This window comes from Bacillus cereus group sp. N31 (genome assembly GCF_016483245.1).
Taxonomy (GTDB): domain Bacteria; phylum Bacillota; class Bacilli; order Bacillales; family Bacillaceae_G; genus Bacillus_A; species Bacillus_A toyonensis.
The window spans coordinates 460,485-515,558 of sequence record NZ_JAEHCH010000001.1; the positions used below are offsets into that span (position 1 = coordinate 460,485).

Consider the following 55,074-nt stretch of genomic DNA (forward strand, 5'->3'; position numbering starts at 1 on the left):
ACAATGAAGGAGGCGCTGTTAGATCTGGAACGGAATAATAAGTAGTGGAATTTTCCCAAAAAATACAAAAACATTAAATTAGAAGAGTGGTTTGTTACATGTGCGAGAAAAAAATATATATTCTTATGGATTCAAATAGAGATATTTATACTAGTGATATACCTGGGACTCTAGGGGGGTACCGCCGAGGCAAGTTATATGGAAAACTAGATTGTCCCTCAGCGTTACGTGCAATTGCGCAGGGAGGATATATAAAATACCGAGTATTTTTTTCTGATGAAAAAACAGCAATTGCAGCTGGATATCGTCCATGCACAGTTTGTTTACCAGAAAAATATGCGCAGTGGAAAAACACTCAAAAAAGGAATGATAAGAATGTCTAAGATAAAACGTTACTCTTTTTCTCCTTTGATTGAGAATACAGAAAAATCAATTTTAAAACAATCGAAATCTCTAATTCCACAAAAAGAAATAGAAATGGGTACGTTGATGAATTTACTTACCTCCGTCCATCCACCAATTGAATCCATTACAATTGGTCATGGGAGAGATAATGTCTCGAAAGAGATAGCCTATGCTATAGCTGAATTATGGGAAACAAAAGGAGGAAGCGAAGGAAAGGGAGGCTATGTACTAAATATAGTAGACTGGCCTGAAGAGGCTGCTTCATGGTTACGTCCAGCAACACGTTTCACAAATGGGGAACCTGATGCATGGATTGTCACAGGGACTTTGTTAGGCTGGATTCAAATGTGTCGTCGATTATATAAAGATACAAATTGGAATGCACAAAGAACCTTTAGTTTCTCATCATTAGCCACCCCTCACATGTTAAAATTTGCAGGAGAGTCAATTGATGGACTATCTATTCTTGAAGGAATGCGTGGTAGTCTACCCTACGGCGGAATGTGGTATATAGAAAATGGAAAGATTCATAAAAATTTTGAAAGTAATATCACATATAAATAAAAACGAAAAATCTTTATACTAAGTTATTAAGATAAATAATTAATCCGTTATAATTTTAAATAATTATTAAACGTTACAATTTGTAAATAGTGGAAAAGGAAAATGTGTTGATGGTTATAAAAAAGTGCCTTCAATAGAAAAAATTTGCGAAGCACATAGTGGATGATAGGGTAAATTTACAAGACGGAATTGCAAAAACTCTATTTTCTGATGAAAAAAGAATATATCGTAACATGGAAATAGAATGGAGAATTTATAGGGTATGAAAAAAGCTTCAAAAAAGGAATTTTGCCAAATAAGACTATTTTTATAATGAAAGAAAAAGAATAAAAAATGATAAGAAAGAGGTGACTTTCTGTTCAAACTTGAACGGAAAGTCACCTCTATTCGTTACACATATGTTTTTCTGTGGCCTCCAATAAGGAACTAGGGTTTTTTTCTATTGTACAGACTCTTTTTCCTCAGTAACCGCATGTATTTTATTGTTCACCCATACGAACCCTATTCCGATGCAAATTGAAATGCCCCAGCCGACAGCAGTCATAATCGCTCTCATTTCACCGTAGCCATCTACACCGAAAACGGAGATGAAATAAATTTTTAAAAAGCTTTTTAATATAAATTGAAGCCCGAAAAATAGCGTTAAATATTGTAGTGCTGGATATATACGACTATCACGATACAGTTCACGACTTTTATCACGGTCATGCCCTTGTAGTGCTGCAATATCTGCTGCGAAATATAACATAAGTGGTTTTTTTATAAAAATTGTACATATGACGATAATACCGAGTACGATGTGATAATACGCATCGTTCCACAACATTCGTTCAGCTGATCCAGATAATAAATCTACCGTCGTATTAGAAATGAGTGTAATTAAAATAAAGAATCCTGTCACGTTAAACTGCTTTTCTTTTTTAAAGGTATACAGTGTATAAATAATCCCCGGAACAGAGGAAATTAACATCGCGTAATAAGGATCAATATAAGGTTTTGCAAATTTCCAAATGAGGAATGGGATTACGAGATAAAAGACAAGATCTAATATAGCTTTTTTATTTTGATTCATACAAATCCTCCTTAAGTCATACATATATTTTATAATATAATTTCTGAAAATTGTATAAGGTTTGATTGGAAAAGAAAAAATATATCAATTTTTGAGGGATTAGTAGATTGAAAAAATTGCCCCTAGCGTAGTAAGTTTTTTTAGTATATAATAAAGGAAACGCTTTCATTTTGGTTTGTTCACAAAATGGACGGAAAATCACATATGTACTATCGATATGTTGCTTTATAATGAAACTAATTAAATATACGTGCATACAATATTGTGAAATAAATAACATAAATAAAATATATAAATGTAAACGTTATCAAAGAGAGAGGTGGAAACAATGAGTAAATTTTTCTTCAATCATAATCCAGCAACAGTAGAGGATGGAAGGCTTGTTAAGTATGCTGAAATTATTTATGGAGAAGGTGGCCGTTCTGTATTAGAAAATTTAATGGTGAAGGCATCTATCAGATTGCGCGATCGTTATCCGAATAAATCTGACGAACAGATCTCGAACCTCGTAAATAAAGGCATCCATGATATGTTTCAAAAATATGTGAGTGAGTAAGAGTAGCCAATGGCTGCTCTTATTTTTTTGTATAAGGATTGTAACTCTAGCTGAAAATAAACATGTGTTTTGAAAAACGTAAAAAGGAGTGGGAAAGATGAGCAATGGAATTGGACGTTCGAAAGAAAACCTTCCAACTGATGCAAATCATGTGAGCGCAAAGGATCGTGCACAGCAGAAACGTATGGCACAGAAAAAACAGCAAGAGCGTAGTGACGATAGCGAGTAGGGTAGAAAATAACTAAAAAGAAAGCTCCTTCTAAAAACGGAAGGAGCTTTTTTAAGATAGAAAATGATTAGCGGTAACATAAAAGAGGCCACCGTTAATAATTTGCACTGTAATACGTGGTTCATATTGTTCTTGCAAGGCTTGTTTTTCAATTTCATAGCTTTCAGGAAGTTCATCACTATCTTCATAAAAACGATTTAAAAGATCTAAATCGTGATTCCAACGTACCCTCGCTTCTTTCGCCCACGCATGATCATCTTCTGCAATTATATTTTTTAAAGCGTCCTCTATACGTTGTAAGCCGCTTTGAGGCTTAATGATAGGAGAGAGCGTAAAACAAAAGTCAGGTATTTTCGGTGTAAGTTTAATGTTAGTTAATGTTTCATGAAAATTTGCCATCATTGTTCCAGAGATGAGATGAATACCAATGGAATGAAGGATGTCTTTTTTTCGATCACATTGATAAGACACTTTTATATTTACACCGAGCCAAGGATGGAGCGGTGTATGCGTTGCCCCGTTATGCTTTATTTCCTCATATAAACGTATGTAAGAGCCTAATTCTTTCGTTGTCTGGAAAATTTGATGTAGTCGTGGTGAACCGTAGTGAATAAGTTCGCCATCGTTTTCTTCATTTTCTGGATTTGTAATAAGAGTAAGGCGCATCGGATTCGGTACGCCTCCTGTTTTTTCAAGATAGTGCCAATAGAAAGGGCGGTTCATTAATAATTTATCCATCTCAATTGTTAACTGCACATCTAATAGGTGAGGGGAACGTCCTAAAATTTCGCAGTTATTCGCCTCAAAGAAATTGTTTAAATAATTATGGATTTCATGTTGCTGCATAGCCTTGCACCTCAGCTTCATTTCGCTTCGCAAAGTCGATAATAGATGTTAAGTTTTCCATCTTAATTCGAATTTCTCCTTCGCTTTTTGATTGCGCAAAAATTTCTTGAATATGCGCATCGATGTTTTTCATATTAATTCTTGTTAAAATTTCATCGAGTTCACCGATAACACGCTCAAATAAATTTATTTTTTCATATAACAGTTTCAAAATGTGTTCTTCAACAGTATGCTTTGTAGCTAAGTTATAAATATGAACATCATTTTTTTGACCAAGACGGTGAATACGTCCAATTCTTTGCTCAAGACGCATTGGGTTCCATGGCAAATCATAATTGATCATATGGCTACAAAACTGTAAGTTAATTCCTTCTCCGCCAGCTTCCGTTGCAATTAATACTTGCGCGTGTTTTTGGAAAAGTTCCTTCATCCAATCTTTTTTCCCACGTTTAAATCCACCGCGGAACGGAACGGAAGAAATGCCGTGCTGCTGTAAAAACCATTGTAAGTACATTTGTGACGCTCGATATTCCGTGAAGATGACGACTTTATCGTCAATTTCTTTTATAAGCTCAAGAGCTTTATTTGCTTTTGAGTTGAATGGAATATGATTAATATTGTCCATTAGAACATCAATATATGGATCTTTTATATATTGTTCATTTTCTTTCTGACGTTTTTCTACATGCTTTTTTAATGAATAGTACACAGCTTCACGGCTACTACATGCCTCGCGCTTTAATGTTAAGGATGAGAAAGCAGATGTGAAGGCATCTCGTCCTCCCCAGTGTTCAATTGCATTATATAAAGCTTGCTCTTCTTTATTAAACTCTACAAAAATTGTACGTACATGCCTCTTCGGCCAATCAATTCCGGTATTATGACGTCTATTTCGGACCATTACTTTGTTAATGAGAGCTTTTAAGTCTTCATCTGATTCGGCTGAACGATTTTTTGAAGCGTAGTATTCTTCAAAGTTGGATTGATTGCCCAAATGTCCTGGTTTTAATAAAGAAACAAGGTTGAAAATTTCATCAATCTTGTTTTGAACAGGAGTAGCTGTTAGTAATAAACAAAACTTCTTTTTTAATCGCTGTGCAAATTCATAGTTTTTTGTTTTATTATTTTTTAGTTTATGTGCTTCATCGATAATAATAAGATCATATTCTAAGTTCAAAACGATATCGCGATGTGGTGAACGTTTTGCAGTATCAATTGATGATACGATCACGTCAGCTTGCTCCCACGAGTAGCTTTTCTTTTGAGCTACAGCTGGAATGAAAAACTTTGTATTTAGTTCGTATGCCCATTGTGACACGAGAGAGGCTGGGACGAGTATGAGTACTTTTTTCACAAGCCCACGCACCATATATTCTTTTAAAATAAGTCCAGCTTCAATTGTTTTTCCAAGCCCTACTTCGTCGGCTAGTATCGCTTTACCGTTCATTTGTTCAATAACATTTTGAGCGACTTCTAATTGATGAGGAAGCGGTGTGAAATGGGATAAGTGCTTCGGTGCTTGTAGTCCATCGAAAGTAGGAACAAGTAACGATTTTTCTGTTTCATAAGCTAAATGGTATAAATCCCAGTTTGTCCAAGGACCATCTTCTTCAATTCTATTTAAAAAATTGTTTTGCCACGTCCGATCTACGGAAATATCAACATTCATTACGACTCTCCCACCTTTTATAAGTTAAAGTAATTATTTTTTACATGTATAATGATTCGCCTTGAAAGAAGGCTTTGTTATCGTTATTAAAGGCTATATGATAGACAATAATAAGCATTAAATCTCAAAAGTTGTATTTAGTAAGATTAAGAATGAAAAATTCTAAATTATTTTTTATGCTAGAATATTGATGAAATATAGCGAATGATGTTAGGATAATGGTGTGAAATGTGTGGAATCTTTCGTATTTTATCCAAGAAAGTACTTTTTTATTTACGCTTTCATAAAAAAATATAGTGAGATTCCGTATATCCTATCTTTTCAGAATGAAAATGTTTAGATATGGGAAGCAACTTTTATTGATTTGTCAGAGCATAAGGGGGAAAGAGCATGATTACATTACAACGTACACCGTTATTTGATGTATACGCGAAGTATGGTGGGAAAACAATCGACTTTGGTGGCTGGGAATTACCAGTTCAATTTTCAAGCATTAAAGAAGAACACGAAGCTGTACGTACAGCGGCAGGTTTGTTCGATGTGTCTCATATGGGAGAAGTTGAGGTAAAAGGTGTAGATAGTTTAGCATTTTTACAACGTGTTGTTACAAATGACGTATCTACCTTAAAGGTAGGAGGCGCACAATATACAGCTATGTGCTACGAAAATGGTGGTACAGTAGATGATTTATTAATCTACAAACGTGGTGAAGAAGACTATTTATTAGTAATCAATGCATCAAATATCGAGAAAGATTACGAATGGTTAGCAAGTCATGTAATTGGCGATGCGAAAGTAGTCAATGTTTCTAGTGAAGTTGCGCAGCTTGCAATTCAAGGACCAAAAGCAGAAGGCATTTTACAAAAAGTTGTGTCAGAAGATTTGAAAGAAATTAAGTTCTTTAAATTTAAAAACGATATTCTTGTAGATGGAATTCCTGCACTTGTATCTCGTACAGGTTACACAGGTGAAGACGGATTCGAAATTTACTGTAAGAGTGAAGATGCTGCAAAACTTTGGGAGAAACTTCTTGAAGTTGGAGCAGAAGAGGGCTTAAAAGCATGTGGTTTAGGTGCTCGTGATACACTTCGCTTTGAAGCAACACTTCCGTTATACGGACAAGAATTATCAAAAGATATTACACCGATTGAAGCAGGAATTGGCTTTGCGGTAAAACCAAACAAAGAAGCAGATTTCTTTGGAAAAGAAACGTTAAAAGAGCAAAAAGAAAACGGTGCATCTCGTAAATTAGTCGGCATCGAAGTGATCGAACGCGGTATTCCTCGTACGCATTACCCTGTATTTGTAGGAGAAGAAAAAATCGGGGAAGTAACGAGTGGTACACAATCTCCAACGTTAAAGAAAAGCATTGGTTTAGCACTAATTGATGTAAAATACGCAGCAGTTGATACAGAAGTAGAAATTGAAATTCGTAATAAACGCGTCAAAGCAGTAGTTGTTCCAACACCATTTTATAAACGTTCAAAGTAACGGGGAGAGGGGTAGATTTCATGTTGCATCGTTATCTTCCAATGACAGAAGAAGACAAAAAAGAAATGTTACAAACGATCGGCGTTCAAACGATCGACGAATTATTCTCTGATATTCCAGAGAGTGTTCGTTTTAAAGGGGATTTAAAAATTAAAGAAGCAAAATCAGAGCCAGAGCTTTTAAAAGAGCTATCTCAAATGGCTGGTAAAAATGCTAATTTAAAAGAATATGCTTCTTTCTTAGGAGCAGGCGTATACGATCATTATGCTCCAGTAATTGTTGATCATGTTATTTCTCGTTCAGAGTTTTATACTGCTTACACGCCATACCAACCAGAAATTTCACAAGGGGAATTACAAGCAATCTTTGAATTCCAAACAATGATTTGTGAATTAACAGGAATGGATGTAGCAAACTCTTCTATGTATGACGGAGGTACAGCTTTAGCTGAAGCGGCAATGTTAGCGGCTGGCCATACTCGTAAAAAGAAAATTCTTGTATCTAGTGCAGTGCACCCAGAATCAAGAGCAGTACTTGAAACTTATGCAAAAGGTCAACATCTAGAAGTTGTTGAAATTAATCATAAAGATGGTGTAACAGATTTAGACGTATTACAAAGCGAAGTAGACGATACAGTTGCTTGTGTAATCGTTCAATATCCAAACTTCTTCGGACAAGTTGAAAAGTTAGCTGATATTGAAAAAATCGTTCATCAACAAAAATCATTATTTATCGTTTCTTCAAATCCGTTATCATTAGGCGCATTAACACCACCAGGGAAATTCGGTGCTGACATTGTAATCGGTGATGCACAACCATTCGGTATTCCAACACAGTTTGGTGGACCACACTGTGGTTACTTTGCAACAACGAAAGCATTTATGCGTAAAATTCCAGGACGTCTTGTCGGACAAACGGTAGATTCAGATGGTAAACGTGGATTTGTATTAACGCTACAAGCACGTGAACAGCATATTCGTCGTGACAAAGCGACATCTAACATTTGTTCAAACCAAGCGTTAAATGCATTAGCAGCTTCTGTTGCAATGACGGCACTTGGAAAACAAGGTGTGAAAGAAATGGCACGTCAAAATATTTCTAAAGCACAATATGCAAAACGTCAATTCGAAGCGAAAGGCTTCACAGCTACATTTGCTGGACCATTCTTCAATGAATTCGTTGTAGATTGCAAACGTCCAGTGAAAGAAGTAAACGACGCATTACTACAAAAGAATATTATCGGTGGTTATGATCTAGGCCGTGATTATAAAGAATTAGAAAATCATATGCTGTTAGCAGTAACTGAGCTTCGTACAAAAGAGGAAATTGACACACTTGTAAACGAAATGGGGGCTATCCAATGAAGAACCAAGACCAAGCACTTATTTTTGAAGTGACTAAAGAAGGACGCGTAGGATATAGCTTACCCAAATTAGATGTAGAAGAAGTGAAACTAGAAGATGTATTTGAGAGCGATTATATTCGAGTAGAAGATGCAGAGCTACCAGAAGTATCTGAACTTGACATTATGCGCCACTATACAGCACTTTCAAACCGTAACCACGGCGTGGATTCTGGATTCTATCCACTTGGATCTTGTACGATGAAATATAATCCGAAAATTAATGAGAATGTAGCTCGTTTTGCAGGATTTGCAAATATTCATCCACTTCAAGATGAAAAGACAGTACAAGGTGCAATGGAATTAATGTACGACTTACAAGAGCATTTAATTGAAATTACAGGTATGGATACTGTTACATTACAACCAGCAGCAGGTGCACACGGAGAATGGACAGGTTTAATGTTAATTCGTGCCTACCATGAAGCAAATGGTGACTTTAACCGTACGAAAGTAATTGTTCCTGACTCTGCTCACGGAACGAATCCAGCATCTGCAACTGTAGCTGGTTTTGAAACAATTACAGTAAAATCGAATGAACATGGTCTTGTTGACTTAGAAGATTTAAAACGTGTTGTAAACGAAGAAACAGCAGCACTTATGTTAACAAATCCAAATACATTAGGTCTATTCGAAGAAAATATTTTAGAAATGGCTGAAATCGTCCATAATGCAGGCGGTAAATTATACTATGATGGTGCAAACTTAAATGCGGTATTAAGCCAAGCGCGCCCAGGAGATATGGGATTTGACGTTGTGCATTTAAACCTTCATAAAACATTTACAGGTCCGCATGGCGGCGGTGGTCCAGGTTCTGGTCCAGTAGGTGTGAAAGCTGATTTAATTCCGTACTTACCAAAACCAATTTTAGAGAAAACGGAAAATGGCTACCACTTCAATTACGATCGTCCAGAAGCAATTGGGCGTGTGAAACCATTCTATGGTAACTTCGGTATTAACGTTCGTGCATACACATACATTCGTTCTATGGGTCCAGATGGACTACGTGCAGTAACTGAGTATGCTGTATTAAATGCGAATTATATGATGAGAAGATTAGCGCCGTTCTATGATCTTCCGTTCGATAGACATTGTAAGCATGAATTTGTATTATCAGGTCGTCGTCAAAAGAAACTTGGTGTACGTACATTAGATATTGCAAAACGTCTGCTTGATTTCGGTTACCACCCACCAACAATTTACTTCCCATTAAATGTGGAAGAATGTATTATGATTGAACCGACAGAAACAGAATCAAAAGAAACGTTAGATGGTTTCATTGATAAGATGATTCAAATCGCTAAAGAAGTAGAAGAAAATCCAGAAGTTGTACAAGAAGCACCACACACTACAGTTATTAAACGTTTAGACGAAACAATGGCTGCTCGTAAACCTGTTTTACGTTATGAAAAGCTTGCTCCTGTACAAGTTTGATTAGAATAAAAAAGAACTCGCTACATGCGGGTTCTTTTTTTGTTTGGAGAATTTGTCCTGCTATTTGTGGACAGTAAAACTCCCAACTCAAAACTTAGCTGGTGCAAAGAAGCCAGGTGGGAGATAAACTGTCCGTAAATGCCCGATTGGTGAAGGCTAATAATCAGTGGGGATGAACAAAAATCCCCACTGATTAAAGTTTCACTTTATGCAGAAATAGTGAAGAAAATGTTAAAACTTTATATTTTTTGTTTCATAATTGTGTAAAGATGTAGTTTTATAGGTAGTTTTGTTGAAAAAGTCGGTTTGATAAAAGTATTTATTTTTGTTAGAATTTTATTGAAATTAAGAAGATGTGATGAGGCAAAAATTACTCATTTTTATGTATATGTGAAAAAACGAGCAAGGCGGGGGTGAAAGTGTGGGATATCGATGTTATAGAATGGTATACCATTTAGAAAATGGAGAAACAATTAAAGATGTAAAAGAATTTTGCTATCGAGACCAAGGAAAAGTGTTAGAAAGAGTAGCACATCGTGTAATGGATAATAGAGAAGTGACGGCGATTGATAAACAAGGAACAATCATTTCAATAGCATGTGAGGACATTGTAAAGGTAGAACTTGATTACATAAAAGAAAGTTAACCTTGAGTCATATCGAATTATTCGATAAAATATACTGTTGAATGGTGCAGAGAGTAGAGAGGAGTTTATCATGGGTAGTACAAGACACTTTTATATGTTTATTTTAGCGTTTGTTCTTGTTGTGGCGTTAACGATTTATTTAATTGTTGATAGCAGCTGGTACAATACAGTTCATCCGGCATTCCTTCTGTTTATGTATGTAGGAATTGCGGTTGTTAGTTTCGGAATGAGAGACGAAATGTTAGATCGCTTTGAAAAGTGATACATATACGAAAGACCAACAGGAAAATGTTGGTCTTTTTTTCTTGCCAAAAATAGGATGGTGTGTATATACTGTATATATAAGATATATACAGTATATACACACTGGAGGAAAACATGAATATTATTATTTCGAATTCTTCCCAAGACCCTATTTATGTACAAATAAGGAAACAATTAAGCCAGCTTATTTTAAATGGTGGTTTAAAGGGGGGAGACCAACTGCCGTCTATTCGTAGCTTAGCGAAGGAATTACAAATTAGTGTAATTACAACGAAGCGTGCGTACGAGGAACTTGAAAAAGAAGGATATATAGAAACTGTTGCTGGGAAGGGGACTTATGTTTCACGTAAAAACAATGAACTATTAAAAGAACAGCGCTTACGTTTATTGGAAAGTAAGGTTGAAGAAATTGTGAGAGAAAGTAAAGTGTTGCAGCTTTCACTTGAAGATTTACAGCAGATGATTGCGTGTTTATATGAGGGGGAATAAGGAATGTTAGAGCTAAAAAACGTTTGTAAAAGATATCAAGATTTTGCAGTGAAAAATATAAGTTTTACGCTGCCACGTGGATATATTATGGGATTTGTCGGACCGAATGGTGCTGGGAAAAGTACGACGATCAAAATGATTATGAATTTAATTAGAAAAGAGAGCGGCGATATACAAATTTTTGGCAAGGACAATAAGAAAGCAGAAAAGGAAATAAAACAAAATATCGGCTTTGTATATGATGAAAATCATTACTACGAAGATTTAACGTGTGAACAAATGAAGTTTATTATTGCACCGCTATATAAAAAGTGGGACGAATGTCAGTATCAATCGTATATGGAGAGATTACAAGTTCCAAAGTATAAAAAAATTAAAGAGTTATCTAAAGGGATGAAAATGAAATTTGCGATTGCCATCGCGCTTTCGCATCATGCAGAGTTTATTATTATGGATGAACCAACAGCAGGATTGGACCCAGTTGTTCGAAGTGAATTGCTTGATATATTGCAAGAAATTGTAATGGAAGATGAAGTATCTGTATTATTCTCAACGCACATTACAACAGACTTAGAGCGCATCGCAGATTATATTACTTTTATCAACGATGGGGAAATTATATTTACTGGTGAGAAAGATGAATTAATGGAGAGCTACGTAATCGTAAAGGGAAGTAATGATTTATTGGATCGAGAAGGAAAAGAGCTATTTGTTGGATTACGAAAAAATAAATTTGGTTTTGAAGGTTTAGCGAAGGATAAACAAGTAATTATCGATTGGTTTGGAAATGAGGTTGTACTAGAAAAGCCTACATTAGATGATATTATCGTTTACACTGCGAAAGGGAGAGGTGCCTATGCGTCAGCTCATCTATAAAGATTTGTTCTTTTTTCGGGTAACTTGGTTAGTGAATCTTATTATGCCCCTTATGTTCTTTTTACTTGAGCCCGGGAGTGAATTGTTATTTCCGATGAGTTGTCTATTTATAACCCTTTCCTCCGTTATGACGCTAATCTATATGGATGAAAGGAATAAAAGTGACATTGTAATAAATAGTTTACCGTTAAGTCGAAAGGATATCATAATTGCTAGATATATTTCCTGTGCAATATTTATTGTAGGTGGGATAGTCTCAACTATGGTAGTTGTTTTTCTTATAAGAGGTGTCGCTGTTATTGATGATATCGGTGCATACCATCCTAATTTGTATATTGAAATTCCGTGGTATGGAGTAGTAAATGGAGCTGTTTACGCTTTGGTTTTTGTTGCAGCGTTTTTTCCTAGTTATTACGGAACCAAATCAAAGGTAGCAAGAAGTATCTTGTCAGGAGCATCGATGGCAGTAGCTGGAATTGCATGGATATTTATAGGGGATGGGCTGAACGAAACAGCACCTTCATTCATTGAGTGGATTATGAATCCATCACATCTTAGCTTATTTATAGTTGGAGGAATTATATTAGCTAGTGTATATATCGCTTCTATGTTTCTAACAATTAAAATTTATGGAGCCCGTGATTTATAGAGAGGAGAATTCATATGCAACAGTTAATTTTGAAGGAGTTTTTCTTACAGAAGAAGATGATTCCTTTCTATTTTTTAATACCCGTTTTATTGATTTTTAGGAATTCTGTAGAACCGATGGGGATTGCAATAGGATTATTTATGACATGTAGTATGATTATATATATTTCTTTTTATTATGAAGAAAAAAGTAAAACAGAAAAAGTATTAGTGAGTTTGCCTATAACGAGAAAAGAGATAGTTATAGCTAAATATATTTCAACTACATTATTTATTATAGTCGTAATATTAGGAAATATTTTGTTGGACAGAGATATAGTTATTCCTGGATATGCGATGTTTTCAGCAATAGTAGCAACTTTGATTTATTGTGTGATAATGATACCTACTAATTACATCGGAGGAAATAAAGCTACTACTGTCTTGTATGTAATTATGATTTTTCCTTTAATGGGTATGATTGGCCTTATGTGTAATGTTTTTGGTGATAAAACAATTATGTTAAAAGTACTTCACTCTGAGGATGCTACAGTAGCGATGAGTGTTCTTGGTATCGGAGTGTTAGTAAGTATAGTTATATCAATGTTACTCTCAATGAAAATGTTTCAGGAGGCAGAGTTATAGAAGGGGCATTTTCATGTTAGGAGGTGTAATACATGATTAAGCAATTAATTTTAAAAGATTTCATCATTCAATGGAAATTTTTAATTTGGTACATACTATATCCTATTTTCTTTTATATGGCCTTAACAGATACGGAAAATCTGTTCATAATTATGTCGGTAATTATTACAATTGGGGCAACAGTAAAAACATTTGAAGCAGATAGTAAAAATGAGAGTGAAGTGATAGTAAATAGTTTACCAATATTGAGAAAACAAATTGTGTATGCGAAATATATAGTAGCAATTATTATTCTTTTTATAAGTGTAATAGTCGGTTGTTTCACGATGGGAATGAAGAATGGGGTTAACCTATTTGAATTTATTGAAACGACAATGGTTGCTAGTATTAGCTTTATTTTAATATATTTAAGCTTTGTTTTACCGATATCATTTTGGCTAGCATATAAAAAAGCTATTTTTATTACGCTTTTCATGCTAATAGCACCGACAGCCATTTGTACTATGTTCTTGGAAATCAACCTGGAACAAATCCAACTATATAACAGTTTATTATTCGTTAGTTCAATATGCATGTTCATAGTATCTGCCTTCGTTTCAATGAAATTGTATGAGAAGAGAGAATTTTAAAAGGTGCCTCATAAAAGGCACCTTCTTCAATATCGACAATATGAAAGTAAGAGTTTATAAACAGAGAGGCTATTCGGTACAACATCTTTTGGAGTATGTAATATAAAGCTGAAAACGATAATGAGAATGAGAAAGAGGAAAAATAAAAATAGGATCTGTTTATGTATAGAATTTTGCATATTATCCACTCCTTTTTTAGGTAGTATGTCCAAAAGGTAGGAGTGTATGAAAAATTTTAGGGGGGAGAATGATGAACAAAAGAAAATGGTTATATAGAATAGGAATACTTTTAGTTTCAATTGGTTGCATATTAGCAAACTATTATTCGGATATACCACCGCTATTTCCTAGTTTGCATAAAGGGATTGGTATGAGTGTTGTCGTAGTTGGTCTGTTTTGTCTTATCACATCAAACTTCTATAGAAAGTCTGAATCAATATAAAAAAGGACAGTTACTCTTTTTCAGAGTAACTGTCCTTTTAAATAACTTATTATATAGCTTGGCGATACTCCATATAATTACGATTGCAATGGAGGCAATAATTGACCAAACGATAGATAAAATTTCAAGTGTCATGTTTGGAAGGAATGCAAGAATGGATAATACTTTATGAAACAACCATTCTATTATATGAAAACTTACTTGCAGTAGAATGGCGATCACGAGTGTGATCCATGCTAACATTTGTTTTCCTTTTTCTTTCCACATGACATTCACCTCGCGTTAGCTTAATAGTTTTAAGCCAACAGCGCCGCATAGAATGCAGCTTAAGAAGGCAAGACGACGCCAATCCGCTGATTCTCGGAAAATAAGAATGCCTAGAAGTGCACTTCCGGCAGTTCCGATTCCAGTCCAAATCGCGTAAGCAGTTCCCATCGGTAATGTGTCCATCGCAAGGGATAAGAAGAAGAAGCTTACGCCGAAGTTAGCGATTAAAATAACTTTTGGTGCCCAGCCTTTCTTTTCAGTGGCTACTTTCATAAAGAGTACACCAATAATTTCACAAATACCAGCTAGAATTAAAAATACCCAAGCCATTTTATGCGGCCTCCTTCGCTTCTTTTTCTTCTGTTACTCGTTTTAAACCAATTACTCCGAAGAAGATTAAACCGATTAATAAAACTTTTACGATAGAGAAAGGTTCTCCGAAGATGAAAATTTCTGTAAGAACGATTCCGCCAGCTCCGATTCCTGTGAAGACTGCGTATACAGTGCCGACAGGTAAATCTTTATAAGCTCTAAATAATAAGACGAAACTAATTGTAATTAATAGAGCAACACCAGCCCACTCAAGTGGTGCCTCCGCTTTTTTTAGTCCAATCACCCAAAAGATTTCAATAATACCAGCGATGATTACATAAATCCATGCCATATGTCATTCCTCCTTCCTACCAGTCGTTAGGTAAAGGGCTTAAAAACGACGCATTGCAAAGGAGCAATCCGTCAGTTTGAAAGTCCGCGCCAAAATACTTTCCAAGAAGCGTCTAAACGTGTCTCAAAACGATTTAAACCTGCGTATAGTAGTTCAACCATAAGACCGTCGAGTAAGCATAGAAAAGCCTCTAAGGCGTCTTTTACTTCAATGTTATGCAGTTCATCTTGTTCGCTTGCTCTTTTAAATACCGGGAATAAAAGTTTTCCGACGTTTTCAATGTGTACATTTGCTTTATTAATAATTTGTTCGCGAAATGCATCAGGCGGAAAATAAGAAGTTCGTAACCAAAACATTGATTCTTCACTTTCACCAAATCGTTTTGCGTAGCCTTTTAATAATTTTAATAGCAATTCTTCAGTGGACGAATTGGAAAAGCTTTCGATATCGCCTGTGAAGCTCTGCAAATCTTTTTGAAGAGCAGATTCTAAGCATATGAAATATAGCTCTTCTTTTCCTTTAAAGTGTGCGTAAATCGATGGTTTTTTAATCCCAACTTCTTGGGCAATATTTGCCAATGAAGTTCCTTCATAGCCGTAGCGTGCGAAATGAGAAAGTGCTACAGCTTTAATGCGATTTGCTGTCATTTTCATCCCCTACCTACCGTTCGTTAGGTTTATTATATGAGATAAAAAACACAAAGTCAATAGGTGAAAAGCTGAAAAAGAGTGCTATAGTTAACGCTCCTTTTCAGACTGTTTTTCGCTCAATTAAATGGAATGGAAGTTCTTCTGAGTTCCCGGTTATTTGTTCGTCCTGCATCTGTTTATGGAATAAGGTAAAAGCACGTGATCCCATCGTAAGACCAGGGTGTTCAATAGTCGAAATTTCTAACGCCTTTGAAATTTCATGGTTATCGAATCCTAAAATAGCGAGATCTTCAGGGACGCGAACACCACGTTTCTTTGCCTCTGTTAATAAACCGGCAGCTACTTGGTCATTCGCTGTGAAAATAGCAGTTGGACGATTTTTCATATGTAAAATACGGTGGAGTATTTGTGCTCCGTCCTGCATTGTATAGCATTGATGAAAAATCCATTCAGGATGTAACGTTTGACCTTCGTTATGAAGTGTATCAGCAAACGCTTTTTCACGTTCCATAGAATTTACACTCGTTTTTCTTGCTAAACAAATTCCGATTTTTTCATGGCCTTTACTTAGTAAATATGCAGTACCGAGCCGGAATCCTTCATAATGATCTACGTAGACAGATGAAATGAGGGGGTGGTTCATTTTTTCACATGAAATAATAGGGGCGAATTTTGCGAAAGGTTCGATTTGTTCCCATGAACTCGTTCGAGAACAAATAATCATCCCGTCAAATTGTTTCATTTTCATCATTTCAAGAACACGAATTTCTTCAATACTATCGTAATTTGTTTGGCATAAATTAATGTGATATCCAGCTGCTAACGCTTCGTTTCCGATTCCTTCAATAATGGTACTGAAGTAAGGGACATTAATGAAAGGGAGCATAACCCCGATTGTATATGTTTTCCCCTTTATTAAATGAATAGCATTTATATTTTTTGCGTAGTTTAATTCTTCAACCGCCTCTAGAACTCGTTTCCGTTTGTCTTCTTTTACGTAAGGGTGATTATTTAAGACACGGGAAACGGTTGATATAGATACACCAGCAGTTTTAGCGATTTGTTTTATATTGGCCATATGCATCACCTCTTTACTTATTATAAAGGGAAAATAAGTAGAATGAAAAAATCTTGACCTGAAAAGCTTTTCACAATCTATGTTATAAATAGGACTTCTGTTATTCGCGTAACCATTTCGTTTGGGCGTAAGAATAGCGAAGTCTTTCTGTTTGTTTGAAAGCAGTTTTGTCAAAATGTGTGAGAATAACGAGGAAAGTTTTCAAAGGTGGAGTGTGGCATTCAAGCGAATATGAACAACATATAAACGCTTTGTTCGTTAAGAGGGCGGTATGAAAGGGCGGAAACAAATTGAAAAAAGGAATCATTTGTTTCGTGTTTTCTAGTGTATTACTTAGCTCATGTTCATTTCAGCAAACGATGCAAGAAGAAAAAACATTTATGGGAACAACAGGTGGGGCTACAGATCGCGTTACGGATCCGATTCCGTTAAAAGAACTTCCAAAATATTTTCCGGCGAAATTTAAAGTTCCTACCTTTTTACCGTATGACATTACGAGTGATGTGTTGGGTGAAGTAAGAACGATTGAAAAGAAGAATGCTGTCTTAACGATTAAATATAAACAACAGGAGCAAGGTAGACATGAGTATATTGAGCTAACTGTTGCAAATTTCCCTTATAGTTTTCCGGATTTTGTAGAAGAAAAGCGATTTCAAGAACAAATGAAATTGAATAATGGAGCGTCTGCTTATTTTAAAAATAAAGATGACTTTGAGAGAGGAGAGGAATTTGCTACGCTTCTATGGAAAGAAAAGGGGATTGAATATCAGTTATTATATCGTAATGTAGAAGAGAACGATGCAGATGTAATAAAAAAGAATCTATATTACATTGCAAACAATATGAAATAAAAAACTAACTGCAGCATGCAGCTAGTTTTTTGTATGTTATTTCTTTTTAATTTTACCTGTCCAAGATTTAAATCCACCTTGTAATTGGTAGAAATCTTTGTAACCTTGTTTTTTTAAGTATTGAGCTGCACGGCCTGTACGGAATCCGCTTTGGCAGTATAAGTAAACAGGTTGATCTTGGCGAAGTTCTTTATGACGAAGGCGAATTTGTGATAACGGAATGTTACGTGCACCTAAAATGTGCCCTGCGTTATATTCGTCTGCTTCGCGAATATCGATAAGCTGTGCTTTACGGTAGCCAGCGCGAAATTCTTCTTCTGTAAGAGTTTTAATTAATTTTTTCTGATAGAAATACATCCATACAGTGTAACCGATGAACGCTACGATTACGGCTAATAAAATAATCCAAGTTGTTGACACGGTTCTATCGCTCCCTTTTTTCTTATCCTACTTTCAATATTATAATGCCCATATGTATTTATGCAACAGATTCATTTGTATATAAGGAGAAATTTCGTATTCTTTCACAAATTTTGTCGAATTTGGTAGACTAGAGAATGTGAAAAATAACTGGTTATATGAGGTGTAGGATGGGAAAAGAAAAATGGTGTTATATTAACTCTGGTCAATGTTCACCAGCGTTTAATATGGCGTTAGATGAATGTTTATTAAATTGGCAAAGTGAAAAGAAGATGCCACCAACAATTCGTTTTTATGAATGGGAAGTACCAACATTAACAGTCGGGTATTTCCAGCGTGTTGAAAAAGATATAAATATGGATGTAGTTAACGAAAAGAAATATGGATTCGTTCGTCGTCAAACAGGCGGCAGGGGTGTACTACATGACAAAGAATTAACGTACAGTGTTATTGTGTCTGAAGATCATCCAAATATGCCAAAAACAGTTACGGAAGCATACCGCGTTATTTCGCAAGGCTTATTGGACGGTTTTAAGGCATTAGGATTAGAAGCGTATTATGCAGTTCCGAAAACAGAGGCGGATCGTGAGAATTTAAAAAATCCGCGTTCAGGAGTATGTTTTGATGCGCCATCTTGGTATGAAATTGTAGTTGAAGGAAGAAAAATCGCTGGTAGTGCTCAAACACGTCAAAAAGGTGTTATTTTACAGCACGGATCGATTCCGTTAGAAATAGATTTAGACGAACTATACGACCTATTTTTATTCCCAAATGAACGTGTGAAAGAACGTATGAAAAGTATGTTTTCTTCTAAAGCGGTAGCAATTAATAAATTGACAGACCGTACATTTACGATCGAACAGTTAATTAAAGCGTTCGAAGTTGGGTTTGAAAAAGGATTGGATATAGAGCTTGTGCCATATGAATTAACAGAAGAACAATTACATGAAGTTCAAATATTAGCAAAAGAGAAGTATGAAAGTAAGGAATGGAATTATAAAAAATAAGAGATGGCAATTGCCACCTCTTATTTTTTTATAGTAAATTAAGTACTTTTTCTACTTTGATTCCTTTATCTTGTAAAGAACGAAGGCGATTTACAACGTCCATAATTTCTTTGTCGAATGTAACGCTAATACCTTGGCTTTGTAGTTCTTCTTTTAAGCCTTCAATAGAATCATCTATGTCGATGCCAAGCTCGTAATCTTGACAAACTTCAATTGTCTTTTTCACGAGTTTCACATAATTTTCTTGTAGTTTTGAATTTGTTTCAGTCAAAGCAGGTTGTTTCGGTTTTGCTGGAGCAACCGGTACCGTCTCTTGCTTTGTAACTGGAGTAGGGACTACTTTTTTCACAGGTGCTGGAGTAGTTAGTTCTACAGCTGCTTCTACGCTTACTGGTTTCGGCGTCGGTACCGGAGTAGGCTTAGGTGCCATAGCAGGTGTTTCTACACGCGTAATAGGTTTAGGAGCAGGTGTAACTGCTTTTGGAGCTTCTACAACTACTTCTTTTTTCGGTGTGGCTTCTACCGGTGTTTCTTCTTGACCAGCAGCCTCTTTATTTTCTTTACTCCACATAACGCGTTCTATTTCTAGAGAAACATTGTTTTTGTTCATCGCTGATAATGTAACTTTACCAACTTCAGCGTTTCCAGTGAAATCAACAATTTTATAAATAACACTCTTGTTCCAATCCACGTTTCCGCTCAAAAATAATTCTTCGTTACATTTCGGCGTTAAGCCCTCGATTTTAATTTCTGCGTTTACACCGTTTTCACTGTATACCATAATTAGCGAAGCATTTACATCTTCGTCTGCTAACATTAGTTCACGTACCATTTTGCCGGTGCGTACTTGCGTTTTCTTCTTAACTGACATCTAATTTCTCCTCTCAAAAATTCAGTAATAATAAAAAAATCGTATAACGAAAAATAATTGCTCACGAAGATTTATGATACCGATAATAAAAGCATCACGTCAACAATTAACTTTAATTATTTTGCATTTTTCTTATTTTCTTTATGAAATTTTTCAATTTGTAAAATTAGACAGAAGAAAAACAGCCTTTTGAAAGGCTGTTAAAAATTTGATTTTTTGTATAGTAATTTATATAAAATGAAAAATAAGATAGCAATTAAGGCGTTTTGCCAAAAGGTTAGGTGGTAAATGAGATAAGGTTGTTTTTTAAAATAGACATTTAAAAATACAGCTGAACAAAATGGAGTAGCAAATGCAAATCCAAATAGAATCCTTCTTTTCCAATTCATCTTTTGATCAAAGGAATAGCGCTTTAATAAATATAAAATGAAAAGTATGCCTAGTATAATAAGTGAAACGAACAAAGTGGTTCCAGGGATGCTAAAAGCTGGGCTTAATTGTTCGATATTTTTCCTGAAGATTAAAATGAAAGTCGAAACAAGTGCATCCATTCCAAACTGTATAGCAAGAAGTAAGCTAATAACAAAACCGATTAAAGAAGTTTTTTCTAACTTTGTTTGAGCTGGTAAAGCCGATATGAGTTCATCACAATAAGATTGTAAGTCATTGCCGAAAATATCATAAGCATTTTTATTTTCTCTTTGTGCTTCGATGAGATGATCTAATATTTCTAATAATAGTTCTTCTACTTGTTGTTCAGGTACGTTAGATAACCGAAGATATACTAGCATATCGCCATAAGAAGCTTCGTTTTCAAATGTTAGAAGTTCGCGTTTTTTGTTGTTCAATTCAATCATGTCTTGCGCATTCATCCCTATCACTCTCCCTGTAATAAGTTGTTCACCGTTGTCGAAACCATTCCCCAGCTTTGTTTAAATTCTTCAAGCTGTTCTATTCCTTTATCGGTTACATGATAATATTTTCGCTTTGGACCGAGTGAGGAAGCTTTTAATGTTCCTTCAATTAGCCTCTCTTTTTGCATACGTAACAATAACGGATATATGCTTCCTTCGCTGACAAATGTAAAGCCGTATTTATTTAATTTTGTACTCAGCTCATATCCATACACTTCTTCTTGCGAAATGATGTATAGGATGCAACCTTCGAGTACACCTTTTAACATTTGGCTGTGCATGATTTCCCCACCTTTTATTCAGGTAACTTGCCTTGCAAGGTAGCTGTTATCCAAATTATAACACTCAGTAACTTGCAACGCAAGTTACTGAAGTGGAAAACTTTAATGCGTTTTAATTTTTCCGTGTTCTCCATACTAACGAGAGGAGGGAAGTATATGAAACCGTTTATGCCAAAACTTGTTTACTTTGAACCGAAGGCACTCGAATATCCACTTGGAAAAGAGCTGTATGAGAAGTTTACGAAGATGGGATTAGAAATTCGTGAAACGACATCCCATAATCAAATTAGAAATTTGCCAGGTGAAAATGATTTGCAAAAGTATCGCAATGCAAAGGCAACGCTTGTCGTTGGGGTGAGGAAGACATTAAAGTTTGATACGTCAAAGCCGTCAGCTGAATATGCAATTCCGCTTGCAACAGGGTGTATGGGACATTGCCATTATTGTTATTTGCAAACGACGCTTGGTAGTAAACCTTACGTTCGTGTGTATGTGAATCTAGATGAAATATTTGAGAAGGCACAGCAATATATGGATGAAAGGGCACCAGAAATAACAAGATTTGAAGCGGCGTGTACATCAGATATCGTTGGAATTGATCATTTAACGCATGCTTTAAAGCGGACGATCGAATTTATGGGAGAAAGTGAGCATGGGCGTTTACGTTTCGTTACGAAATATTCGCACGTTGATCATTTATTAGATGCAAAGCATAATGGGAAAACGCGTTTTCGATTTAGCATTAATTCACGTTATGTGATTAAAAATTTTGAACCGGGGACATCGCCGTTCGAAGAGAGAATTGAGGCTGCTCGTAAAGTGGCAGGGGCTAATTATCCACTTGGCTTTATAGTTGCGCCACTTTATATGCATGAAGGATGGGAAGAGGGGTATCGTGAATTGTTTGAGAGATTATACAATGCCTTGAAAGATATGGTGATACCAAATTTAACGTTTGAATTAATTCAGCATCGCTTTACGAAGCCGGCAAAAAAGGTCATTCAAGCGCGTTATCCGAATACGAAACTTGAAATGGACGAAGAGAAGCGGAAATATAAATGGGGACGATACGGTATTGGGAAATACGTCTATAAAAAAGATGATGCAGAAGTATTGGAGGAAACGATTCGAGGATATATTCGCCACTTTTTTCCTGACGCAGAAATTCAATATTTCACATGAAAGGAACTTGTATTTGAATGCGGGTTCTTTTCTCTTTTGCAGATTTAGGCTCGTTTCTACCTTGTCACGTTATTCTTTCTGGTGTATCATTTTATTGATTGCTTCGTTCGGAATAAGCAAAATGAAATTGGATGGAGGAAACCGATGCCTACCCCTAGTATGGAAGATTATATTGAACAAATTTATTTGTTGATTGATGAAAAGGGTTATGCCCGCGTATCTGATATTGCTGAAGCGCTTAGTGTACATCCATCCTCTGTAACAAAAATGGTGCAAAAATTAGACAAAGATGAATATCTAATTTATGAAAAATATAGAGGGCTTGTATTAACATCAAAAGGTAAAAAAATCGGAGAACGTCTCGTATATCGTCATGACTTGCTAGAGCAGTTTATGCGTATTATTGGTTTGGATGAAAGCAAGATTTACAATGATGTTGAAGGGATTGAACATCATTTAAGTTGGGAAGCAATTGACCGTATCGGTGATTTAGTACAATATTTTGAACAAGATGAGGTTCGAGTAGAAACACTTCGTGGTGTTCAAAAAGCAAATGAAGAGAAAAGTAATTAAGGGGAACGGATGGCGTTTCCTTTTTTATTTCAATCGAAAAGGACGGGAGAATTATGAAAGCAATTATTTTTGATTTTGATGGATTAATTGTGGACACAGAAACAATATGGTTTCACTCTTTCAGAGATGCTGTTCGTGAGTACGGCGGAGAGTTACCTTTAGAGGAATTTGCGAAATGTATTGGAACGACAGATAATGTACTTTATGCATATTTAAAGGAACAATTAAAAGAAAAGTTTAACGAGCGTGCACTAAAAGAAAAGGTGACGACTTTACATAAAGAGAAAATGAAAATACCAGAAGCGCGTGATGGGGTAAAAGAATATTTAGAAGAAGCGAAAGAAATGGGGTTGAAAATTGCATTAGCTTCTAGTTCATCTAGAGAATGGGTTGTTCGTTTTTTAGAAGATCTACAGATTCGAGATTATTTTGAAGTAATTAAAACGAGAGAAGATGTTGAGAAGGTAAAACCAGATCCAGCACTTTATCGAATTGCAATAGAGGAATTAGGAATTGAACCATCAGAAGCTGTTGTATTTGAAGACTCATTAAATGGATTGAAAGCAGCGGTTGCGGCAGGATTAAAATGCGTCGTTGTTCCAAATGATGTGACAAGAAATTTACCATTTGAAAATCATCACCTTCGAATTGAAAGTATGATAGATAAAACTTTGAAAGAAGTGCTTGAAAGTATAAAGAAAGACCGTATTTCCTAAAAGGAAGCACGGTCTTTCTTTTTGTTCTTTTTACCTTCAATGACAGTTAAATGAGATTGTTTTCTTTTTCGTTTCAACGATGGAGAATTACCCTTTTTGCCCTTGTCATCAGAAGTATTTCGTTTCAAGAATGAATTGCTTAGGGGTGCTACATTTTGTTTCCCATGTTTGCGGTTCGATTGTTTTGCAGCGCGCTTATATGAGCTTTGCGAATTTGCAGAACCACTGGAATTAGTAAACATCTTGTATAGCAAGTAAAAGATACCGACAACAAGTAACATATACCCGATATTTCTTAATACACCCATTGGATTTGTAATTACAGATGAAACAAGGCCGAATATTGCTAATCCGATTATAAGCACAAATATAGCGAAAGTAAACGAACGACCGTTCATAAGGAACACCTCCTAAAAACATATATTAAAATTAGTATATTAACGATGAGGAGAGGAGTTGAACACCATTTTTAAATAATTATTGTTTGTTTTCTAAACGTAATAATTCTTCAAACGATGCAATAGCTACTTCCACTTGATCATCTGTTGGTTCTTTCGTTGTTAATAGTTGCAGCCATAATCCGGGATATCCAAGTATGCGTAATACAGGAATGTCTCGCAATCGATTCGTAAATTGTAGTACTTCAAACGAAATGCCGAGAACGACTGGAATTAATAAAATTCGGTTTATTACTCGTGCCAAAAGTGGATCTGTAGGAACGAGGAAATAAACAAACATTCCAATAATGACTGTAAATATAATAAAGCTACTACCACATCTATAATGGAGGCGGGTTTGCTTTTGGACGTTTTCTACAGTCATAGGAAGATTATTCTCATAAGCATTAATTACTTTATGCTCTGCACCGTGATACTGAAATACCCGTTTAATAAGTGGGGTTAAAGAAATAAAGTATATATAGCTCAATAGTAGCATGAGCTTAATGACACTTTCGACAATGATTTGCCCTGTATGAGATGGGAAAATCGGTCTCGTTAATTCAGCTAATAGTGCAGGAACTGCTGTGAAAATGACTTTACCGAATATGAAAGATAAAACGCCAACTGCTGCAACTCCTAATACCATCGTTAATTTTGATTGTTCTTCTTTTTTATTTGCAATTTGTTCATCATCTTCTGGGTGGACATCAAATCGTTCTGAAGCGAAGTTTAAATGCTTTGCTCCATTCGCACTTGCGTCCACAATGGCGGCAATACCTCGTAAAAATGGAATTTTTTTTAGGATAGATAATGCTTTATTACGAACGCGTGGTAATCGATAAAATTCAATCGATTTATCTTTACGACGAACCGCTGTAACAGTATATTCTCTACCGCCAAACATAACTCCTTCTATGACTGCTTGCCCGCCATATATTTGTTTTGACTCTTCTGCCATGTTAACACCAACCTGTATTTGTTTCTCTCTTATGTAGAAAAAGAGGCAATTGTCATACTGGGTTCTGTCGTTTTGAAATAAGACAATCACCGAGTTTCCTTTATTTTATCGACAAATACAAGTATATGACAAGAGAAAATGTTACGAGAGTCGGACATTTCTTATTCTTTTTATAGACAAATTTCGCAGTATTTAAACATGCTTCAAAATAGTTTCGGGCATACTATTGAGCGGAGGTGTTGATGTGAGTCAAGAACAATTAGGAACAAGGAATTATGTGCAAATCGGTTTGTTTGGTGGAATTTTTTGGGGAGGAATATGGTATTTCCTTCATATATTTTCATTCACGGAAGCGGGACCTAATTATTTACTGTTACCATTTGCGTTTGGGAATTGGAAAGAAGGGATATGGGGCAATCTGTCAGGAATTGTTTGCATGGGACTTCTTTCAATCTTGATTTCCTTTTTGTATAAAGCGTTTTTGGCGAAATTTGAAGGAATCATTCCAGGGATTATTTATGGGCTATTTTGGTGGGCGTTACTGTTTTTCGGAATGGGTTTAATGGCACCTGTTATTAAAAGTGCGTTCAATTTGCCGAAAGAGACGATTGTGACGACAATATGTATTTTTATATTGTATGGTGTGTTTATTGCATACTCTGTTTCTTACGCAGTAAATAGTAATAAAGCGGAGCAAGAAGGAGAAGAGAAGACGAACTATTCAAATAAGTAACTCCTATGTTAAAATGTTGTATAGATATTTAATATTAAGGAGTTTTAAGAATATGAAAAAGTTACTCCTCGTAAACGGTCCTAACTTAAATCGCCTCGGTGTTCGTGAGGTAAATGTATATGGAAAGGGCACGTTAGCGACACTTGAAGCAGATATGAAGCAAGAAGCAAAAACAATGGGAGTGGAGTTAGAATGTTTCCAATCGAATCATGAAGGTGCGATTATCGATCGTCTTCATGAGGCTGAAGATATATATGAAGGGATCATTTTAAATCCTGGAGCATTTACGCATTATAGCTATGCAATTCGAGATGCAATTGCGAGCATTTCGATTCCTGTTATTGAAGTACATATCTCTAACATTCACCAGCGTGAATCGTTCCGTCACGAATCTGTGACGGCGGCTGTTTGTGCAGGACAAATTGTTGGATTTGGTTTTTATGGCTATAAGTTAGCGTTATTTGCATTAATGGAGAAATTAAGGGAGGCATAAAGTCATGGAGAAAATCGAAAGATTAAGAAGCGCATTTGCTGAGGCTGGTATCGACGGTATTTTATTAACAAATGAACATAGTCGTAGATACATGGCTAACTTCACTGGAACAGCTGGAGTTGTACTTATTTCAAAAGAGCGTGCTCAATTTATTACGGATTTTCGTTATGTAGAGCAGGCTAGTAAACAAGCTGTTGGATATGAAATCGTGCAGCATGCAGGATTAATTATTGATGAAGTTGCAAAGCAAGTGAAAGAACTTGGAATTCAAAAGCTTGGCTTTGAGCAGGATACTCTTACATATAGCTCTTACGTAACGCATAATGAGGCGATCGAAGCTGAATTTATCCCGACTTCTGGGCTTGTAGAAAAGTTACGCTTGATAAAGACTGATTCAGAGATTAAGATATTAAAGGAAGCTGCACAGATTGCAGATGCTGCCTTTGAGCATATTCTATCATTCATTCGCCCGGGAGTATCTGAAATTGAAGTGTCAAATGAACTTGAATTTTTCATGAGAAAACAAGGAGCAACATCTTCTTCGTTTGATATTATCGTTGCTTCAGGTCTTCGTTCGGCATTACCGCACGGCGTGGCATCTGAAAAAGTGATAGAAACAGGAGATTTCGTTACATTAGACTTCGGCGCTTATTACAAAGGGTATTGTTCTGATATTACTCGTACAATTGCAGTCGGTGAACCATCTGATAAATTAAAAGAAATTTATAATGTCGTTTTAGAAGCACAATTACGTGGTGTAAACGGTATTAAAGCTGGTTTAACAGGCCGCGAGGCAGATGCATTAACGCGTGATTACATAACGGAAAAAGGATATGGTGAATACTTTGGACACTCTACTGGTCATGGAATCGGCCTTGAAATCCATGAAGCGCCAGGTTTAGCGTTCCGTTCTGATACAGTACTTGAACCAGGTATGGCTGTAACAGTAGAACCAGGTATTTATATTCCAGGTATTGGCGGCGTACGTATTGAAGATGATATCATTGTAACGAGTGAAGGTAATGAAGTAATTACGAAATCACCAAAAGAACTTATTATTTTGTAATACACAGGAGGATTTTTTTACATGATTTCAGTAAACGATTTTCGTACAGGTTTAACAATTTCAGTGGACAATGCCCTTTGGCAAGTACTTGATTTCCAACACGTAAAGCCAGGTAAAGGTGCTGCATTCGTTCGTTCTAAACTACGTAACCTTCGCACAGGTTCTGTTCAAGAGAAAACATTCCGTGCAGGTGAAAAAGTAGAAAAAGCACACATCGAAAACCGTCGTATGCAATACTTATACGCGAGCGGTGAGGCTCATGTATTTATGGATAACGGAACTTATGAGCAAATCGAACTTGGTGAAAACCAAATCGAGCGCGAATTAAAATTCCTAAAAGAAAACATGGAAGTATCTATTATGACATACCAAGGTGAAGTACTTGGTGTTGAACTTCCGAACACAGTTGAATTAAAAGTTACAGAAACAGAGCCTGGTATTAAAGGTGACACAGCTTCTAACGTAACAAAACCAGCTACATTAGAAACTGGTCTTGTTGTACAAGTACCAATCTTCATTAACGAAGGCGAAATGCTTATCATCAACACTGGTGAAGGTAAATACGTTTCTCGTGCATAGTAAAAAAGCACTCGTGATTATCACGAGTGCTTTTTTATAGAAAATAGGGCATATAGTAAATTGCGGTGACAACAAAACTAACTAAAACAAGTGAAAGAGTACCCGCTATATATGGTGTGAAAATGAATTGAAATGGTTTTATTTCACCAGTCTCAACACCAGTTAATGTTTTACTTATTGCGTGATCTGTAATGTTATTTCTATGGTTACTCATAATAATTAACCACATAATTGCAAATATTGCTAGACTGCCAAGGAAAAAGGTCTCTATAAATGACCAACCGACCAATAATGAAAAAAGATAAATAAGAGCTAATTCTACTACAATTGTTAAACTAATTTTCAAAACCTTCATATTTTCCCCCCTCATTTTGTACGTCCAGCCAATTTAAAAATTTCTTACGCGATACGACATGCAGTACGCAAGGTGATTTTACTTCTTTCTCCAGTGCAGCATGTTCGCCTGGAAACTTGTTTTTCACATGCAATGAAATGTAAGGTAGTTTTTCTTGTGCTTTTAACGAGCGAATGTTAGTCGTTTTAGCACCAGTGAATACGTATGTAAGTTGTAAGTCTAAAAAAGCGATTTTAAAGATTTCTTTTTTAGCTGCCTCATTATACCCTTTACCCCAATATGGATAGCCAAGCCAACTACCAATGTGAGATTGTTTCTTCCCATAATTAATATGTTTAAGTGTGGTGAGGCCAAGTATTTCATTCTCTTCATTTACAATCATTCTCGATAAAGACTTCTTTTGGCGCTCTTCTTCTATTGCAAAAAGAAGAAATGCTTTCGTGTCTTCGACTTTTTCTACCTGTATTCCTAATGCATTTTTTACGTGTGGTTCACTTGATAGCTCAAAAAGCACATTTGCATAGCGTAAATCAAGTGGTAATAAAGTAACGTGCTGCATCGTCTATACCCCTTTTAAATTAAATATACCATAATATACCATTAAAAAAATACGAATATTCAGATTTAAATAAAGGTGTTAGAGAAAAATTATGTTTTTACTTCTGAAATAGACAACCTCTGCATATGGTTGTACAAATATATTCTTTTTTGGAATGTAGAATTCGTAACCGTTACGGGAGAAGGTGGGAGAATGAAACAGTGGCTAGCGGCAATGGAAACATCCGTGCTCGTAATGGGGTTACTTCGGTTGTTTTCGGGTAGCGCGGAAATATTCGCCGCTTTGCTTATGCTTTACGTGAATGATGCGAAGAAAGCATTGTTTATAAATGGTATGTTGGCGTTTGTTGGACCGACCGTATTAATTTTAACAATGACAATAGGCATAGCGAGTGTAGCGAGCGAAATTTCTTTCTTGAAACTCTTTTTTCTGGCACTTGGAATTGGCTGCATTTTTATCGCATTGTTGAAATAGTAAGTCGAGTATAGTGGGGAGAAGCCTATGAAAGAAGTATTAGAGGTTTTACCAAAAATGATGAAACAGTTAGTTGAAAGTTGTAAGCAATACAATACTTTAGAGGAAATTCGTGTTCGAATTGGAAGACCGCTAGAGTGTATTGCGCATGGAGAGGTGTTTTTTTATGACTATATCGCTACAGCAGAAGATGCAAGTTACTTATTGAATAAGTTAAGTCAATTCTCAATTTATACGATGGAAGAGGAATTGAAACGTGGGTATGTGACACTTCGAGGAGGACATAGAATTGGCCTAGCAGGAAAAGTCATTACAGAGAAAAGTACAGTGAAAATGATTCGTGATGTCTCTTCATTTAATATTCGTATTGCTCGTCAAAAAATAGGAATAGCTGAGCCGCTTTTGCCGTATTTGTATGAATCAAGATGGTTAAACACGATGGTAATTGGCCCGCCGCAAACGGGGAAAACGACACTTTTAAGAGATGTAGCACGTTGCATGAGTCAAGGGGTTGGTACGTCGAAAATTCCTTCTTGCAAAGTGGGGATTGTTGATGAGCGGTCAGAAATTGCTGGATGTGTGAAAGGAATCCCTCAGTATGAATTTGGTACACGAGTAGATGTGTTAGACGCATGTCCAAAGGCTGAAGGAATGATGATGATGATTCGTTCTATGAGTCCAGATGTTTTGATCGTAGATGAGATTGGACGTAAAGAAGATAGTGAAGCAATTATGGAGGCGGTGCATGCAGGGGTCCAGCTTTTTATAAGTGCACACGGGTTTTCTTATGATGATGTTGTGAAACGTCCATCGCTACAGGCAGTGCTGGAGCTTGGCATATTTGATAGGTTTGTGGAGTTATCAAAAGCAAGAGGCCCAGGAACAGTTATGCAAGTGAAAGATAGATATGGAAAACCAGTACTACCGAATCGAAAGGCTGGGGGCGTATGGTGAAAATAATTGGTGCAGTGTTAATCGTTGCGGTCAGCACTTTTTTCGGGTTTTCATACGCAAAAAGATATAGTGAGAGGCCGCGGCAACTTAGACTATTAAAATCGGCACTCCAATCATTAGAGGCAGAAATTATGTATGGGCACACACCTTTATCTGAAGCCGCCGAACGATTAGTTAAACAAATGCCCAAGCCATTAAATTGGATATTTCAAAGTTTCGCCAAAAAACTAGAAAACGGGGAACAAACAGTAAGGGAAGCTTGGATAGAAAGTTTGAAAGAGAATTGGAAGTTAACAGCATTTCAACAAACCGAGTATGAAATCTTGCAGCAATTTGGTGAAACACTTGGACAACATGATCGTGAATCACAACAAAAACATATTCGATTATGTATTACACATTTAGAGAGAGAGGAAGAAGAAGCGAAAGCGTTACAACTGCAATATGAAAAAATGATTAAGAGCTTAGGGGTACTAGCGGGGCTACTTATCGTAATTTTACTGCTATAGGAGGGAGAAAGGCGATGTCCATTGATGTTGGATTAATATTTCAAATCGCCGGAATCGGCATTGTTTTAGCTTTCATTCATACCGTATTAAAAGAATTAAAACGAGAGGATATTGCAAATTGGGTTATCCTTGTCGGTTTTGTCGTCATTCTATTCCATGTTGCATTTTTAATTAATACGTTGTTCGACAAGATTAAGAGTGTCTTTCTTTTCCAGTAAAGGAGGCGGTTCGAATCGAAATTATACAAATTGTCGGATTAGGCCTCGTTGCTACGTTTTTAGCAGCTGTTTTGAATCAGCATAAATCTAGCATTACATCGTTATTTATTGTTTTTGTAGGTAGCGTAATGTTTCTTATTTTAATCGATCAAATTCACTCTATTTTACAAATGATTGAGAGAGTAGCGAGTGAAGCGAAAGTTAGCAACGTCTATGTAGAAACGTTACTGAAAATTATTGGGATTGCTTATATCGCTGAGTTTGGAGCGCAAATTACAAAAGATGCTGGGCAAGGTGCAATCGCTTCGAAAATTGAACTAGCTGGTAAAATCTTAATTCTCGTTATGGCAATTCCTATTTTGACAGTCGTAATTGAAACTATTCTCGGATTTTTACCGACGGGATAAGGGGGAGTGAATGTTGAGGAAGTTTGGAGCTAAGCTGCTATTTGCTTGCTTCCTTTTCTTTTCTTTACCGGTTGTTGTACAAGCTTCTCCTGTAGAAACAAACGTCGTTGATCAACAATTGGATAAGCTCGGAATTGAAGATGTGAAGCAATTTTGGGACGGGCTTGTTACAAAATATGGAGGTTATTTACCAGAGAGTCAAAAAGGAAGCTTTATGGAGTTTGTAAAGGGAGAAAAAGAATTCTCTATAAAAGAATGGATGCTAGGTTTATTAAAATATTTGTTTCACGAGCTTGCTGCAAATGGAAAGCTACTTGGAACACTCATTATGCTCACAATTTTTAGTGCATTGTTGCAATCACTGCAATCTGCCTTTTCAAAGAGTAGTGTAAGTAAAATTGCCGATGCAGTTGTATATATGGTGCTTATTATTTTTGCTTTAAATAGTTTTTATGTGGTTATGACATATGCAAGAGAAACGATACAAACAATGGTAGATTTCATATTAGCGCTATTACCAATCTTGCTTGCACTCATAGCAACTGGAGGCGGTGTTGTATCTGTATCGTTTTTTCATCCGATTATCATTTTCTTAATGAATACGAGTGGGCTTCTTATGAATTACATCGTTCTACCACTTTTATTACTTGCAACGATATTAAGTATTGTAAGTACGATGAGTGATCAATATAAAGTTACGAAATTGTCCAAGCTTCTGCAAAACGTTAGCGTTGGGATTATCGGGATCTTTTTAACGATTTTTTTAGGAGTATTATCTGTACAAGGAACAGCGACAGCGGTTGCTGATGGGATAGCTGTGAAAACTGCTAAATTTGTAACAGGGAACTTTATTCCTGTAGTTGGAAGGATGTTTACAGAGGCAGCGGATACTGTTATTAGTGCGTCGGGGTTATTAAAAAATACAGTCGGAATTATAGGGCTCGTTATTTTATGTTTAATTGTCGCTTTTCCAGCGATTCAAATTTTTTGTATCGCGTTTATTTATAAATTCGCAGCAGCAGTATTGCAACCAGTTGGCGGAGGAGCAATTATTCAATGTTTAGATATCATTGGACGAAGCATCATTTACGTGTTTGCTTGCTTAGCTATCGTATCATTTATGTTCTTTTTAAGTATCACAATTATTATTGCTGCGGGGAACATTACGCTTATGATGCGATAGGAGGTGAAGAGTATGCAATTTGTTACAGAGTGGATTAGAAATATTATCGTTTTTTTACTCTTAGCGACAATGCTTCATCTTATTCTTCCAAACTCGAATTTGCAAAAATACGTTAAATTCGTCGTAAGTCTACTATTAGTTGTATTAATTTTAACACCTCTTTTTAAACTGTTGCAAACAGATGTAAATGAAGTAATCGCAAATTTTAATGAAGAAAAGTATGTAGCAGAGGGATCTGTAAAAAATTCAATAGATTCGAAGAAAAAAGAAATACAAGCTCTAACACGTGCATATAGTTTAGAAGAGATGGCTACCAAAATGAAAAAAGAAGTAGGAAAAGAGTTTGAGAAAAAGTATGGTATGACAGTCTCTGAAATACAAATAGTCGCAACGGAAAGGGTAGAAGAAGTAAAGTCAGCCAAAGATATTCAATCTGTTGTTGTGACGTTGAAAGAAAAAGAACGCAGTAAAAATGACGCAATTGAAACAGTAAAGCCAATTGAAATTAATACGAATGAACCTCCAAAAAAGGTAGAAGAAACGAATGTAGAAATGAAAGATTTCTTTTCAAGCAGGTGGCAACTAGAGAATAAACAAATCCAAGTTCAAACGGAAGGGAGGACAGGTAGAGTAAATGGACAATAAAGATAAAAATTCGAAGTTCTCATTTTTTCGAAACTTATTGAATGGGGATCAAAAAGAAAGCAACGAGAAGGGGAAAAAGGTAACACCTAAGTTTTTACTTGTCCTACTCATACTTGGAATTTTGCTTATGTTTTCTAGTAGTCTCTTTTCAAGTAAAAAAGAAGAAGTACCTGTATTTAAAGAACAAAAAACTCAAAACCAAGAAAAAGACGTACCAACTTTCGGACAAAAAAGTAATGATAGTATGTCAAATGTAGAAAAATATGAAAAAGCGTATGAACAAGAATTAAAAGCTGCTTTAGAAGAAATAGCAGGAGTAAAAGACGTAACGATTAAGGTGAATTTAGATTCATCTGAAGAAAAAATTTTAGAAAAAAATACAGTGAAACGCTCACAAACAACAGGTGAAACAGATAAAACAGGCGGTAAGAGGGAAGTAGAGGACGAGTCTCTTGATGAAAAGACTGTCATTATACGTGAAGGTGATAAAGAAACTCCCGTTGTTTTACGGACAGAGAAACCGAAAGTACGAGGTGTTCTCGTCGTAGCAAAAGGAGTGGATAATATACAAGTTAAAGCAATGGTAAAAGAAGCTGTGATAAGGCTGCTAGATGTACCAGCCCATCGTGTTTCAGTTTCACCGAAAAATTGATAGGGAGGAAATAAAGTGTTAAAAAAACAAACGGTTTGGCTATTAACAATGTTAAGTTTAGTTGTTGTACTATCTGTGTATTACGTAACAACTCCTGACAAAATGAATACAGCATCGCCGGCAACAGGTGAAAAGATTGGACAAGAAAAACAAGGTACTGACAAAGCAGTAACAAACGAAACGCCAAATAAAGAAACAACAAAAGAAACTCCAAGCAAGGAAACACCAAATAAAGAGACAACAAATAAAGAGACAGATAAAAAAGAAAATGCTAAAAAAGAAACAAGTAAAAAAGAGGGGAATGTATCAGTTCAATCGAGTGATGAGAATTTCACAGCTTTACGTATGCAAATGGAAGATAAGCGTAGTGCTGAAAGAGAAAAATTACAAAATGTAATAAAGTCTTCTAACGCTACTGCTGAAGAAAGAAGTAAGGCGAAAGATGGTATGGATGCAATCGCTACAATGGAAACAAAAGAAGGTTTACTTGAAACAGTTATTAAAGCTCAAGGAGGATATAAAGATGCCCTTGTAAGAGCTGATGGAACTGACATTAGAGTAACAGTGAAGGCAGCGAAACATTCACAAAAAGAAGCGAACAAAATTATACAGCTTGTAAGAAGTGAAGGCGGTTCTAAAGATGTAGGTGTGAAATTTGATCCATCAGCAAAATAAGTAGAATTTTAATCCGTGGGGGATTTCCCCCACGGATTATTAATTTTTACTAATCGCATTGTTTGTAAATAAGAACATAGAGTACTTCAAAATAATTAGATAAAAATAATAATAGAAAAAAGCTATCACTTTCGATAGTTTTTTTCTATTTCGTCTTTGTATGTGTTTTTACTATGTTCAACTCGGAATGGAGAAATACGTTGTGAATAAAAAATTAGCGGTTCATGGTGATGATGATTACTTTTTCCAGATTTGACGTGGATGAAGAGAACGAATGCCCAAACCATTACGGCAGGTAAGAAGAGCATGAGCCATATCATATGTCCACACCTCGATACAATATATTTTCTACACTTTGAACATACTATTCTTATATGAAGGAATGATGAACGGCGTGTAAACAAAAAAATAATATTTGGTAAAAATATGTTATGAACCGTAGATGTGGTGAAGAGTGGAGCGGCAATTAGATGTTTACTGTGTAGCATTTTGAAAAGGTAAGGAATGTTTTTTAGGAAGTGGTCTTGCCAATTTCGTGTGAAACTTGGTATTATTACTAGGTAATAAATTTTTTATTGGAATAATATTTTTACAGGAGTTTCGATTTATTATAAAGAAATATAAATTGGAATGTTTAAAAAATTTATCGTAAGATGGAAATAGTAAATATTTCTATTAGTAAATAAAATAAATTTTCTAATAGAATACATCGTATTTTTACAGTCAATCTAGTGTTAGTGATGAGAATCTGTAAAAACGGGACAAACAAGAGTATGGGAGTGGATTTTACATGTTTAAAATTCAAGAAGTTCGTGAATTAATTAAATTAATTGATAGCTCTAATATTGATGAATTTGAATACAAAAAAGACGGTACAACAATCAAAATGAAAAAGCGTGGTAATGAAGTTGTTGCGATGCAAGCACCTGTAGCGAAACAAGCTATGCAACCAGTAGCATCTGTTGAAGTTGAAACAGCAGTAGCGGCAGCGCAAGTAGAAGCACCAAAACAAGAAGAGAAGAAAGCTGTTCAAGATGAAAACCTACATAAGATTACCTCACCAATGGTAGGTACATTCTATTCTTCATCTTCACCTGATACACCTCCATATGTAAGTGTTGGAGACAGGGTATCGAAAGATTCTATCGTATGTATTGTCGAGGCTATGAAGTTATTTAACGAAATTGACGCTGATGTAGAGGGCGAAATTGTTGAGGTTCTTGTTAATAACGGACAGCTTGTTGAGTATGGACAACCGCTATTTCTTGTGAAAGCGTAATAAGGGAGTCTTTGTGATGATAAAAAAAGTATTAATAGCCAATCGTGGGGAAATTGCTGTACGAATTATTCGTGCTTGTAAAGAAATGGATATTGAAACAGTTGCGATTTATTCAGAAGCAGATAAAGAGTCACTTCACGTACAAATTGCAGATGAGGCGTATTGTGTAGGACCAACAGTTTCAAAAGAAAGTTATTTAAATTTGACGAACATTATTAGCGTTGCGAAGTTAACGGGCTGCGATGCTATCCATCCGGGATACGGATTTTTAGCAGAGAATGCAGATTTCGCAGAGTTATGCCGTGAATGTAACTTAATTTTTATCGGTCCAAGTCCAGAAGCTATTTCAAAGATGGGCACAAAAGACGTTGCTCGTGATACAATGGAAAAAGCAGGGGTTCCGATTGTACCAGGTTCACAAGGGATTATAAAAAATACCGAGGAAGCGATCGAGCTTGCAAATCAAATTGGATATCCAGTTATTATTAAAGCGACTGCAGGTGGCGGCGGAAAAGGTATTCGTGTTGCACGTCATGAAGAAGAGCTTGTAAAAGGAATTCAAATTACACAGCAAGAAGCTAGTACCGCTTTTGGGAACCCTGGTGTATACTTAGAAAAGTACGTTGAAGATTTCCGCCATGTTGAGATTCAAATAATGGCAGATACACACGGAAATGCCATTCATTTAGGAGAGCGTGATTGTACAATTCAGCGCCGTTTGCAGAAACTATTAGAAGAAAGTCCATCACCTGCACTTGATGAAAATGTTCGCAAGCAGATGGGTGAAGCGGCAGTTAAAGCGGCGGTAGCGGTTGATTATACAGGTGCTGGTACGGTTGAGTTTATTTATGAATATAAAACGAAAAGCTTTTATTTCATGGAGATGAATACGAGAATTCAAGTTGAGCATCCGGTTACTGAAATGGTGACAGGAATGGACTTAATTAAAGAGCAAATTCTTGTTGCTTCTGGAGAAAAGTTATCGTTACAGCAAGAAGAAGTACAATTTAATGGTTGGGCAATTGAATGCCGAATTAATGCGGAAAACCCTGCCAAAAAATTTATGCCATCTCCAGGTAAAGTAGAAATGTACTTACCACCAGGCGGATTTGGTATTCGCGTCGATTCAGCTGTATATCCGGGATATTCAATCCCACCTTTCTATGATTCGATGGTTGCTAAATTAATTGTTCACGGAAAAACACGTGAAGAGGCAATTGCAAAAATGAAGCGTGCACTCAGTGAGTTTGTCATTGAAGGCGTACATACAACAATCCCGTTCCATTTGCAATTGTTAGATCATCCTGATTTTGTAAAAGGTGAGTTTAATACGAAGTTTTTGGAAGAGCATGAACTTGTGACGCAGTGATACATTAAAGGAGGTTTTTTTCATGGCTGAACATATGTTAGATATGGGTCAAGATACAACTCTTGGTAAAGTAGAAATTGCACCAGAAGTAATTGAAGTAATTGCAGGTATTGCAGCTGCTGAGGTAGAAGGTGTGGCGGCAATGCGTGGTAATTTTGCTACAGATGTTGTTGAGAAGTTAGGTAAGAAAAATCATGGTAAAGGTGTAAAGGTTGAATTAGCAAACGAAGATATTATCGTTGACCTTTATGTTGTAATGTATTTTGGTGTAGCAATTCCAGTTGTTGCACAAAAGATTCAAGACAATATTCGCCAAGCACTCTTTACAATGACAGGACTTGAGCCAAAAGAAGTGAATGTTCACATCGTTGGCGTAACATTCGAAACACAAAAAACAGAAATTGAACCAGTGTAAGAATGAAAAAGGTGCCTAGTAACATAGGCATCTTTTTTATCGTTTCATTTCTTCACAAATTACAACCCTCTAATTGTTATACTATTTCAAAAAATAAGAAATAAAAAAGAAAATGTTTCGTTTTTCCAAAAAACGTACATTGTGATAAGATATGGAACTTGAAGTTAATCTTTTTATTATTTTTCAGCCTTGTAACCCGTGTGTGAAACGATAAATTGTGTTATTATCATTGTATTATAAGGTTGGAAAATCAATGAAAACTGTAAGAGTAAGTGAATTGACGGCTTATAAATTATAATAATATAACAAAGCATAAGGAAAGACTTGAAGCATAAAGGAGAGTTACAATGAAACGTAGGACGGCTAGAGAAAGAGCTATGCAAGCATTATACCAAATGGATATTACAGGTGAATTAGAACCGAAGGTAGCGGTGGAAAATACGCTAGATGAAGGTGAAGAAACAAATGAGTTTTTAGAATCACTTGTTGTAGGATTTGTAGACAATAAAGAAGAGATTGACGCAGCAATTCGTCAAAACTTAAAAAAGTGGAAGCTTGAGCGTATTAGTATTGTTGATCGCAGTATTTTACGTGTAGCTGTGTATGAAATGAAGTACATGGAAGAAATTCCACACAACGTAACAATTAACGAGGCAATTGAAATTGCTAAAACATTTGGGGATGAGGAATCTCGTCGTTTTATTAACGGCGTTTTATCTAATATAAAAGATACACTGTAATTTCTTTAAGGGGGAATCTTAAAATGGTAGCAGTAATCATCAAAGGAAATGAAGTTGCGGAGAAAAAACGAGCACAATTAACAGAAGAAGTTGTGAAGTTGAAAGAGCAAGGGATTGTACCAGGATTAGCAGTGATTTTAGTGGGAGAAGATCCAGCATCTCGTTCTTACGTAAAAGGAAAAGAAAAAGGCTGTGAACAAGTAGGAATTTATTCTGAGCTAATTGAACTTCCTGAAACGATTACTGAGGAACGTTTGCTTGCTGAAATCGATCGCTTAAATGGCGATGACCGTATTAATGGCATATTAGTGCAATTACCTTTACCAAAACATATTGAAGAAAAAGCTATCATTGAAAGAATTTCACCAGAAAAGGATGTAGATGGATTTCACCCAATCAGCGTGGGACGTATGATGACGGGACAAGATACATTCCTTCCATGTACACCGCATGGTATTGTAGAATTAGTAAAAGAAACGAATCTTGATATTTCGGGAAAACATGTTGTAATAATTGGAAGAAGTAATATTGTCGGCAAACCAGTGGGGCAATTGTTCTTAAATGAAAATGCAACTGTCACATATTGTCATTCTAAGACGCAAAATATTAAAGAATTATCGAAGTTAGCTGATATTTTAATCGTAGCTGTTGGACGACCTAAAATGGTAACAGCTGATTATATGAAAGAAGGCGCGGTTGTAATTGACGTTGGTGTGAATCGATTAGAAACAGGCAAGCTTTGTGGTGATGTTGACTTTGACAACGTGTTAGACGTTGCGGGTTACATTACGCCTGTGCCAAAGGGTGTTGGTCCAATGACGATTACAATGCTTCTTCATAATACTGTTGAATCTGCCAAACGCGCAGGTGTCGTTTGTAAATAATTTGAGTCGGCTATGAGGAGAGAGAAATGGAGAAACAATATTTAACCGTTACAGCATTAACACGCTATATAAAAACAAAAATAGAATATGACCCGCATTTACAGTCTGTTTGGTTAAAAGGTGAAATTTCCAACTTTAAAAATCATAGTCGTGGTCACATGTATTTTACATTGAAAGACGAAAATGCCAGAATCGCAGCGGTTATGTTTGCGGGTCATAATCGTAATATTAAATTCAGACCTGAAAATGGGATGAAGGTACTTGTAAAAGGGAAAATCTCTGTTTACGAGGCGAGTGGTTCTTATCAAATTTATATTCAAGACATGCAACCTGACGGAGTCGGAAATTTGCATTTGGCTTACGAACAATTAAAAGTTCGTTTAGAGGAAGAAGGATTGTTTTCTCAAGTTTATAAAAAAATAATCCCTCCTTATGCTAAAACAATAGGGGTAATTACGTCGCCAACAGGAGCTGCGATTCGTGATATCATAACAACGATTAAACGTCGTTATCCAATTGGGAATGTTATTGTATTTCCAGTACTTGTACAGGGGGAGTCAGCAGCTCCCTCGATTGTACAAGCGATTCGTACAGCGAATGAAATGGGAGATATAGATGTATTAATTGTTGGGCGCGGGGGAGGTTCTATTGAGGAATTATGGGCTTTCAATGAGGAAGTGGTTGCAAGAGCAATCTTTAAGAGCGAAATTCCTATTATTTCAGCAGTAGGGCATGAAACAGATTTTACAATCGCAGATTTTGTTGCCGATTTACGTGCACCAACACCGACTGCAGCAGCTGAACTAGCAGCACCGAACGTTATAGAGTTACAAGAAAAGGTATTACAAAGAACTCTAAGATTGCAAAGAGCAATGAGAGAGTTAGTACATAAAAAAGAAGAAAAATTACAAGTATTGCAAAAATCTTATGCATTCCGTTATCCAAGACAAGTATATGAACAAAAGGAAGAGCAATTAGATAGAGCGTTAGAACAGCTTGTTTTAGCGAAAGAGCGCTACATTGATAAAAAGGTGAATCAGTTAAAACAGCTTTCATTTTATTTAGAGAAGCACCACCCGTCTCAAAAAATTATACAAACAAAGGTAGCGATTGAAACGTTGCAAAAGCAATTACAACGTGAAATGCAAACATTACTTCAAACGAAAGAATTTGCCTTTGTAAGAGCTGCTCAAAAACTTGAAGCATTAAGTCCGCTTAAAGTAATGATGAGAGGGTACGGGCTTGTATATGATGAAGAGAAGCAAGTGTTAAAAAGTGTGAAAGATGTCAGCCTTGGAGATGCTGTTTCAGTTCAATTACAAGATGGAATACTAGATTGTAGCGTATCAGGCATAGAGGAGCGTGAATTGAATAATGGAAAATAAAGTGAGTTTTGAAGAGGCAATTTCGCAACTTGAGCATCTCGTATCTAAGCTAGAGCAAGGTGATGTACCTTTAGAAGAAGCGATTTCTTATTTTAAAGAGGGTATGGAATTATCTAAGCTTTGCGATGAGAAGTTGAAGAACGTACAAGAACAAATGGCAGTTATTCTTGGAGAAGATGGAGAGCTTGAACCGTTTACTGCTTTAGGAGATGAAGCATAGTGACAATCGCTTTTGATACTTTTTTGAAAGAAAGTAAAACTTTCGTAGAAGAGAAGCTTGTAAGCTATGCAAATGAATTACAATGTCCAAATGTACTTCGGGAAGCGATGGCATATTCTTTGGAAGCGGGTGGAAAACGTCTCCGCCCGTTACTTTTATTTGCAACATTACAAGCGTTTGGGAAAGAAAGAAATCTTGGAGTAGGTGCAGCTTGTGCTCTTGAAATGATACATACATACTCGTTAGTTCATGATGATTTACCTTGTATGGATGATGATGATTTAAGAAGAGGAAAGCCCACGAATCATAAAGTATTTGGTGAAGCAATGGCAGTTTTAGCAGGAGATGGTTTGTTGACGTATGCTTTTCAAATTGTTATGGCATATGAGCAAAAAGAAATCTCTGCTGAAAAAAAAGTAAGACTTGTACTTGAGCTTGCAAAAGCAGCTGGGCCGGAAGGAATGGTTGGCGGACAAGTGGCGGATATGGAAGCTGAAGGGAAACAACTTACGATTGATGAGTTAGAGTATATTCATAAGCATAAGACCGGGAAACTACTTGAATTCGCTGTACTTGCAGGAGCGATACTTTCTAATGCTACAAAAGAGCAGGAAGAAAAGTTACTTGAGTTTGCAAAAAATATTGGCCTAGCTTTCCAAATTCGAGATGATATTTTAGATGTAGAAGGAACCGAAGAAGAGATTGGAAAACCGATTGGTAGTGATGTTTCCAACGAAAAGAGCACATATACGACGTTATTTACTGTAGATAGAGCAAAGAATATTTTAGAAGAAACAATTGCAAAAGCAAAAGATGCGATTAGCTCCTTGCAATTACAAGATGAATATTTACTATCTATTTGCGATTTGATTGCAAAACGTAATAACTAATATAACAGCGTTTTCATTTGTTGAGTCATTCATCATTTTATGATATAAATGTAGGAAAAGGTTTTTCTTTTCTTGTTATTGGCAAAAATATATGTAGATTACATTGCCGTTATCACTTCGTGTTAGCGGCTATTTTTTTCAACGCATAAAGAAATATGGTTTATAATAGGATTAGGGCACAATAGACTGGTTGATAGCAGGGTAAGATAAAGGATAGAAAAGAAAATTTCTTGTGTTGTGTAAATGTTTTTTATAATATTTGACATGTTGACAGATTATGAAATGAAAGTGAGTGATCCATGTGGATCTAACGCAAATTCAAAACCCTAGTTTTTTGAAAGATATGTCTATCAGTGAACTAGAGGGATTGAGTGAGGATATTCGTAAATTTTTAATTGAAGAGCTCTCTCAAACAGGTGGACATATTGCACCTAACTTAGGTGTAGTAGAACTCACAATTGCTCTGCATAAATTATTTGATAGTCCGAAAGATAAATTTTTATGGGATGTAGGACATCAATCCTATGTACATAAAATTTTAACAGGACGTGCGAAGGAATTCGGTACATTAAGGCAATATCAAGGTCTATGTGGTTTTCCAAAACGTTGTGAGAGTGAGCACGATGTATGGGAAACAGGTCATAGCTCGACATCACTATCTGCTGCAATGGGAATGGCTTTAGCACGTGATTTAAAGAAAACGAAAGAATATGTTATACCAATCATTGGAGATGGTGCTTTAACAGGTGGAATGGCCTTAGAGGCATTGAACCATATTGGGCATGAAAAAACAGACATGATTGTTATTTTGAATGACAATGAAATGTCAATTGCACCAAACGTTGGTGCGCTTCATAATGTACTTGGTCGTTTACGTACCGCAGGAAAATACCATTGGGTAAAAGATGAACTAGAGTATATATTGAAAAAAATCCCAGCAGTCGGTGGGAAAGTGGCTGCAACAGCAGAGAAAATAAAAGATAGTCTTAAATATTTACTAGTATCAGGCGTCTTTTTCGAAGAGTTAGGCTTTACATATTTAGGTCCAGTCGATGGGCACGATTATGAAAAGTTATTCGAAACGTTGCAATATGCAAAGAAAACAAAAGGTCCAGTACTTGTTCATGTGATTACGAAAAAAGGAAAAGGTTATAAACCAGCTGAGAGTGACGTAATTGGAACTTGGCATGGAACAGGCCCGTATAAAATTGAGTCAGGTGACTTCGTTAAACCGAAGGAAGTTGCACCAGCATGGAGTGCTGTTGTTAGTGAAACAGTACTTAAGTTGGCGAGAGAAGATGAGCGTATTGTTGCAATTACGCCTGCAATGCCTGTTGGATCGAAACTTGAGAAATTCCAAAAGGAATTCCCGAATCGTATGATCGATGTAGGTATTGCAGAACAGCATGCTACAACAATGGCAGCAGGTATGGCAACGCAAGGGATGAAACCATTCTTAGCAATTTATTCAACGTTTTTACAAAGAGCATATGACCAAGTTGTTCATGATATATGTCGTCAAAATTTAAATGTTTTCATCGGAATAGATCGCTCTGGATTAGTAGGAGCAGACGGTGAAACACATCAAGGTGTATTTGATATCTCGTTTTTACGTCATTTACCGAATATGGTAATAATGATGCCAAAAGATGAAAATGAAGGACAACATTTAGTGTATACGGCGATGCAATATGAAGATGGACCAATCGCTTTACGTTATGCACGTGGTAATGGTCTTGGCGTTCATATGGACGAAGAATTAAAGGCAATTCCAATCGGCACATGGGAAACGTTAAAAGAAGGTACGCAGGCAGCTATTTTAACATTTGGTACGACAATTCCAATGGCAATGGAAGCAGCAGAGCGTCTTGAAAAGGCTGGAGTTTCAGTGAAAGTAGTGAACGCTCGCTTTATTAAACCAATGGATGAAGCGTATTTACATGATCTCTTAGGAAAAAATATACCGATTTTAACGATTGAAGAAGCTTGTTTAATCGGTGGTTTTGGAACTGGAGTAGTTGAATTTGCATCTGAGAACGGATACCATAGTGCATTAATTGAAAGAATGGGTATTCCAGATCGTTTCATAGAGCACGGTAGTGTAACAAAATTATTAGAAGAAATTGGTTTAACGACAGATGCTGTTGTAGACCGTATTCATACAATGATTCCATCAAAACAAAAAAGGGCGTAACAAATGAGTGCAAAAAAAGAAAGAGTAGATGTACTATTAGTAGAGCGAGGGCTTATAGAAACACGTGAGAAAGCGAAACGTGCTATTATGGCTGGACTCGTATATGCGAATGAGATGAGACTCGATAAGCCAGGAGAGAAGATCCCACAAGATACAGAGATTACGGTAAAGGGACAAGTTATGCCGTATGTAAGCCGTGGTGGTTATAAACTTGAAAAGGCACTGGAGACATTTCATCTAGATTTACAAGATAAAGTTATGATAGATATTGGTTCATCAACTGGTGGCTTTACAGATTGTGCGCTTCAAAATGGAGCGAAACTATCTTATGCATTAGATGTAGGATATAATCAATTGGCGTGGAAATTGCGTCAAGATGAGCGTGTTGTCGTAATGGAACGTACAAATTTCCGTTACGTGACACCAGCAGACTTAGAGCGTGGTTTACCACAATTTGCTAGTATAGATGTTTCATTTATATCATTAAAACTAATACTGCCAGTTTTAAAAACAATGCTTATGCTTAACGGTGATGTAGCAGCGTTAATTAAACCGCAGTTTGAAGCTGGAAGAGAGCAAGTTGGGAAAAAAGGCATTGTTCGTGATAGAAAAGTGCATGAAGCTGTCGTGGAAATGATTGTCGATTTTGCTTTAAAAGAAGGCTATGATGTAGAAGGTTTAACATTCTCACCGATTACGGGTGGAGATGGTAATATTGAATTCTTAATTCATTTAAAATGGCATGGTGAACGTGATGAGAGTGGCAAAAATCATTCTCCAATTTCTATTGAGCAAGTTGTTACAGAAGCGCATGACGTTCTAAAACAAAAAGGAAAAGGGGAATAACATATGTTGTTCCTCTTTTTGCTGTAATTGTATAATGATTGTAAAAACAATTGTGTACAAGTAACGAATTATAAGTTAACATAAATAAGTGAAGTATACCAATGTTTAAACTATGGTAAGAGATAGTGTGAGGTGCAAATGTATGAATAAAGGTCAGCGCCATATTAAAATCAGGGAAATTATTGCGAACAAAGAAATCGAAACACAAGATGAATTAGTTGATATTTTACGTAATGAGGGATTTAATGTAACGCAAGCAACAGTATCGCGCGATATTAAAGAACTGCACTTAGTGAAGGTGCCATTACATGATGGTCGCTATAAATATAGCTTGCCAGCAGATCAACGGTTTAACCCGTTACAAAAATTAAAACGAAATCTAGTGGATTCATTTGTAAAATTAGACACGGCAGGACATATGCTTGTGCTAAAAACATTGCCTGGTAACGCTCATTCACTTGGAGCACTTATTGATCATTTAGAGTGGGATGAGATCATCGGAACCATCTGTGGTGATGATACTTGCTTAATTATTTGCCGTACACCTGAGGATACAGGTGTTGTCTCTGATCGTTTCTTAAATATGTTGTAACAAAAAAAATCTTGTTTGCTTTCCTCTGTAAAGTGGAAGTGAACAGGATTTTTTTAGCGGTTAAAAATGTGAATTTTTAATTGTAATATAATATTTTGTTTGAATAAAATTAGAAAATAGGTGGATTGACCCGTAAAACGAATGTTTGGTACAATGGAGCGGGTTAGAAGAGTACATACAAACATATAGTATGACTATTTGAATAAAGAACTGAGAAAAGCCCTTAGTAGGGGATTAGTTTATAACGAGGTGAATGGGGCATTGTTATCGGAATTATCGATTAGAAACTTTGCTATTATTGAGGCATTAAATATTTCTTTTCAAAAAGGTTTAACAGTTTTAAGCGGTGAAACAGGAGCTGGAAAATCGATTATTATTGATGCGATTAGTTTACTTGTAGGTGGCCGTGGTTCAGCGGAATTTGTTCGATACGGAACAGAAAAAGCTGAGATAGAAGGGTTATTTTATGTGGAAGACGACAAGCATCCATGTATTGAAAAGGCAGAAGAGTTAGATATAGAAATAGAAGACGGCATGATTATTTTGAAGCGTGATATTGCTGCAAACGGAAAAAGTGTATGTCGTGTAAATGGGAAACTTGTTACCCTTAGTATATTAAAAGAGATTGGCAAAACGCTTGTTGATATTCATGGACAGCACGAAACGCAAGACTTAATGAATGAAGAGCGACATCTGTTTATGCTCGATCATTTTGATGGGGAGCGTATTGTTAAACAGTTGGATATATATCAAACTGTTTACGCTGACTATGAGAAATTAAAAAAACAATTGAAATCGTTAAGTGAAAATGAACAACAAATGGCACATCGCTTAGATTTAATTCAATTTCAGCATGAAGAAATCCGTAAGGCTGATTTAAAGATGGATGAAGAAAATGAATTAACTGAGGAACGATTGCAAATTTCTAATTTTGAAAAGATTTATAAAGCGTTAGGTGATGCATATCGTTCGTTAAGTGCTGACGGACAAGGATTAGATAATGTAAGAAGTGCAATGGGACAAATGGAGAGTATTACACATTTAGATGAAGTATATCAAGAAAATCATGATTCAATTGCAAATAGCTATTACTTATTAGAAGAAGTTGCGTATCAACTTAGAGAAAATCTCGATATGATGGAATATGATCCGAATCGTCTAGATGAAATTGAAACACGTTTAAATGAAATTCGTATGCTAAAGAGAAAATATGGAAATAATGTAGAAGAGATTTTAGCGTATGCTGATAAAATTGAGCAAGAAATTTTTACGATTGAAAATAAAGACGTTCATATTGAAGCGACGAAGAAGCAGTTAAAGGAATTAGAAAGTGTTATTCTGAAAGAAGCAACGTTGTTAAGTAATATGCGTCATGAACTTGCAGAGCATCTTACAAATGCTATTCATCAAGAATTAAAAGAACTATATATGGAAAAAACGAAATTTGAAGTGAGAATCATGAAGAGAGAAGGAAATGCAGAAGAACCTCTTGTGGAAGGCGCACCGGTGCACCTTACGGCGGACGGCTATGATCACGTGGAGTTTTATATTTCAACGAATCCCGGTGAACCGTTAAAACCACTTTCAAAGGTCGCTTCTGGTGGAGAGTTATCTCGTATTATTTTAGCTTTAAAAAGTATTTTTTCTAAACATCAAGGTATTGCATCTGTTATTTTTGATGAAGTGGATACTGGTGTGAGTGGTCGAGTTGCACAGGCTATTGCGGAAAAAATTTATCGTGTATCAGTAAACTCACAAGTGCTTTGTATTACGCACTTACCTCAAGTAGCTTCAATGGCGGATTCGCATTTATTTATTCGAAAACAGGTAGCGAATGATCGGACAATTACATCAGTTACCGTTTTAACTATGGAGGATAAAGTAACAGAAATAGCTCGAATGATTTCTGGTGTGGAAATTACAGATTTAACGACAGAACATGCGAAAGAGTTACTTACGCAAGCGCATCATTTTAAACAGACAGCAGAGGCTATCCAGTAATGGATAGCTTTTTTTCTCAAATGAAGATTTCTTAATTCTTCCGGTTATAAATAAAGCACTGCAAGGAGAGATTAAAAAGTGAAGCCAAGAGGCTGAATGTGGGGTAGGAGCGAGGAGAGTGAACAAATTGAAATTAGAAAGATTTCGAAAAATAATAGGTCTTTGTCTCCTTGTTTCTTTAGTTTTTATTGGATGTTTTAAGCCGCTTCGGACGTTTATTTCATCCCCGAAGCAACTTGTTGTTTTTGAAGGACAACAATCAGAAATAGCTTCATTACCAGTTTTTAAAGCTTCATCTACAAATAGCCATGTATTTACAGTGAGTTCGAATGAACAAAAACAAGGACTTATGGTAAATTCTCATCAAAATGGTGAAGCGGACATGGTGTTCCAAATCGCTGGTTTTCCAGTAAAAAAAGTAAATGTGAAAGTATTAAAAGATTTTAAAGTTATTCCAGGTGGACAATCAATTGGTGTGAAATTAAACACAAAAGGTGTACTTGTTGTAGGCCATCATTTAATTCAAACTGAAAAAGGTAAAATATCTCCTGGTGAAACAGCTGGTGTGCAAATTGGAGATATGATTACTGAAATTAATGGTAAAACAATTGAAAGAATGAGTGATGTCGCACCATTTATTCATAGTAGTGGTGAAACAGGTGAACCACTTAACCTTGTTTTGTTAAGAGATGGAAAATACATTCGCACGAAATTAACACCACAAAAAGACAGTGGGGAATCGTCTTATCGTATTGGCTTATATATTCGTGATTCGGCAGCTGGAATCGGAACAATGACATTTGTTCATCCAGATTCTATGAAATACGGAGCACTGGGTCATGTCATTTCTGATAATGATACGAAAAAGCCGATTCAAGTTGAAGATGGACAAATTATGCGTTCGACAGTTACATCGATTGAAAGAGGTAGTCATGGGAATCCAGGAGAGAAGTTAGCAAGGTTCTCACCAGATCGTGAAGTGATTGGCAATATTACAATAAATAGTCCGTATGGTATTTTTGGAAAATTAAATACAAATATGACAAACGGCGTAATGGATAAAGCAATGCCTATCGCATTATCTCATCAAGTAAAAGAAGGACCGGCAAAAATATTAACAGTTATTGATCAAGATAAAGTAGAAGCATTTGATATTGAAGTTGTTAGTACGGTACCGCAAAAATTTCCAGCTACAAAAGGTATGGTAATAAAAGTAACAGATAAGCGTTTATTAGCAAAAACAGGTGGTATCGTACAAGGGATGAGTGGAAGTCCAATTGTACAAAACGGGAAAGTAATCGGAGCCGTTACACATGTATTTGTCAATGATCCAACATCAGGGTACGGTGTTCACATTGAATGGATGTTACATGAGGCTGGAATTAATATTTATGATCAAGAAAAAAAAGCGAGCTAATTTATTCATTAGCTCGCTTTTCTATTGAAAAATTCGTTGAAATTTTGTAAAAGCTCCGCAAGAGATGTTTTTTGTTGTAAAATATAAGCAAAGGGTTGAACGTTTCGTTGTATTTCTATGATGGAATGTGTTGCGAAAGGGAATAAATGAACGATAAACATATTTTTTTGTGATTTTATCGGAAAGTAACAAACTTTAAAAGGGAATTTTCACACAATTGTCGAACAATTCATGTAGCCTAGAAGGATACACATGTCGGAGAATCGATTCGGTAAGGGAGGAAAAGCTGTGGAGAAAATTAAAGTATGTCTTGTGGATGATAATAAAGAATTAGTATCAATGCTAGAGAGTTATGTAGCTGCTCAAGATGATATGGAAGTAATCGGTACTGCTTATAATGGTCAAGAGTGTTTAAACTTATTAACAGATAAGCAGCCTGATGTACTCGTTTTAGACATTATTATGCCACATTTAGATGGTTTAGCTGTACTAGAGAAAATGCGACATATTGAAAGGTTAAGACAGCCTAGCGTAATTATGTTAACAGCATTTGGACAAGAAGATGTGACGAAAAAAGCAGTTGACCTAGGTGCTTCATATTTCATATTAAAACCATTTGATATGGAGAATTTAACTAGTCATATTCGTCAAGTGAGTGGCAAGGCAAATGCTACTATTAAACGTCCATTACCATCTTTCCGATCAGCAACAACAATAGATGGAAAACCGAAAAACTTAGATGCAAGTATTACGAGTATTATTCATGAAATTGGTGTACCTGCTCATATTAAAGGGTACATGTACTTACGAGAAGCGATTTCTATGGTGTACAATGATATCGAATTACTAGGGTCTATTACGAAAGTATTATATCCAGATATTGCAAAGAAATATAATACAACAGCGAGCCGTGTCGAGCGTGCAATCCGTCACGCGATTGAAGTAGCGTGGAGCCGTGGAAATATTGATTCTATTTCGTCCTTATTTGGTTATACAGTATCCATGTCAAAAGCAAAACCTACGAACTCTGAGTTTATCGCAATGGTTGCGGATAAGTTGAGACTTGAACATAAGGCTAGCTGAGAGTAGAAGTAGTAAAGGGTTTATTTTTTAGCAAAGCTGACGGGTTTTTGAAATCTATAATCAATATTAATTTTAAACAAATAAACTTTTCATCCGAAGACCAATGAATGTTATGATTCGTTGGTCTTTTTATTTTGTCACGAAAAAATGGAGTAGTAAGTTTGAATGTGTCAAAGTTTTTGAAATTAACGAAAGGGGGTTATTTGATTTTATGGAAAACAAAACCTCTTTTTAGTAATATTACATATAAGAAGAGGTTTTTTATGAAAGGATTACAAGGCACAGATAAGGGGAAGGGAAATAAAATATTAACATGGCTAGGAATAGTAACAACTATCAGAGTTCTTGCTGTTGCAGTTACTTTTCAAATGTTAGGACTTGCAGATAATCTAGCAGATAAACATGCGAGTGCTGAAATAGATAAAAAAGAAGAATCAGCGGTAGTAGATGGTGTTCATCCTGCACTGATTATTAATCTTCACCAATCGAGCTTTTCGACCTAATGTCTTCGCAAAATTGTGAGTTGATTTAGTGAATGGATAGCGGAAGTTGTTTAAATATATGTAAAAAACCTTAAGAGAAAGCAGATTATACAGGTAATATAATACGTTGGTTTGACAGTGCAATTTTGATAACGTATCATTAATTGGGGAATGCTGGAGATATAGGAGAATAAAAGAATGTCTGTAAAAAAAATAGTGAATCAATTTTATCCAATCATTGTTATGACGGTGTTTTTATCTGTATTTTCAATGATAGTAAGTAAATTTTTTATCCCGAAAATAATTTGGATGAGTGGAGAATTTCCTTATCCGACTGAAGAGTATACTGCGCGAAAAGTAGGCGTTGTTATAGTAGCGACACTTCTTTTATTTGGGCTTTTCTTTATGTATTATAAATGGGTTATTAATAAAATGAAAAGAACGTATACAAATGTCGTGATTGCCTTGGGTATAATGGGTATTTTGACAGTAGAAATAATTATTACTTCTATAGCGTTTAACCCTGTTGTAGGAGATTATGCCATCCTTAAAGAAGGAATTGTCTCTGTGTTTAATGGAGATAATTATTTTTTAGAGATGGGACAGCTTTTATTTTATCCATATAATACACATATTGTATTATTAGGAGGGTACTTTGCCAAATTAATCGGAAGTGTAGATGTAGCAATAAAAATATTACCAATAGCATGTATAACAGGGAGTATTATTTTAAATGTATTGATTGTAAGGAAAATTACAAACTTTAAAGTTGCTCACATATCGATTGTATTGTCTGTACTAAATATTTTTATATATTGGCAGGCGCCAGTTTTTTATACACACACATTAGTAATATTTTTCATTTCAGCAACGATGTATACGTATTTGTGTTTGAAAACGGCAGAAACAAAAAGAATGCAGGTTATTTTATGGGTTTTATTGGGAGTTTTTGCAGCTTGTACTTATATTATAAGACCGACAGCATTGGCCGTAGCGTTGGCGATTTTAATTGAAAATATTTTAAAGTTTCGTAAGAAATATTCTCTGAAGGTGTTAAGTAGTGTTGTATTTTGTTTAATTCTCATTATAAGTTTTAAAGGTATAACGACCAAACTGAATCTCAGTACCGATAATGAAATTGAAAAAATTCCATACACCCATTGGATAAAAATGGGCGTTAACAAAGATACGTATGGTGTCTGGAATCAGGCGGATTCAGATTATATTAATGATGAAAAGATGAAGAATACGAAGGACTTGAATGAACACAATAAAGAAGTTATAGTACAGCGATTTAATGAACTTGGCGTAATGGGTTATATAAAACATTTAAATGAAAAAATAACTAGAGAATGGGTATCGAGTCAATTTTCAATGTATCGTATTGGGGAATGGTTCCAGCAGAAAGATGAAACGGTCACAAATTTTGTATCGAACTATAAAGAAACGAAGTATAAAATGGTTACCATATATTCGTATATTTTTAAGTTATTTATCTATCTAGCTGTTTTAGCAGCAGTTATTTTTTATAAGCAGAAAGATGAAGCTGAATCAGAGGTTATACGGATCTCAATGGTTAGTATACTAGGAATACTTACTTTCTTGTTACTATGGGAAACGGCACCTCATTATACTTATGAGGCTTTTGCATTTATGAATATTCCGGCTTCTTTAGGATTGTATAAATTGTTTACGATTTTCAATAATAAAAAAATAGTTTAGATTAGTTGTTAAACCCTATCTTGTAATAAGATGGGGTTTTATGTATAGGATTAGGTAATTTATTGTTGAAAGAAAATAGAATTATAGCGAGTAGATTGTTGTTCTGGTGTTCTAAATGTAAAATTGACAGTTTTAGGGTGGTGATGTAGAATTTGGTTAGTTTTTATATTTTGAATGCTCTGGTAATTATAGGGATATGTATATTATGAATATGTTGACTTTTAATATCTCCAGGTTTTCATCAAAAAACACGCTAAAAGAAGTCATGGTTTTCAGTTAGAAAGAGGGGAAAGGACTATGTTAATTTTATGCTTGTCTGACAAAAAACGATGACATAATAATTATACATCTATAAAGGAGACAGAAAATGCAGACAAAGTGGTTAAAATGGGAAGTTATAGCAGTTGTTGTTGCGGCAATAGTAATGATTGGTTTATTACTTATTAAGCCTATTGTTGGTCTCGCTGACAATGGTGACTTTGAACGTATTATGATTCAAATTGGATTGGCTTATCCAGATCCAAATGAAGCGAGGGTAGATAAATACTTTTCATTTATCCATCATTTATATGCTTATGTGAATCCAGCTGCAGGTGATTATGTTTCTTCGCAGTTGTTTCTCATGGTTCCAGCTTTATGGATTGGGAAATTATTACCAGGACCTTGGTTTGATATACGAGTTCTAGCGGTCGAATATATTATGATTTTTCTTCTAGCACTATATCTAATTGTCAAACTGAATAAAACGAATAATAAAATCGTGAATGGTTTTCTTGTAACGTTAACAATTGTTGTTTTTGCAGATATTGGATACATACTATATTTTAATTCTATGTATGGTGAAGCTGTAACGTATGTGTTTCTATTTTTAACAATTGCATTAGGGATACAACTTGCGCGTCAGAAACATCCGTCTGTTTGGTTAGTTATTTTGTTTTATATATCAGCAATAATGCTAGCTTGTTCTAAAACGCAGTATACACCAGCAGGATTTATAGCAGCACTACTTACTATTAGACTATGGTTTATACGCAAGGATAAAGTATGGAGAAGTGTAATTGTATCAATGACGGCATTACTTTTAATTTTATCTTTCATTTGTTATAAAAGCTCACCTGCCTGGATTGATAAAATTAATATATATCAAACAGTATTTTATGGGGTTCTTAAAGATTCTCCAAACCCAGAACAAGATTTACGTGATCTTGGAGTTGATCCAGAACTTTCTGTAAATGCAGGAACTCATTTTTGGTCTAATGCAGCGATACCACAGGAAGACCCGAGATTGCATAAAGAATTATATAATAAAATAAAATTCCCTGATATCGCCAAATTTTATTTAACGCATCCACAGAGATTTTGGAGTAAACTAGAGGCAACAGCTGAATATGCTTGGACTATCCGGCCGTCCGTTGATGGGGTTGCTTTTCTTGGTAATTATGAGAAAAAAGATAATCCAGTTCCTGTTGCTCAAGTGGAGACATTTTCTTTATGGAGTCATGTGAAAGAGCAATATCATCCAAATGGATTCAAATGGATTGTTCTTTTATACATTTTATATGGACTAGGAATTTTGCTAGAATACAGAAGAGCTAAGACGCATAGTGAGCGGCTTATTCCTGACATATTTACAGCGGTAGCTATAATTGGCATGATTTCTTATGTGGTCCCATTTGTTGGAAGCGGAGAAGGGGATTTCGCTAAACATTTATTTTTATTTACAGTTTGCTTAGACGTAATGTTAGTAAGTGGGATTTGGTGGTTAGCGAAAGGTAGATTACAATAAAAACTTAATTAATAGAGGATAATAGTCAGTGGAGATAGATAAAAAAAGCTGACTAAAATTCCACTGTATTTTATGATTATTTACGATACTAATCTTCATCGTTATGTAAGAAAAACTATTTGAAATACGAAACGAACTAGATTATTATTATTTAAGAGTCTATAATGGTGTATATTGGAAAGATTTTAGGAGGATGGACATGGAATTTTTGAGCGGAAAAGTAGTTACCGTGTTATTAGCATTGTTTTTTATCATTACAGTATATGTTAATATTAATACGGTATACTATGTAATCATTTCCTTTTTTGGATTTGGTAAAGCAAAACGTGATTATGAAATAATTGAAGATAAGACAAAGTTTTTAATATTAGTTGCAGCACATAATGAAGAGAAAGTAATTGGTTCAACTATTGATAATTTAAGAAAAATTCAATACCGAGATGATTTGTATGATATTTATGTTGTAAATGATAATAGTACGGATAGAACAGGTGCTATTTGTGAAGAAAAGGGAATGAAATATGTTAATACAAGTGAACAGCTATTTCCTCGTGAAGGCGTAGGGAAACCAGCAGGTTTACAATATGCGTTACGTCATTTAGGATTTGATAAACTGACTGAAAAATATGACTGTTTAATGATTTTAGATGCTGATAATCATGTCGATTCGAATGTTTTACAAGAGTTAAATTCACAGTACATTGCTAAAGATAAGCCAGAAGCGATTCAAATTTATTTAGATTCAAAAAACTCAGCGACTAATTTATCGCTTGGTTATGCTATGAGCTATTACTTAACAAATCGTTTCTTCCAGCTGGCAAAATATCGTCTGGGATTACCGAATGCTATTGGTGGAACTGGGTTCATTGTTAAAATGGAGTACTTAATGAAGCATGGTGGTTTCCGTTTTGATTCGCTAACAGAGGATTTAGAATTAGAGATGGAAATTGTTAAAGATAATGGAAGAGTATTATGGAATCACTTTGTTCGAGTATACGATGAAAAACCAGATAACTTTAAAATTAGTATTAAACAACGTACGCGTTGGTCTCAAGGGCATTGGTATGTTGCATTTACAAACTTTAAACCTATGGTAAAAAAACTGTTTA

The 55,074-nt window shown here is 35.6% G+C and carries 68 protein-coding genes and 1 pseudogene (1 of these 69 cut by a window edge); 51 read left to right on the plus strand and 18 right to left on the minus strand.

Translation table 11 applies throughout. The features are described from left to right. The first annotated feature begins 98 nt into the window (after window positions 1-98). Window positions 99-383 carry an Ada metal-binding domain-containing protein gene (locus JDS81_RS02460; protein ID WP_097952980.1) on the plus strand — a complete coding sequence of 95 codons (285 nt, stop codon included), beginning with the start codon at window positions 99-101 and terminating at the stop codon, window positions 381-383. After that, window positions 376-969 carry a hypothetical protein gene (locus JDS81_RS02465; protein ID WP_087969675.1) on the plus strand — a complete coding sequence of 198 codons (594 nt, stop codon included), beginning with the start codon at window positions 376-378 and terminating at the stop codon, window positions 967-969. The genes JDS81_RS02460 and JDS81_RS02465 overlap by 8 nt, the downstream gene beginning before the upstream one ends. A gap of 439 nt (window positions 970-1,408) precedes the next feature. Here the strand turns inward: JDS81_RS02465 and JDS81_RS02470 are convergent, their stop codons facing one another. After that, window positions 1,409-2,041, minus strand: a complete 633-nt coding sequence (locus JDS81_RS02470) for a VC0807 family protein (protein WP_001073100.1) — start codon at window positions 2,039-2,041, stop codon at window positions 1,409-1,411. 140 nt (window positions 2,042-2,181) lie between these two features. Further along, window positions 2,182-2,297: pseudogene (locus tag JDS81_RS30260) on the minus strand (GTP pyrophosphokinase). Between the two features lie 72 nt (window positions 2,298-2,369). Here JDS81_RS30260 and JDS81_RS02475 point away from each other — a divergent pair. Continuing rightward, complete coding sequence (locus tag JDS81_RS02475) at window positions 2,370-2,597, plus strand: hypothetical protein (protein WP_000032702.1); 228 nt, start codon at window positions 2,370-2,372, stop codon at window positions 2,595-2,597. Window positions 2,598-2,694: 97 nt separating this feature from the next. Further along, a complete protein-coding gene (locus tag JDS81_RS30735) occupies window positions 2,695-2,826 on the plus strand; it encodes a hypothetical protein (protein WP_000064664.1) in 132 nt (43 codons plus the stop codon). Window positions 2,827-2,877: 51 nt separating this feature from the next. Here JDS81_RS30735 and JDS81_RS02480 read toward each other — a convergent pair whose 3' ends face one another. Both JDS81_RS02480 and JDS81_RS02485 read right to left on the minus strand, forming a co-directional pair. Further along, window positions 2,878-3,672 carry a YqhG family protein gene (locus tag JDS81_RS02480; protein ID WP_001183954.1) on the minus strand — a complete coding sequence of 265 codons (795 nt, stop codon included), beginning with the start codon at window positions 3,670-3,672 and terminating at the stop codon, window positions 2,878-2,880. Next, window positions 3,659-5,341 (minus strand): DEAD/DEAH box helicase, encoded by a 1,683-nt coding sequence (locus tag JDS81_RS02485; RefSeq protein ID WP_001100044.1) that lies wholly within the window; start codon window positions 5,339-5,341, stop codon window positions 3,659-3,661. Before JDS81_RS02485 ends, JDS81_RS02480 begins: the two co-directional genes overlap by 14 nt. A gap of 390 nt (window positions 5,342-5,731) precedes the next feature. Here JDS81_RS02485 and gcvT point away from each other — a divergent pair, with 390 nt between their 5' ends. The 11 genes from gcvT (at window position 5,732) to JDS81_RS02540 (ending at window position 14,286) form a co-directional block, all read left to right on the plus strand. Beyond that, on the plus strand, window positions 5,732-6,832 hold the full coding sequence (gene gcvT / locus JDS81_RS02490; RefSeq protein ID WP_000631761.1) for a glycine cleavage system aminomethyltransferase GcvT: 1,101 nt from the start codon (window positions 5,732-5,734) through the stop codon (window positions 6,830-6,832). A 20-nt stretch (window positions 6,833-6,852) separates the two neighbouring features. Beyond that, window positions 6,853-8,196 (plus strand): aminomethyl-transferring glycine dehydrogenase subunit 1, encoded by a 1,344-nt coding sequence (gene gcvPA / locus JDS81_RS02495; protein ID WP_000903224.1) that lies wholly within the window; start codon window positions 6,853-6,855, stop codon window positions 8,194-8,196. Continuing rightward, window positions 8,193-9,668 carry an aminomethyl-transferring glycine dehydrogenase subunit 2 gene (gcvPB, locus tag JDS81_RS02500; RefSeq protein ID WP_000795710.1) on the plus strand — a complete coding sequence of 492 codons (1,476 nt, stop codon included), beginning with the start codon at window positions 8,193-8,195 and terminating at the stop codon, window positions 9,666-9,668. The genes gcvPA and gcvPB overlap by 4 nt, the downstream gene beginning before the upstream one ends. A 442-nt stretch (window positions 9,669-10,110) precedes the next feature. Beyond that, window positions 10,111-10,314 carry a DUF3929 family protein gene (locus JDS81_RS02505; RefSeq protein ID WP_002039587.1) on the plus strand — a complete coding sequence of 68 codons (204 nt, stop codon included), beginning with the start codon at window positions 10,111-10,113 and terminating at the stop codon, window positions 10,312-10,314. Window positions 10,315-10,384: 70 nt separating this feature from the next. Beyond that, the gene (locus JDS81_RS02510) at window positions 10,385-10,576 is read left to right on the plus strand and encodes a hypothetical protein (protein WP_000535934.1); all 192 of its coding nucleotides are present in this window, start codon (window positions 10,385-10,387) and stop codon (window positions 10,574-10,576) included. A 116-nt stretch (window positions 10,577-10,692) separates the two neighbouring features. Next, complete coding sequence (locus JDS81_RS02515; RefSeq protein WP_001021359.1) at window positions 10,693-11,067, plus strand: GntR family transcriptional regulator; 375 nt, start codon at window positions 10,693-10,695, stop codon at window positions 11,065-11,067. A 3-nt stretch (window positions 11,068-11,070) separates the two neighbouring features. After that, window positions 11,071-11,943 (plus strand): ABC transporter ATP-binding protein, encoded by an 873-nt coding sequence (locus JDS81_RS02520; RefSeq protein ID WP_097952981.1) that lies wholly within the window; start codon window positions 11,071-11,073, stop codon window positions 11,941-11,943. Continuing rightward, window positions 11,924-12,592, plus strand: a complete 669-nt coding sequence (locus JDS81_RS02525; RefSeq protein ID WP_097952982.1) for an ABC-2 transporter permease — start codon at window positions 11,924-11,926, stop codon at window positions 12,590-12,592. The genes JDS81_RS02520 and JDS81_RS02525 overlap by 20 nt, the downstream gene beginning before the upstream one ends. A 14-nt stretch (window positions 12,593-12,606) precedes the next feature. After that, window positions 12,607-13,215 carry an ABC-2 transporter permease gene (locus tag JDS81_RS02530; protein WP_097952983.1) on the plus strand — a complete coding sequence of 203 codons (609 nt, stop codon included), beginning with the start codon at window positions 12,607-12,609 and terminating at the stop codon, window positions 13,213-13,215. Window positions 13,216-13,247: 32 nt separating this feature from the next. Further along, entirely contained in the window at window positions 13,248-13,844 is a 597-nt protein-coding gene (locus JDS81_RS02535; RefSeq protein ID WP_142312423.1) for an ABC-2 transporter permease, read from the plus strand. 250 nt (window positions 13,845-14,094) lie between these two features. Continuing rightward, window positions 14,095-14,286: a hypothetical protein gene (locus JDS81_RS02540; protein WP_142316298.1), complete on the plus strand. Its 192-nt coding sequence runs from the start codon at window positions 14,095-14,097 to the stop codon at window positions 14,284-14,286. On the opposite strand, the gene JDS81_RS02545 is transcribed toward JDS81_RS02540, so the two are convergent. The 5 genes from JDS81_RS02545 to JDS81_RS02565 form a co-directional block, all read right to left on the minus strand. Further along, entirely contained in the window at window positions 14,278-14,553 is a 276-nt protein-coding gene (locus tag JDS81_RS02545) for a DUF3975 family protein (protein ID WP_097952985.1), read from the minus strand. The two genes, JDS81_RS02540 and JDS81_RS02545, sit on opposite strands and share 9 nt — an antisense overlap. 15 nt (window positions 14,554-14,568) lie before the next feature. Beyond that, a complete protein-coding gene (locus JDS81_RS02550; protein WP_000312621.1) occupies window positions 14,569-14,883 on the minus strand; it encodes a DMT family transporter in 315 nt (104 codons plus the stop codon). Window position 14,884: 1 nt separating this feature from the next. Then, on the minus strand, window positions 14,885-15,217 hold the full coding sequence (locus JDS81_RS02555; protein WP_000312339.1) for a DMT family transporter: 333 nt from the start codon (window positions 15,215-15,217) through the stop codon (window positions 14,885-14,887). A gap of 71 nt (window positions 15,218-15,288) precedes the next feature. Then, entirely contained in the window at window positions 15,289-15,870 is a 582-nt protein-coding gene (locus JDS81_RS02560) for a TetR/AcrR family transcriptional regulator (protein ID WP_002005730.1), read from the minus strand. Window positions 15,871-15,967: 97 nt separating this feature from the next. Further along, window positions 15,968-16,945 (minus strand): LacI family DNA-binding transcriptional regulator, encoded by a 978-nt coding sequence (locus JDS81_RS02565; RefSeq protein WP_087969669.1) that lies wholly within the window; start codon window positions 16,943-16,945, stop codon window positions 15,968-15,970. A gap of 314 nt (window positions 16,946-17,259) precedes the next feature. Here JDS81_RS02565 and JDS81_RS02570 point away from each other — a divergent pair, with 314 nt between their 5' ends. Next, window positions 17,260-17,796, plus strand: a complete 537-nt coding sequence (locus JDS81_RS02570) for a DNA polymerase III subunit delta (protein ID WP_142316304.1) — start codon at window positions 17,260-17,262, stop codon at window positions 17,794-17,796. Between the two features lie 36 nt (window positions 17,797-17,832). Here JDS81_RS02570 and JDS81_RS02575 read toward each other — a convergent pair whose 3' ends face one another. Continuing rightward, window positions 17,833-18,216 carry a rhodanese-like domain-containing protein gene (locus JDS81_RS02575; RefSeq protein ID WP_000108653.1) on the minus strand — a complete coding sequence of 128 codons (384 nt, stop codon included), beginning with the start codon at window positions 18,214-18,216 and terminating at the stop codon, window positions 17,833-17,835. Between the two features lie 170 nt (window positions 18,217-18,386). Between JDS81_RS02575 and JDS81_RS02580 the strand changes: the two genes are divergently transcribed. Continuing rightward, the gene (locus JDS81_RS02580; protein ID WP_000514084.1) at window positions 18,387-19,223 is read left to right on the plus strand and encodes a lipoate--protein ligase family protein; all 837 of its coding nucleotides are present in this window, start codon (window positions 18,387-18,389) and stop codon (window positions 19,221-19,223) included. A 28-nt stretch (window positions 19,224-19,251) separates the two neighbouring features. Here the strand turns inward: JDS81_RS02580 and JDS81_RS02585 are convergent, their stop codons facing one another. From JDS81_RS02585 to JDS81_RS02595, 3 genes are all read right to left on the minus strand, one after another. Continuing rightward, entirely contained in the window at window positions 19,252-20,094 is an 843-nt protein-coding gene (locus JDS81_RS02585) for a hypothetical protein (RefSeq protein WP_097952987.1), read from the minus strand. 200 nt (window positions 20,095-20,294) lie between these two features. Then, window positions 20,295-20,966: a DUF1129 family protein gene (locus JDS81_RS02590; RefSeq protein ID WP_000993577.1), complete on the minus strand. Its 672-nt coding sequence runs from the start codon at window positions 20,964-20,966 to the stop codon at window positions 20,295-20,297. A gap of 5 nt (window positions 20,967-20,971) precedes the next feature. After that, entirely contained in the window at window positions 20,972-21,289 is a 318-nt protein-coding gene (locus tag JDS81_RS02595) for a PadR family transcriptional regulator (protein WP_000556090.1), read from the minus strand. 156 nt (window positions 21,290-21,445) lie between these two features. Here JDS81_RS02595 and splB point away from each other — a divergent pair, with 156 nt between their 5' ends. From splB to JDS81_RS02610, 3 genes are all read left to right on the plus strand, one after another. Continuing rightward, the gene (gene splB, locus JDS81_RS02600; protein WP_000802126.1) at window positions 21,446-22,471 is read left to right on the plus strand and encodes a spore photoproduct lyase; all 1,026 of its coding nucleotides are present in this window, start codon (window positions 21,446-21,448) and stop codon (window positions 22,469-22,471) included. Between the two features lie 144 nt (window positions 22,472-22,615). Then, the gene (gene mntR / locus JDS81_RS02605) at window positions 22,616-23,044 is read left to right on the plus strand and encodes a transcriptional regulator MntR (RefSeq protein WP_001143071.1); all 429 of its coding nucleotides are present in this window, start codon (window positions 22,616-22,618) and stop codon (window positions 23,042-23,044) included. Between the two features lie 53 nt (window positions 23,045-23,097). Further along, a complete protein-coding gene (locus tag JDS81_RS02610) occupies window positions 23,098-23,760 on the plus strand; it encodes an HAD family hydrolase (protein WP_000643926.1) in 663 nt (220 codons plus the stop codon). On the opposite strand, the gene JDS81_RS02615 is transcribed toward JDS81_RS02610, so the two are convergent. Both JDS81_RS02615 and JDS81_RS02620 read right to left on the minus strand, forming a co-directional pair. Next, the gene (locus tag JDS81_RS02615) at window positions 23,757-24,158 is read right to left on the minus strand and encodes an SA1362 family protein (protein ID WP_001014465.1); all 402 of its coding nucleotides are present in this window, start codon (window positions 24,156-24,158) and stop codon (window positions 23,757-23,759) included. The genes JDS81_RS02610 and JDS81_RS02615 overlap by 4 nt on opposite strands. 79 nt (window positions 24,159-24,237) lie before the next feature. Continuing rightward, window positions 24,238-25,158 (minus strand): DUF1385 domain-containing protein, encoded by a 921-nt coding sequence (locus tag JDS81_RS02620; RefSeq protein ID WP_097952988.1) that lies wholly within the window; start codon window positions 25,156-25,158, stop codon window positions 24,238-24,240. Between the two features lie 244 nt (window positions 25,159-25,402). On the opposite strand from JDS81_RS02620, the gene JDS81_RS02625 reads away from it, so the two are divergent. Genes JDS81_RS02625 through efp form a run of 4 tightly spaced genes read left to right on the plus strand, consistent with a single transcriptional unit; the run spans window position 25,403 to window position 28,029 of the window. Further along, window positions 25,403-25,891: a YqhR family membrane protein gene (locus JDS81_RS02625; RefSeq protein ID WP_142316299.1), complete on the plus strand. Its 489-nt coding sequence runs from the start codon at window positions 25,403-25,405 to the stop codon at window positions 25,889-25,891. Window positions 25,892-25,943: 52 nt separating this feature from the next. After that, a complete protein-coding gene (aroQ, locus tag JDS81_RS02630; protein ID WP_000735144.1) occupies window positions 25,944-26,384 on the plus strand; it encodes a type II 3-dehydroquinate dehydratase in 441 nt (146 codons plus the stop codon). A gap of 4 nt (window positions 26,385-26,388) precedes the next feature. After that, complete coding sequence (gene pepQ / locus JDS81_RS02635; protein ID WP_000411034.1) at window positions 26,389-27,450, plus strand: Xaa-Pro dipeptidase; 1,062 nt, start codon at window positions 26,389-26,391, stop codon at window positions 27,448-27,450. A gap of 21 nt (window positions 27,451-27,471) precedes the next feature. Continuing rightward, window positions 27,472-28,029, plus strand: coding sequence for an elongation factor P (gene efp / locus JDS81_RS02640; protein ID WP_000626519.1), 558 nt, complete (start codon window positions 27,472-27,474; stop codon window positions 28,027-28,029). Window positions 28,030-28,063: 34 nt separating this feature from the next. Here efp and JDS81_RS02645 read toward each other — a convergent pair whose 3' ends face one another. Together JDS81_RS02645 and JDS81_RS02650 are read right to left on the minus strand one after the other, a co-directional pair. Further along, entirely contained in the window at window positions 28,064-28,384 is a 321-nt protein-coding gene (locus JDS81_RS02645) for a hypothetical protein (RefSeq protein ID WP_000866179.1), read from the minus strand. Beyond that, window positions 28,365-28,943: a GNAT family N-acetyltransferase gene (locus JDS81_RS02650; protein WP_001164998.1), complete on the minus strand. Its 579-nt coding sequence runs from the start codon at window positions 28,941-28,943 to the stop codon at window positions 28,365-28,367. The genes JDS81_RS02645 and JDS81_RS02650 overlap by 20 nt, the downstream gene beginning before the upstream one ends. A 192-nt stretch (window positions 28,944-29,135) precedes the next feature. On the opposite strand from JDS81_RS02650, the gene JDS81_RS02655 reads away from it, so the two are divergent. From JDS81_RS02655 to JDS81_RS02695, 9 genes are read left to right on the plus strand one after another with little or no spacing between them, the layout of a single operon-like run. After that, window positions 29,136-29,417 (plus strand): YqhV family protein, encoded by a 282-nt coding sequence (locus JDS81_RS02655; RefSeq protein WP_000816054.1) that lies wholly within the window; start codon window positions 29,136-29,138, stop codon window positions 29,415-29,417. Window positions 29,418-29,444: 27 nt separating this feature from the next. Next, window positions 29,445-30,371, plus strand: a complete 927-nt coding sequence (spoIIIAA, locus tag JDS81_RS02660; RefSeq protein ID WP_000665879.1) for a stage III sporulation protein AA — start codon at window positions 29,445-29,447, stop codon at window positions 30,369-30,371. Next, complete coding sequence (gene spoIIIAB, locus JDS81_RS02665; RefSeq protein ID WP_015000953.1) at window positions 30,365-30,880, plus strand: stage III sporulation protein SpoIIIAB; 516 nt, start codon at window positions 30,365-30,367, stop codon at window positions 30,878-30,880. The genes spoIIIAA and spoIIIAB overlap by 7 nt, the downstream gene beginning before the upstream one ends. A gap of 14 nt (window positions 30,881-30,894) precedes the next feature. Then, complete coding sequence (gene spoIIIAC, locus JDS81_RS02670; protein WP_000020914.1) at window positions 30,895-31,098, plus strand: stage III sporulation protein AC; 204 nt, start codon at window positions 30,895-30,897, stop codon at window positions 31,096-31,098. Between the two features lie 23 nt (window positions 31,099-31,121). Next, complete coding sequence (spoIIIAD, locus tag JDS81_RS02675) at window positions 31,122-31,505, plus strand: stage III sporulation protein AD (protein ID WP_077393170.1); 384 nt, start codon at window positions 31,122-31,124, stop codon at window positions 31,503-31,505. A gap of 10 nt (window positions 31,506-31,515) precedes the next feature. Continuing rightward, window positions 31,516-32,688 carry a stage III sporulation protein AE gene (gene spoIIIAE / locus JDS81_RS02680; protein WP_000944633.1) on the plus strand — a complete coding sequence of 391 codons (1,173 nt, stop codon included), beginning with the start codon at window positions 31,516-31,518 and terminating at the stop codon, window positions 32,686-32,688. Between the two features lie 12 nt (window positions 32,689-32,700). Next, on the plus strand, window positions 32,701-33,333 hold the full coding sequence (gene spoIIIAF / locus JDS81_RS02685; protein ID WP_001161043.1) for a stage III sporulation protein AF: 633 nt from the start codon (window positions 32,701-32,703) through the stop codon (window positions 33,331-33,333). Next, entirely contained in the window at window positions 33,323-33,985 is a 663-nt protein-coding gene (spoIIIAG, locus tag JDS81_RS02690; RefSeq protein WP_000368888.1) for a stage III sporulation protein AG, read from the plus strand. Before spoIIIAF ends, spoIIIAG begins: the two co-directional genes overlap by 11 nt. A gap of 15 nt (window positions 33,986-34,000) precedes the next feature. Beyond that, a complete protein-coding gene (locus JDS81_RS02695) occupies window positions 34,001-34,660 on the plus strand; it encodes a SpoIIIAH-like family protein (RefSeq protein ID WP_000914719.1) in 660 nt (219 codons plus the stop codon). A 125-nt stretch (window positions 34,661-34,785) separates the two neighbouring features. Here JDS81_RS02695 and JDS81_RS02700 read toward each other — a convergent pair whose 3' ends face one another. Next, the gene (locus JDS81_RS02700) at window positions 34,786-34,980 is read right to left on the minus strand and encodes a hypothetical protein (protein WP_000638007.1); all 195 of its coding nucleotides are present in this window, start codon (window positions 34,978-34,980) and stop codon (window positions 34,786-34,788) included. A 470-nt stretch (window positions 34,981-35,450) separates the two neighbouring features. Between JDS81_RS02700 and accB the strand changes: the two genes are divergently transcribed. The 18 genes from accB to JDS81_RS02790 form a co-directional block, all read left to right on the plus strand. Then, window positions 35,451-35,939 carry an acetyl-CoA carboxylase biotin carboxyl carrier protein gene (gene accB / locus JDS81_RS02705; protein WP_000472855.1) on the plus strand — a complete coding sequence of 163 codons (489 nt, stop codon included), beginning with the start codon at window positions 35,451-35,453 and terminating at the stop codon, window positions 35,937-35,939. Between the two features lie 16 nt (window positions 35,940-35,955). Then, window positions 35,956-37,308, plus strand: coding sequence for an acetyl-CoA carboxylase biotin carboxylase subunit (gene accC, locus JDS81_RS02710; protein WP_000592880.1), 1,353 nt, complete (start codon window positions 35,956-35,958; stop codon window positions 37,306-37,308). A 22-nt stretch (window positions 37,309-37,330) separates the two neighbouring features. After that, window positions 37,331-37,723, plus strand: coding sequence for an Asp23/Gls24 family envelope stress response protein (locus tag JDS81_RS02715; protein WP_000807630.1), 393 nt, complete (start codon window positions 37,331-37,333; stop codon window positions 37,721-37,723). A gap of 347 nt (window positions 37,724-38,070) precedes the next feature. Then, complete coding sequence (nusB, locus tag JDS81_RS02720; RefSeq protein ID WP_000830246.1) at window positions 38,071-38,463, plus strand: N utilization substance protein NusB; 393 nt, start codon at window positions 38,071-38,073, stop codon at window positions 38,461-38,463. Window positions 38,464-38,486: 23 nt separating this feature from the next. Next, window positions 38,487-39,347, plus strand: a complete 861-nt coding sequence (gene folD / locus JDS81_RS02725) for a bifunctional methylenetetrahydrofolate dehydrogenase/methenyltetrahydrofolate cyclohydrolase FolD (RefSeq protein WP_000226729.1) — start codon at window positions 38,487-38,489, stop codon at window positions 39,345-39,347. Window positions 39,348-39,373: 26 nt separating this feature from the next. After that, window positions 39,374-40,732 carry an exodeoxyribonuclease VII large subunit gene (xseA, locus tag JDS81_RS02730; protein ID WP_000415264.1) on the plus strand — a complete coding sequence of 453 codons (1,359 nt, stop codon included), beginning with the start codon at window positions 39,374-39,376 and terminating at the stop codon, window positions 40,730-40,732. Next, a complete protein-coding gene (gene xseB, locus JDS81_RS02735) occupies window positions 40,722-40,952 on the plus strand; it encodes an exodeoxyribonuclease VII small subunit (protein WP_000428977.1) in 231 nt (76 codons plus the stop codon). Before xseA ends, xseB begins: the two co-directional genes overlap by 11 nt. After that, entirely contained in the window at window positions 40,952-41,842 is an 891-nt protein-coding gene (ispA, locus tag JDS81_RS02740; protein WP_000150368.1) for a (2E,6E)-farnesyl diphosphate synthase, read from the plus strand. The genes xseB and ispA overlap by 1 nt, the downstream gene beginning before the upstream one ends. A 301-nt stretch (window positions 41,843-42,143) precedes the next feature. Then, window positions 42,144-44,036, plus strand: a complete 1,893-nt coding sequence (gene dxs / locus JDS81_RS02745) for a 1-deoxy-D-xylulose-5-phosphate synthase (protein WP_000366442.1) — start codon at window positions 42,144-42,146, stop codon at window positions 44,034-44,036. Between the two features lie 3 nt (window positions 44,037-44,039). Beyond that, complete coding sequence (locus JDS81_RS02750; RefSeq protein WP_001274740.1) at window positions 44,040-44,882, plus strand: TlyA family RNA methyltransferase; 843 nt, start codon at window positions 44,040-44,042, stop codon at window positions 44,880-44,882. A 142-nt stretch (window positions 44,883-45,024) separates the two neighbouring features. Next, on the plus strand, window positions 45,025-45,474 hold the full coding sequence (gene argR, locus JDS81_RS02755; RefSeq protein WP_001032581.1) for an arginine repressor ArgR: 450 nt from the start codon (window positions 45,025-45,027) through the stop codon (window positions 45,472-45,474). 261 nt (window positions 45,475-45,735) lie between these two features. Continuing rightward, window positions 45,736-47,475, plus strand: a complete 1,740-nt coding sequence (gene recN / locus JDS81_RS02760; protein ID WP_000947740.1) for a DNA repair protein RecN — start codon at window positions 45,736-45,738, stop codon at window positions 47,473-47,475. A 118-nt stretch (window positions 47,476-47,593) separates the two neighbouring features. Further along, window positions 47,594-48,892: a SpoIVB peptidase gene (gene spoIVB, locus JDS81_RS02765; RefSeq protein WP_002048975.1), complete on the plus strand. Its 1,299-nt coding sequence runs from the start codon at window positions 47,594-47,596 to the stop codon at window positions 48,890-48,892. A gap of 288 nt (window positions 48,893-49,180) precedes the next feature. Then, window positions 49,181-49,975 (plus strand): sporulation transcription factor Spo0A, encoded by a 795-nt coding sequence (spo0A, locus tag JDS81_RS02770; RefSeq protein WP_000411416.1) that lies wholly within the window; start codon window positions 49,181-49,183, stop codon window positions 49,973-49,975. Window positions 49,976-50,238: 263 nt separating this feature from the next. Continuing rightward, window positions 50,239-50,478 carry a hypothetical protein gene (locus tag JDS81_RS02775; RefSeq protein WP_242481319.1) on the plus strand — a complete coding sequence of 80 codons (240 nt, stop codon included), beginning with the start codon at window positions 50,239-50,241 and terminating at the stop codon, window positions 50,476-50,478. A 177-nt stretch (window positions 50,479-50,655) separates the two neighbouring features. After that, on the plus strand, window positions 50,656-52,179 hold the full coding sequence (locus JDS81_RS02780; RefSeq protein ID WP_097952990.1) for a glycosyltransferase family protein: 1,524 nt from the start codon (window positions 50,656-50,658) through the stop codon (window positions 52,177-52,179). 367 nt (window positions 52,180-52,546) lie between these two features. After that, complete coding sequence (gene wsfD, locus JDS81_RS02785; protein ID WP_097952991.1) at window positions 52,547-53,965, plus strand: glycan biosynthesis hexose transferase WsfD; 1,419 nt, start codon at window positions 52,547-52,549, stop codon at window positions 53,963-53,965. Window positions 53,966-54,164: 199 nt separating this feature from the next. Further along, window positions 54,165-55,074: the 5' portion of a glycosyltransferase family 2 protein gene (locus JDS81_RS02790; RefSeq protein ID WP_000395074.1), read on the plus strand. Its footprint extends 416 nt past the window's final position; only the first 910 of its 1,326 coding nucleotides appear in the window; it begins with the start codon at window positions 54,165-54,167; its stop codon lies beyond the right edge, outside the window.

Excerpts from the sequence above, each read along its gene's own strand:
- JDS81_RS02460 (WP_097952980.1), top strand. The coding sequence starts at position 99 with ATGTGCGAGAAAAAAATATATATTCTTATGGATTCAAATAGAGATATT.
- JDS81_RS02465 (WP_087969675.1), top strand. The coding sequence starts at position 376 with ATGTCTAAGATAAAACGTTACTCTTTTTCTCCTTTGATTGAGAATACA.
- JDS81_RS02470 (WP_001073100.1), bottom strand. The coding sequence starts at position 2,041 with ATGAATCAAAATAAAAAAGCTATATTAGATCTTGTCTTTTATCTCGTA.
- JDS81_RS02475 (WP_000032702.1), top strand. The coding sequence starts at position 2,370 with ATGAGTAAATTTTTCTTCAATCATAATCCAGCAACAGTAGAGGATGGA.
- JDS81_RS30735 (WP_000064664.1), top strand. The coding sequence starts at position 2,695 with ATGAGCAATGGAATTGGACGTTCGAAAGAAAACCTTCCAACTGATGCA.
- JDS81_RS02480 (WP_001183954.1), bottom strand. The coding sequence starts at position 3,672 with ATGCAGCAACATGAAATCCATAATTATTTAAACAATTTCTTTGAGGCG.
- JDS81_RS02485 (WP_001100044.1), bottom strand. The coding sequence starts at position 5,341 with ATGAATGTTGATATTTCCGTAGATCGGACGTGGCAAAACAATTTTTTA.
- gcvT (WP_000631761.1), top strand. The coding sequence starts at position 5,732 with ATGATTACATTACAACGTACACCGTTATTTGATGTATACGCGAAGTAT.
- gcvPA (WP_000903224.1), top strand. The coding sequence starts at position 6,853 with ATGTTGCATCGTTATCTTCCAATGACAGAAGAAGACAAAAAAGAAATG.
- gcvPB (WP_000795710.1), top strand. The coding sequence starts at position 8,193 with ATGAAGAACCAAGACCAAGCACTTATTTTTGAAGTGACTAAAGAAGGA.
- JDS81_RS02505 (WP_002039587.1), top strand. The coding sequence starts at position 10,111 with ATGGTATACCATTTAGAAAATGGAGAAACAATTAAAGATGTAAAAGAA.
- JDS81_RS02510 (WP_000535934.1), top strand. The coding sequence starts at position 10,385 with ATGGGTAGTACAAGACACTTTTATATGTTTATTTTAGCGTTTGTTCTT.
- JDS81_RS02515 (WP_001021359.1), top strand. The coding sequence starts at position 10,693 with ATGAATATTATTATTTCGAATTCTTCCCAAGACCCTATTTATGTACAA.
- JDS81_RS02520 (WP_097952981.1), top strand. The coding sequence starts at position 11,071 with ATGTTAGAGCTAAAAAACGTTTGTAAAAGATATCAAGATTTTGCAGTG.
- JDS81_RS02525 (WP_097952982.1), top strand. The coding sequence starts at position 11,924 with ATGCGTCAGCTCATCTATAAAGATTTGTTCTTTTTTCGGGTAACTTGG.
- JDS81_RS02530 (WP_097952983.1), top strand. The coding sequence starts at position 12,607 with ATGCAACAGTTAATTTTGAAGGAGTTTTTCTTACAGAAGAAGATGATT.
- JDS81_RS02535 (WP_142312423.1), top strand. The coding sequence starts at position 13,248 with ATGATTAAGCAATTAATTTTAAAAGATTTCATCATTCAATGGAAATTT.
- JDS81_RS02540 (WP_142316298.1), top strand. The coding sequence starts at position 14,095 with ATGAACAAAAGAAAATGGTTATATAGAATAGGAATACTTTTAGTTTCA.
- JDS81_RS02545 (WP_097952985.1), bottom strand. The coding sequence starts at position 14,553 with ATGTGGAAAGAAAAAGGAAAACAAATGTTAGCATGGATCACACTCGTG.
- JDS81_RS02550 (WP_000312621.1), bottom strand. The coding sequence starts at position 14,883 with ATGGCTTGGGTATTTTTAATTCTAGCTGGTATTTGTGAAATTATTGGT.
- JDS81_RS02555 (WP_000312339.1), bottom strand. The coding sequence starts at position 15,217 with ATGGCATGGATTTATGTAATCATCGCTGGTATTATTGAAATCTTTTGG.
- JDS81_RS02560 (WP_002005730.1), bottom strand. The coding sequence starts at position 15,870 with ATGAAAATGACAGCAAATCGCATTAAAGCTGTAGCACTTTCTCATTTC.
- JDS81_RS02565 (WP_087969669.1), bottom strand. The coding sequence starts at position 16,945 with ATGGCCAATATAAAACAAATCGCTAAAACTGCTGGTGTATCTATATCA.
- JDS81_RS02580 (WP_000514084.1), top strand. The coding sequence starts at position 18,387 with ATGGGAAAAGAAAAATGGTGTTATATTAACTCTGGTCAATGTTCACCA.
- JDS81_RS02585 (WP_097952987.1), bottom strand. The coding sequence starts at position 20,094 with ATGTCAGTTAAGAAGAAAACGCAAGTACGCACCGGCAAAATGGTACGT.
- JDS81_RS02590 (WP_000993577.1), bottom strand. The coding sequence starts at position 20,966 with ATGAATGCGCAAGACATGATTGAATTGAACAACAAAAAACGCGAACTT.
- JDS81_RS02595 (WP_000556090.1), bottom strand. The coding sequence starts at position 21,289 with ATGCACAGCCAAATGTTAAAAGGTGTACTCGAAGGTTGCATCCTATAC.
- splB (WP_000802126.1), top strand. The coding sequence starts at position 21,446 with ATGAAACCGTTTATGCCAAAACTTGTTTACTTTGAACCGAAGGCACTC.
- mntR (WP_001143071.1), top strand. The coding sequence starts at position 22,616 with ATGCCTACCCCTAGTATGGAAGATTATATTGAACAAATTTATTTGTTG.
- JDS81_RS02610 (WP_000643926.1), top strand. The coding sequence starts at position 23,098 with ATGAAAGCAATTATTTTTGATTTTGATGGATTAATTGTGGACACAGAA.
- JDS81_RS02615 (WP_001014465.1), bottom strand. The coding sequence starts at position 24,158 with ATGAACGGTCGTTCGTTTACTTTCGCTATATTTGTGCTTATAATCGGA.
- JDS81_RS02620 (WP_097952988.1), bottom strand. The coding sequence starts at position 25,158 with ATGGCAGAAGAGTCAAAACAAATATATGGCGGGCAAGCAGTCATAGAA.
- aroQ (WP_000735144.1), top strand. The coding sequence starts at position 25,944 with ATGAAAAAGTTACTCCTCGTAAACGGTCCTAACTTAAATCGCCTCGGT.
- pepQ (WP_000411034.1), top strand. The coding sequence starts at position 26,389 with ATGGAGAAAATCGAAAGATTAAGAAGCGCATTTGCTGAGGCTGGTATC.
- efp (WP_000626519.1), top strand. The coding sequence starts at position 27,472 with ATGATTTCAGTAAACGATTTTCGTACAGGTTTAACAATTTCAGTGGAC.
- JDS81_RS02645 (WP_000866179.1), bottom strand. The coding sequence starts at position 28,384 with ATGAAGGTTTTGAAAATTAGTTTAACAATTGTAGTAGAATTAGCTCTT.
- JDS81_RS02650 (WP_001164998.1), bottom strand. The coding sequence starts at position 28,943 with ATGCAGCACGTTACTTTATTACCACTTGATTTACGCTATGCAAATGTG.
- JDS81_RS02655 (WP_000816054.1), top strand. The coding sequence starts at position 29,136 with ATGAAACAGTGGCTAGCGGCAATGGAAACATCCGTGCTCGTAATGGGG.
- spoIIIAA (WP_000665879.1), top strand. The coding sequence starts at position 29,445 with ATGAAAGAAGTATTAGAGGTTTTACCAAAAATGATGAAACAGTTAGTT.
- spoIIIAB (WP_015000953.1), top strand. The coding sequence starts at position 30,365 with ATGGTGAAAATAATTGGTGCAGTGTTAATCGTTGCGGTCAGCACTTTT.
- spoIIIAC (WP_000020914.1), top strand. The coding sequence starts at position 30,895 with ATGTCCATTGATGTTGGATTAATATTTCAAATCGCCGGAATCGGCATT.
- spoIIIAE (WP_000944633.1), top strand. The coding sequence starts at position 31,516 with ATGTTGAGGAAGTTTGGAGCTAAGCTGCTATTTGCTTGCTTCCTTTTC.
- spoIIIAF (WP_001161043.1), top strand. The coding sequence starts at position 32,701 with ATGCAATTTGTTACAGAGTGGATTAGAAATATTATCGTTTTTTTACTC.
- spoIIIAG (WP_000368888.1), top strand. The coding sequence starts at position 33,323 with ATGGACAATAAAGATAAAAATTCGAAGTTCTCATTTTTTCGAAACTTA.
- JDS81_RS02700 (WP_000638007.1), bottom strand. The coding sequence starts at position 34,980 with ATGATATGGCTCATGCTCTTCTTACCTGCCGTAATGGTTTGGGCATTC.
- accB (WP_000472855.1), top strand. The coding sequence starts at position 35,451 with ATGTTTAAAATTCAAGAAGTTCGTGAATTAATTAAATTAATTGATAGC.
- accC (WP_000592880.1), top strand. The coding sequence starts at position 35,956 with ATGATAAAAAAAGTATTAATAGCCAATCGTGGGGAAATTGCTGTACGA.
- JDS81_RS02715 (WP_000807630.1), top strand. The coding sequence starts at position 37,331 with ATGGCTGAACATATGTTAGATATGGGTCAAGATACAACTCTTGGTAAA.
- nusB (WP_000830246.1), top strand. The coding sequence starts at position 38,071 with ATGAAACGTAGGACGGCTAGAGAAAGAGCTATGCAAGCATTATACCAA.
- folD (WP_000226729.1), top strand. The coding sequence starts at position 38,487 with ATGGTAGCAGTAATCATCAAAGGAAATGAAGTTGCGGAGAAAAAACGA.
- xseA (WP_000415264.1), top strand. The coding sequence starts at position 39,374 with ATGGAGAAACAATATTTAACCGTTACAGCATTAACACGCTATATAAAA.
- xseB (WP_000428977.1), top strand. The coding sequence starts at position 40,722 with ATGGAAAATAAAGTGAGTTTTGAAGAGGCAATTTCGCAACTTGAGCAT.
- JDS81_RS02750 (WP_001274740.1), top strand. The coding sequence starts at position 44,040 with ATGAGTGCAAAAAAAGAAAGAGTAGATGTACTATTAGTAGAGCGAGGG.
- argR (WP_001032581.1), top strand. The coding sequence starts at position 45,025 with ATGAATAAAGGTCAGCGCCATATTAAAATCAGGGAAATTATTGCGAAC.
- JDS81_RS02775 (WP_242481319.1), top strand. The coding sequence starts at position 50,239 with ATGAAAGGATTACAAGGCACAGATAAGGGGAAGGGAAATAAAATATTA.
- JDS81_RS02780 (WP_097952990.1), top strand. The coding sequence starts at position 50,656 with ATGTCTGTAAAAAAAATAGTGAATCAATTTTATCCAATCATTGTTATG.
- wsfD (WP_097952991.1), top strand. The coding sequence starts at position 52,547 with ATGCAGACAAAGTGGTTAAAATGGGAAGTTATAGCAGTTGTTGTTGCG.